This is a genomic window from Streptomyces sp. NPDC059534 (assembly GCF_042743475.1).
GTDB lineage: Bacteria > Actinomycetota > Actinomycetes > Streptomycetales > Streptomycetaceae > Streptomyces.
In genome coordinates this window covers 1-54,843 of record NZ_JBHWAQ010000042.1, presented here as the reverse complement: position 1 = coordinate 54,843, position 54,843 = coordinate 1, and the positions used below count along the sequence as shown (strand labels likewise).

Here is a 54,843-nt window from a genome sequence, read left to right as displayed (position 1 = left end):
CCGTCACCGCCAAGGGCGCCCCCATCGCCGGCATCGGCGTCGCCGGCGCCCCCTCCGGCGACCTCGACGAGAAGTTCGCCCAGGCCGGCGTCGCCTCCCTCGGCAACTGACCGGTCGCCCGGCAGGAAGAGCCCCACGGCCGGTGGCGGCGCCCGGACCCCCCGCCGGGCGCCGCCGCCTCTTCCGTACGGCCTTTTCCGTATGCGCCCCGTTCGGGAGGGTTGCTTAGGATCGGTACGTGATCCAGCGCAACCGGACCGGAACCGCCGCCGCCCTCGTCGCCCTCGCACTGCTCGCGGGCGGCTGCACGGGGGCCACCGGCGGCGTCCGGGGCACCCCCGGGGCCGCCGGGCTGCGCGACCCGTACTTCCCGAAGCTCGGCAACGGCGGCTACGACGTGGGGCACTACGCCCTGTCCCTCGCCTACGACCCCCGCACCGGGCGGCTCGACGGCACCGCCGAGATCACCGCCCGCGCCACCCAGGACCTCAGCGCCTTCAACCTCGACCTCGCCGGTCTCACGGTGGCCGCGGCGACGGTCGACGGCGCCCCGGCCGCCCACAACCGGGCCGGGAACGAACTGACGCTCCGGCCGCACGACGAGATCCCCGAGGGCGCGGAGTTCGAGGCCACCGTCACCTATACGGGCGTGCCCGAGCCGATCACGGACGCGGACGGCTCCGAGGAGGGCTGGCTGCGCACCGACGGCGGTGCGGTCGCGGTCGGCGAACCGCAGGGCTCGATGACCTGGTTCCCCGGCAACCACCACCCCTCCGACAAGGCCGCGTACGACATCACGCTCACCGTCCCGGCCGGCCTCGACGCGTTCTCCAACGGGGTCAGGACCGAGCGGCGGACGGCGGCGGACGGCCGCGTCACCACCGTCTGGCACGCGGCCGAGCCGATGGCCAGCTACCTCGCGACGGTCGCGATCGGCCGGTTCGAGACGGGGACGGCGACCGCGCCACTGGGAGCTGACGCCGATGCCGACTCCAGTGCCAGTGCCAGTGCCAGTGCCAGGGCGAGCGTCAGCGCCGACGCCGGGTCCGTGCCCGTGCTGACCGCCGCCGAGCCGGCGGTCGCGGCGAGCAGCGCGGCGCTGCGGGGCGAGATCCCCACGATCCTCGGCCGGCAGGCGGATCGTTTCGGCCCGTACCCCTTCTCGGCGGCCGGCGCGATCGTCATGAAGGACGGGCCCCTCGGCTACGCCCTGGAGACGCAGACCCGGCCCGTCTTCCCCGCCGCCTCCTTCGACCGGGCGACCCTCGTCCACGAGCTGGCCCACCAGTGGTTCGGGAACTCGGTCACCCCCGCCGGCTGGCGGGACCTGTGGCTGAACGAGGGCTTCGCCACGTACGCCGAATGGCTGTACGCGGAGGAGTACGAGAACGTCCCCGCCCGGACCCGCTTCGCGACCGCCTTCGCCCAGGACGCCAACTGGGCCTTCCCGCCCGCCGACCCCCCGGCCGCCGAGAACCTCTTCGACCCGCCCGTCTACCAGCGCGGCGCGATGGTCCTGCACAAACTCCGGGAGACCGTCGGCGACCGGGTCTTCGACGAGATCCTGCGCGGCTGGCTCGCCAAGTACCGGCACGCCAACGCCACCACGGACGACTTCACGGCCTACGCGGAGAGCGTGGCGGGGAAGGACCTCGACGGGCTGTGGGACGTCTGGCTGTACGGCGACGGGAAGCCGGAGAAGCCCTAGCGGGCACCCTGGAGGTGCCTTAGGGGCCTCTTGTCGGTCAGGTCAGGTCAGGGTCAGGTCAGGGCCTTGCGCAGCACGACGCAGGCGCGCCCCTGGGCGAGGTCCGGGCGCCGGGCGGTCTCCTCGTAACCGAGCGAGGTCCAGAAGGCCAGCGCCTTCGGGTTGTTCTCCAGGACGGCGAGCCGCAGCCCGGCGCGGCCGTCGGCGCGGAAGCGGTCCTCGACGTACGCGGCGAGCCGGCGGCCGTGGCCCGCGCGCTGCTCGTCCGCGTGGACCATGAGGAGGCCCAGCCACGGGTCGGGGTCGGCCGGGTCGGGGTGGCGGCCGAGCGTCACGGCGACGGCGACGAGCCGGCCCTCGGAGCGGGCGAGGAGCACCTCGGCGGTGGGCTCGGCGAGGTCGTCGGCGAGCGCGGCGGCGACCTGCTCGGGACGGATGTCGGACGGGTCCGGGAAGTCGCCGCTGAGCTGCTGGAACGCGACGTTCGACGCGTACAGCGCGGTGAGCTCGGTGAGCAGCGCGCCGGGGAGGGCGGCGCCGTCCTCCAGGGCCTTGGGGGCGAGGGCTTCGACGATCACGCGGAAAGGGTAGAGCCCCGGCCGGGAGGTCCCGGCCGGGGCTCTGTCCTCGTACGACGGATCAGAGGTTGACGCCGAAGTCGCGGGCGATGCCCTCGAGGCCGGAGGCGTAGCCCTGGCCGACGGCGCGGAACTTCCACTCGGCGCCGTTGCGGTACAGCTCGCCGAAGACCATGGCGGTCTCGACGGCCGCGTCCTCGGAGAGGTCGTAGCGGGCGAGCTCGGCGCCGCCGGCCTGGTTGACGATGCGGATGTACGCGTTGCGCACCTGGCCGAAGTTCTGCGAGCGGTTGACCGCGTCGTAGATGGAGACCGGGAAGACGATCTTGTCGACGTTCGGCGGGAGGGCCGCCAGGTTGACGTTGATCTGCTCGTCGTCGCCGCCGCCCTCGCCGGTGCGGTTGTCACCGGTGTGGACGATGGTCTGGTCCGGCGTCGACTTGTTGTTGAAGAAGACGAAGTGCGCGTCGGACGCGACCTTGCCGGCGGCGTCCACACCGATCGCCGAGGCGTCGAGGTCGAAGTCGGTGCCGGTGGTGGTGCGGACGTCCCAGCCGAGGCCCACGGTGACGGCGGCGAGGCCCGGGGCCTCCTTGGTCAGGGAGACGTTGCCGCCCTTGGACAGGCTCACAGCCATGGAAAGTCCCTTTCATCGTGATGTCTTCGCCTGGAGAAACGCGTGCGCGGCCCCGGCGGTTCCCGACCGGTTCTCCACGGGCTTTCCCACGGGGTTCCGCGGTGAAAACAGGATGACTCCGATGGCCCCCTCCGGGGAACATGGAGGGCATGTCCGGTCCCTATTTCATCCGCGGCTCCGTCTCGCTCCCCGAGGCCGAGCTCCAGTGGCGTTTCTCGCGGTCGTCGGGGCCGGGCGGGCAGCACGTCAACACCAGCGACTCGCAGGTGGAGCTCCGCTTCGACCTCGCGGCCACCGAGTCGCTCCCCGAGGTGTGGAAGGCGCGGGCGCTGGAGCGGCTGGCCTCACGTCTCGTCAACGGCGTCGTGACGGTCCGCTCCTCGGAGCACCGCTCCCAGTGGCGCAACCGCGAGACGGCCGCGGTCCGGCTCACCGCCCTCCTCGCCGAGGCGACGGCCCCGCCGCCGAAGCCCCGCAGGCCGACGAAGATCCCGCGCGGGATCAACGAGCGGCGGCTGCGCGAGAAGAAGCAGCGCTCCGAGACGAAGCGGACCCGCCAGTCCCGCGACTGGGGCTGAGGCGGCGTCCGGCCGGTCTGGGACAGACGCGAGCGGGGCGCCTCCGGTCGGTCCGGGAGACCTGTTCAGGACAGCTGGCGGTACTTCCCCTGGAAGTACGTCAGCGGGCCGGCGGCGGAGGCCGGGGGCAGGGCGGCCGTCAGGACGCGGCCCACGACGAGCGTGTGGTCGCCGGCCACGACCCGGCTCTCGGTGCGGCACTCCAGCGTGGCCAGCGCGCCGCCCATCAGCGGGGCGCCGCTCTCCTCGCCGCGGGTGTACGGCAGGTCGGCGAAGAGCAGCCGGTCGCTGACCCGGTTCTTCATGGCGAAGCGGCCGGCGACGTGCCGCTGGCTCTCGGCCAGGATCGAGACGGCCCAGACGGGGACGTCGGCGAGCAGGTCGTCCATACGGGAGCCGTTGCGGAGGCTGACCAGGACCAGGGGCGGGTCGAGCGAGACCGACAGGAAGGCGGTGGCCGTCATGCCGACGTCCTCGCCGCGCGGACCGTCGTCGGGGTCGTGCGCGGTCACCAGGACCACGCCCGCCGCGAGGCGGGACATGGCCGCCCGGAACTCGTCGTTGCTCACCCCCTCAGCATGAGGGATGGCCAGGTCGGAGACGGGGGGCGGGGCGGGGGTCTTCTGCAGCACACCCGCAACGCTATTGCGGCGCCCGTGCCCGACGCATCGGGCCCGGGGACCAGTCCGGGACCCTCGCCGGACCTAGGCCCTGTCCGAAAAGTCCTGCCCGGCTCGTGTCCGGCGGGCCTCTCCGCCCTATGGTGCGAGGCCCCAGGAGGAAAGACACGACCCGCCATGACCTGCTGTGACTTGAGTCACAGAGGGCAGTATTTGCTGACCCTGTGTACCGGGTGCGCAGCTCGCTGTGATTCAGTGGCAGTGACAGTGCAACACGTAGCCGATGAGAACCCTGGAGTTGCTGTCGAGGTCTCGGGGAGAGCGAGCGATGGAGACCGAGTCGGAGCCGTACGTCCGTCTCTCGACCCTGCGGCAGCTGCATCACGTCGTGGCGGACCTCAACACTGCGCGCAGCCTGGCGGACACCCTGCAGACCGTCGCCGACGGTGTGGTCGCCGGTCTCAACTATGAGCTGGCCTGCGTCAACCTCGTACGCCCCGACGGTGACCTCGTCGTCGCCGCCTTCGCCGGAAGCTCCGCCGCCGAGGCCCTGATCACCGGCCGGGTCGGCTCCCGCGCCTCCTGGGAACGGCGCCTCGCCATGGGGTCCTCCTGGGGCGACCTGCGGTTCATCCCGCACACCGAGGGCTGGGTCCTGATGGAGGACGACGTCCCCCAGTGGCACACCGACGGCCCGGCGCCCCGCTTCGAGGACGAGTGGCACCCGCACGACCGGCTGTACGCCCCGATGTACGCCTCCGGCTCCGGCCGTGAGCTCCTCGGCGTCATATCCGTCGACCGCCCGCGCAACGGCCGGCACCCGGGCCCCTGGGGCCAGGAGGCGCTCCAGATGTACGCCTCGCAGTCGGCGATCGCGATCAGCAACGCCCGCCTCCGCTCGAACATGCAGCGGGCCCTGGTCCGCCTGGAGCGGGAGCAGCAGGCCCTGCGCGCCAGCGAGGAGTCCTTCCGGCAGGCATTCGAGTACGCCCCCTCCGGCATGGCGATCGCCGAGATGGGCGGCGACCAGCACGGCCGGCTGCTGCGGACCAACGACGCCCTCTGCCGGCTCCTCGGCCGGCCCGCGTCCGTGATGCGGCGCTACTCCTTCGCCGACCTCGTCCACCCCGAGGACATAGGCACCCTGCTCCGGACCTCCGCCGAGGGCGGCCGGGCCGAGCTGCGGCTCGGGCGGCGCGACGGCACCTATGTATGGGTCTCCCTGCGCAACTCGGTCGTCGCCGACACCGCCGACGGACCCCGCTTCCTCCTCACCCATGTCGAGGACATCGAGGAGCGCAAGCGGCACGAGCTCCAGCTCGCCCACCGGGCCTCGCACGACGCGCTCACCGGCCTTCCCAACAGTGCCGAGCTGCGCTCCCGCCTCTCCGCCCGCATCTGTGAACGCCCCTCGGCGCCGGGTGACGAGGCCGCGTACGGCGCGTACGACTCCGCCCGGGACGGCGGCTACGGGCCCGGCGACGGGTCCTCGTACGACACCTCGTACGAGACCACCTACGACCCGTCGTACGACTCCGGCCACGAGCCGCAGCCCTACGAGCACGAGCACGAGCACGGCTTCGGATTCGAGCCGGCGGGCGGCGCCGGGCCGTACGACCACCATGTCCACGCCGTCGCGCCCACGGGCGGCGAGGTCGACGACGGCACCAAGGGGCTCGCCGTCCTCTTCTGTGACCTCGACGGCTTCAAGTCGATCAACGACCGGTTCGGGCACCACACCGGCGACGCCGTCCTCATCGAGGTCGCCCGCCGGCTCACCACCGGTGTGCGGGACGGCGACACCGTGGCCCGGCTCGGCGGTGACGAGTTCGTCGTCCTCGCCGACGGTCTCGGCGCCGCCGACGCCGCCGACCTGGCCGTACGCCTCCGCAACGCGATCATCCCGCCCATCCGGGTGGACGGGCGGGCGGTCCGGGTCGGCGCCAGTTTCGGCATCGGCTGGGCCGAATGCGGGATGACCGTCGAAGAGGTCCTGAACTCCGCCGACCAGCGGATGTACGTGGAGAAGCGCTCCCGCGCCAAGGTCCACCGCAGGGCCGGCTGAGTCGCGCGCTCGTCCGTTCGGGGTAGGCTCGGCCGGTCGGCGACGGCTGGCGAGCATGGAGAGGATGACCCGGATGGCTGCCGGTAACGACGGCGCGAGCAAGCCCGAGGACGACGATCCGTTCGGCTACCTGTACGCGGACGGCCAGGCAGCGGGCGCCCAGCCCCCGCAGGGCGGCGGCTACGGCTACCCCGGCCCCGCCCCCGCGCAGCCGGGCGTGCCCCGCACCTCGTACAACCAGGTCAGAACGGTCGGCGAGCGCCAGTACGGCCAGCCGCAGCAGCCCTACGTCCCGCCGCAGCAGCAGGCCCCCTACGGCCAGCCGCAGGCGCAGTACGCGGCGCCCGAGACCTACGGCGGCGGACCCGGCGGACCCGGCGGGTCGCAGACCCGCCAGTCGTCGATTCCGCCCCAGCGCGGTGGCGGCTCCGGCCGCGGCCCCAACACCAAGGGCCTCCTCATCGGCGCCGTCGCCGTCGTCGCGGTCGTCGTCGTCGGCATCGCCGCCGCCGTGATCAGCAACTACGGCAACAAGGACAAGGACGACCAGTCCGGCAACACCCCCTCCACCGCCCCCTCCCAGGTCTCCCAGCAGCCCAGCACCGAGCCCAGCGCGGACAAGACCCCGGAGGAACTCCCGAAGCAGGACGCGGCCACCCTGAAGCTGGGCGGCTCGGCCCTCACGGAGACCACCGTGAAGGGTGCCGAGGGCGCCGGCGGCGTGTACGTGTCGGGCTTCAACGCGATCGGTTCCTCGGTGACCTGGAAGGCGAACATGCCGTCGGACGGCAAGTACCGCCTGACCGTGCGCTACGCCATCCCGGCCGTCGACGCCAACGCCACCCTGACGGTCAACGGCAAGGCGAACTCGTCGCCGCTCGGCCTGAAGAACTTCGTCCACTCCTCGGACCCGAACCTGGAGAAGAACTGGCAGACCACCTGGGCGCCGGTCTCCCTCCAGAAGGGCGAGAACGAGATCAAGATCTCCTGCGAGCAGGGCAACCAGTGCAACGTGCTGCTCGACTGGCTGGAAGTCACCCCGGAGCTCGGGCAGTAGGAGTCCCGCCTCTCAGGCGTTCTCCTCCGTGACCTTCACCCGCGTCAGCAGTTCCTCGTAGGCGGCGGCGTCGAACTCCCCGGCCACCGGGGAGAGGACGGTCGCTGCGGACAGGGCGACGGCGCGGGTGAGACGTTCGGGCCAGGGGGCGGCGTCGACCAGGCCGGAGAGGAGGCCGGCGACGGCGGAGTCGCCGGCGCCGGTGGGGTTGCCCTTGACCGCTGCCGGCGGGGTCGCGCGCCAGAGGCCCTCGGGGGTGGCGGCGAGGAGGCCCTCGGGGCCGAGTGAGGAGATCACCGCGTGGGCGCCCCGGCGGCGGGCGTCGCGGGTGGCGCGGTGGGGTTCGCGGGTGCCGGTGAGCTGGGCGAGTTCCTCGGCGTTGGGCTTGACCAGGTCGGGGCGGGCGGCGATGCCGCGCCGGAGGGGTTCGCCGCTGGTGTCGAGGAGCACGGGGACGCCGGCGGTTCGGGCGAGGCGGACGAGTTCCGCGTACGCGCCGACGTGGATGCCCGGCGGGAGGCTGCCGCAGAGGGCCACCGCGGCGGCCCCGTCGAGGAGTTCCGTGAAGCGGGTGCGGAAGGCGGTCCATTCCGCGGCGGTGACGGCCGGGCCCGGCTCGTTGAGCTGGGTGGTGTCGCCGGTCGCGGTGTCGACGACCGCGACGGTGCGGCGGGTGGGGCCCGCGGTCTCCACGAGTGCGTCCCGCACGGGGGTCGCGGCGAGCTGGGCCCGCAGCATCGCGCCGGTCGCGCCGCCCGCGAAGCCGGTGGCGACGGTCTCGTGGCCGAGGGCGGCGAGCACCCGGGCGACGTTGAGGCCCTTGCCGCCGGGGCGTTCGATGACCTGGGTGACGCGATGGGAGGCGTGCGGGGTGAGGGCGGGGACCCGATAGGTCAGGTCCAGCGCCGTGTTGAGGGTGACCGTGAGGATCACCTGTCCACCCCCCGTACTCCGTACTCCGTGTGAAGTCCTGCGGAACGCACGCTCCGACGGGCACCGATCATGCCAAACGAAAGGCGGTTGGCCCAGTCCCCCGGCCGACCGCCCTCGCACATGACTCCTGATCAGACCGTTGCGGCCGCCGCCGGGTCGAGGATCCACTCGCCCTTGCGCATGACGCCGACGAGGTCGAACCCGGCGTCGAGGACCACGATGTCGGCGTCCTTGCCGGGCTCCAGGGAGCCGACGCGGTCGGCGACGCCGAGGAGGCGGGCGGGGTTGGCGGAGATGGCCTGGACAACGGATTCGACGGGGAGGCCGTCGATGGTGACGGCGCGCTTGAAGGCGCGGTCGAGGGTGAGGGTGGAGCCGGCGATGGAGCCGCCCTCGACGAGGCGGGCGACGCTGTCCTTCACCTCGACCTCCAGGGGGCCGAGCATGTAGCGGCCGTCGCCGAAGCCGGCCGCGTCCATGGCGTCGGTGATGAAGGCGACGCGCTCGGGGCCCGCGTGGTGGAAGGCGAGTTCCAGGGCGGCGGGGTGGAGGTGGGTGCCGTCGTTGATGAGCTCGACGGTGATCCGCTCGTCCTCCAGGAGGGCGGCGATCGGGCCGGGGGCGCGGTGGCCGAGGGCGGGCATCGCGTTGTAGAGGTGGGTGGCGACGGTGGCGCCGGCGTCGATGGCCGCGGCGGTCTGCTCGTACGAGGCGTCGGTGTGGCCGATGGCGGCGATCACGCCGTGCTCGGCGAGCAGGCGGACGGAGTCGAGGCCGCCGGGCAGCTCGGTGGCGAGGGTGACCATCTTGGCCTGGCCGCGGCCGGCGTCGATCAGCTTGCGGACGTCGGCCGGGTCGGGGTCGCGCAGCAGCGTCTCGTCGTGGGCGCCCTTGCGGCAGGGGGAGATGAACGGGCCCTCGAAGTGGAGGCCGGCGATCTCGCCCTGTTCGGCGAGCTCGGAGAGCAGGCCGGCGCGCCGGGTGAGGAAGTCCATCTCGCCGGTGACGAAGGAGGCGACGACGGTGGTGGTGCCGTGCAGCCGGTGGGTGTGGACGCCCTTGAGGACCTCGTCGACGGTGCCGGAGGTGAAGGAGGCGCCGCCGCCGCCGTGGTTGTGCATGTCGACGAAGCCGGGGACGAGCCAGTGCCCGGTCAGGTCGGTCTCGGGGGCGCCCTCCGGCGCGCTGCCGGTGATGCGGCCGCCGTCGACGATCACGCGTCCGTTCTCGACGATCCCGGTGGGCAGCACGACGTGTGCGCCGGCGAGAACCTTGTGATCGGCCATCAGGCGGAAACCTCCGAGTCGGTGGGGGGCTGGTCGGCGAGCAGGTCCCAGGCGAGGAGGCCCGCGCCCAGGCATCCGGCGGTGTCCCCGAGGGCCGCCGGGACGATGGCGGGCAGCTTCTGGAACGTGACTCGCTCCTCCACCGCGGCCCGAAGTGGTGTGAACAAGGTTTCCCCGGCCTCGGCGAGACCGCCACCGATGATGAGCGTGCGGGGGTCCAGCAGGGTGAGGGCGGTGACGAGGCCGTCGGCGAGGGCGTCGACGGCGTCCTGCCAGACCTGTACGGCCTTGGCGTCGCCGGATTCGACGGCCTTGGCGCAGTCGGCGGCGTCGGCGTCGGGGTCGCCACTGGCGGCGGCCCATGCCTGGGAGACGGCGGAGGCGGAGGCGTACCGCTCCAGGCAGCCGCGCTGGCCGCAGCCGCAGTCGGTGCCGCCGGGGCGGACGACGATGTGGCCGATCTCGCCGGCGTAGCCGTGGGCGCCGGCTTCGATGCGGTCGCCGATGCCGATGGCGCCGGCGATGCCGGTGCCGAGGGGGACGAAGAGGAAGCGGTCGGCGCCGTTGCCCGCGCCGATGCGGCCTTCGGCGAGGCCGCCGGTGCGCACGTCGTGGCCGAGGGCGACGGGGATGCCGTCGAGTCGGCTGCTGAGGAGTTCGCGCATGGGAACGTCCCGCCAGCCGAGGTTGGCGGCGTAGACGGCGATGCCGTTCTCGGCGTCGACGATTCCGGGGACGGCCACTCCGGCGGCCGCGGCGGGTTGGCCGTACCGCTCCTGGCCGAGCGCGCGGAGCTCCTCGGCGAAGCCGAGGATGGTCTCCACCACGGCCTCGGGGCCACGGCGGCGCCCGGTGGCGCGGCGGGCCTCGTGGAGCAGGGTGCCGTCCGCCCCGACGAGGGCGGCCTTCATGCCGGTGCCGCCCACATCCAGGGCGATGACGTGTCTCACGAGGGACAGTTTGGCGCGCGAGCACCCAAAAGGTCTAGTCCACTGCTGAGGATTGTTGCGTACGGATACAAATTCGAGGTTCGGGCTGCGTTGCGGAAGCGATACCCAAGTGGTGTAGACCTCATGCTCGGCCACGGGAGAGACTTGCGGCCCTGCGCCGGGTGAACACGCATGTCGGTGCAGCTCGACGACGAGCAAAAGGTGGATGAAGCCGTGGAGCGGCGACGATTTCTTGGACTGACCGCGGCCGCCGCCGCCCTCGGAATGACCGCGACGGTCGCCGGGTGCGGCTCTCTGGGGGGCGCCTCCGGCGACGTCACCCTCCGGCTGGTCGCCGCCGAGTACGACCTCACCGGCGGCGACTCCACCAAGAAGTACTGGACCGACCTCGTCGCCGCCTTCGAGGCGCAGTACCCCAGCGTCACGGTCGAACTCCAGGTCGAGTCCTGGGACGACGTCGACCGCAAGGTCGCCGAGATGGTCGCCGCCGGCAAGGCCCCCGACATCGCGCAGATCGGCGCCTACGCCGACTACGCGGCCGCCGACAAGCTCTACGCCGCCGACGAGATCCTCTCCATCCCCGTCCAGGCGAACTTCCTCGCGCCGCTGGTCGCCGCGGGCGAGTCCAAGCGCACCCAGTACGGTCTGCCGTTCGTCGCCTCCACCCGACCCCTCTTCTACAACGAGGACCTCTTCGCCGAGGCCGGGCTCAAGGCCCCCAAGACCTGGGCCGAGCTGGCCGCGGCCGCCGAGAAGCTGAAGGACAACGGTGTCGACACCCCCTTCGCGCTGCCCCTCGGCCCCGAGGAGGCCCAGGCCGAGACGCTGATGTGGCTGCTCAGCGGCGGTGGCGGCTGGACCGACGCCACCGACCACTACGCCGTCGACTCCGACGCCAACGTCCGCACCTTCGAGTGGCTGCGGACGAACCTGGTCGCCAAGGGCCTCACCGGCCCCGTCGCCCCCGCCAAGCTCAACCGCAAGGCCGCCTTCGCCGCCTTCGCGCGCGGCGAGGTCGGCATGCTCAACGGCCACCCCTCGCTCGTGAAGGAGGCCGCCAAGAAGGGCGTCAAGGTCGGGCAGGTCCCGCTGCCCGGCGCCGACGGCACGCCCAAGTCCTCCATGGGCGTCGCCGACTGGATCATGGGCTTCAAGCAGAACGGTCACCGCAAGGAGATCGGCGACTTCCTCAACTTCGTCTTCCGGGACGAGAACGTCCTGAAGTTCGCCGGGGACAACGACCTCCTGCCGGTCACCGTCAGCGCCTCCACCCGCATGGAGACCGACCCCGAGTACGCCAACCTGCGCGCGTTCCTCAAGGGCCTGCCCAACGCCCAGCTGCCGCCGGTCGGCAAGACCTCCTGGGCCAAGGTCAGCGAGAACGTCAAGAAGAACATCGGAAAGGCGGTCTCCCCGGACGCCAAGCCCGCCGAGGTCCTCGGCGCGATCGGCCGGGCGGCGACGGCGGCCGAGGCGGCCGAGTAGGGCCGCAGGGGCCGCCGGGTAATAGGTTGGTCGTATGACCGCGAGCGAGGAACGAGACGACGACGGCCTCGCCGCACGCGAGCAGGCCCTCCTCGCCGTCGAGCGCCGCTCCTGGCCCGGCCCCGGCGCCAAGGAGCGGGCCGTCCGCGAGCGGCTCGGCCTCTCGCCGACCCGCTACTACCAGCTCCTCAACGCCCTCCTCGACGACCCGCGCGCCCTCGCCCACGACCCCGTCACGGTCAACCGGCTGCGCCGGGTCCGCGAGGAGAAGCAGCGGAGGAGATGACGGGCGACAGCGCGCGTCGGTGAGGGCCGGGCCGCCGGGTTCCTCCGTCGCCGTCTCGTTCGCGCCCCTGACGCGGGCGCCCCGCGTCGGTAGGGTCGGAAGCATGGTCAGCAGCCTCCCGCACCCGGCCACGTCCGCAGGCCGCGACGGTCTGGCCGCGCTTCTCGCGCGGCCGGCGAAGGCCGTCGTCGCCCTCGACTTCGACGGCACCCTCGCCGAGATCGTCGCCGACCCGGAGCAGGCCCGCGCGCATCCCGGCGCCGTGCCCGCCCTCGCCGCCCTCGCTCCCGAGGTCGCCTCCGTCGCCGTCGTGACGGGCCGCCCCGCAGGGGTCGCCGTCCGCTACGGCGGCTTCGCCGGCGTCCCCGGCCTGGAGCACCTCGTCGTCCTCGGCCACTACGGCGCCGAACGCTGGGACGCCGTCACCGGCACCGTCCACGCCGCCGCCCCGCACCCGGGCGTCGCCTCCGTCCGCGCCGAACTCCCCGGCTTCCTCGACCGGGCCGGCGCCTGGCCGGGCGTCTGGATCGAGGAGAAGGGCCGGGCCGTCGCCGTCCACACCCGCCGCGCCCTCGACCCGGAGGGCGCGTTCGAGGCCCTCAAGGGCCCCCTCGGCGAGCTCGCCACCCACCACGGCCTCGTCCTGGAGCCCGGCCGCATGGTCCTGGAGCTGCGGCCCCCGGGCATGGACAAGGGCGTGGCCCTCGCCGAGTACGTACGGGAGGTGGGCGCCGGGTCCGTGCTCTACGCGGGCGACGACCTGGGCGACCTCCCCGCCTTCGCCGCCGTCGAGAAACTCCGCTCCGACGGCACCCCCGGCCTCCTCGTCTGCAGCGGCTCCACCGAGGTCCCGGAACTGGCCGACCGCGCCGACCTCTCCGTGACCGGCCCCCCGGGAGTCGTCGACTTCCTGACGGCCCTCGCCAAGGCGGTCCGCACCGGTTGACCCGGTCGTCAGCGCAGCAGCAGGTCGACCACCCCCGTCAGATCCTCCTCGCCGCCCCCCACCTCAAGGCGCCGGCGCATCAGGTCGAAGTACGGCCGGATCAACTCCGGGCTCACGCCCTGCTCTTCGGCCGTCGTCAGGAACGTGGGCGTGCCCGCCACCTGCATGGCGAGGTTCGAGACGACGCCGTCCGTGTAGTCGCCGCTCTTCAGCCGGGCGGCGGTTCCGTGGACGCCCCGGGCCATGGCGGTGAGCCAGTCGGCGAGCAGGGGGGCGAACGAGACGGGGTCGACGCCCTCGCTGCGGATCAGTGCGAAGGCGTGTGCCGCGCCTGCGAACAGGCCGTACATCCCGCTCAGGAGTGCCACGTCGTGGAGGGCGGCGAAACCCGCGTCCTCGCCGACGTACTCGGTGCCGACGGGGACGGCCAGGGTGTCCCGGTGCAGTTGGAAGAGCTCCCGCGAGCCGCTGTAGAACACGTAGCCGCCGGCCGCCGGGACACCGACCATGGGCGGTACGGCCATGATCCCGCCGTCCAGGTAGCGAGCTCCCCGCCGCTCGGCCCAGGCGGCACGCGCGCGGGCCTGGGCCGGTGTCGTGGTGGTGAGGCCGACCAGGTCCTTGCCGGTCAGGTCGGCGCCATCGAGGGCGGCGCCGACGGAGTCGTCGTCGAGCAGGCAGACGACGACGAGACGACTCGCCGCGACGGCGCCGGACGCGCTCTCCGCGACCTTCGCCCCCTCGGCCGCGAGGGGCTCCGCGCGGGCCGGGGTCCGGTTCCAGACGGTGAGGGGGTGCCCGGCGGCGAGCCAGGTCCGGGCGAGCGCGGTGCCCATCGCACCGAGGCCGAGGAGGGTGACGGGGGTCTTCTCGGAAGGGTTCGCTGTCATGCCCACAAGGCTGCTCCAGGGCTCTGACCTGCTCAAGTACCCACTTCCAGGTGGGTGGTTACCCTGAGGTGAGCGAACAGGTCAGAGGGGTGGACGCATGGCGACGCTGAACCGGCCCGGCGGCGAGGACGGGCACATCTGCGGGATCGACACCGCGATGGAGGTCATCGGCGGCAAGTGGAAGGTCCTCATCCTCTGGGCACTCCACGAGCAGCCCCATCGCCGCTTCGGCGAGCTCCGCCGTCTCCTCCCCGGCATCACCGAGAAGGTCCTCGCCTCCCACCTCCGCGAGATGGAGGCCGACGGCATCGTCCACCGCGCCTCCTACGACGAGGTCCCGCCCCGCGTCGAGTACTCCCTCACCAAGGGCGGCATCCGCCTGAACGAGGCGCTGGAGCCGCTGGCGGCGTGGGGGAGGGAGCGACGGGCATCCGGCTCCGCTACGTCCTGAGTGCCTCCAGCTGGTCCAGGAACCAGCGCTGGGGTGGGAGGGCGGTGGCGGCGGCGGCGAGGCGCTTGGTGCGGTCGGTGCGTTCGGCCGGGGGCATGGAGAGGGCGGCGTGGAGGGCTTCGGCGGTCTCGGAGACGTCGAAGGGGTTGACGGTGAGGGCGTCGTCCTTCAGTTCCTCGTAGGCGCCGGCGCCGGTGGACAGGACGAGGGCGCAGCCGGATTCGGAGACGACCGGTATCTCCTTGGCGACCAGGTTCATGCCGTCGCGGACGGGGTTGACGAGGGCGACGTCCGCGAGGCGGTAGGCGGCGAGGGAGCGGGCGAAGTCGTCCTGGACGGAGACGAGGACGGGCTGCCAGCCGGGGGTGCCGAACTCGGCGTTGATCCGCTCGGCCAGTTCGGTCACCGAGGCGGTGTAGGCGCGGTAGACGTCGAGGTCCTGGCGCGAGGGGTACGCGGAGGCGAGGTGGACGACGCGGTCGCGCCACTCGGGGTGGACGGTGAGCAGCTCGCGGTAGGCGAGGAGGCCGCGCAGGATGTTCTTCGACAGTTCGGTGCGGTCGACGCGGACGATGGTGCGCCGGTCGCCGACCTCGGCGCGGAGGCGGGCGAGCTTCTCGTCCACCGCGGGCCGGTGGGCGAGGGCCCGGAGCTCGTCGGCGTCGACGCCGAGGGGGTGGACGGAGACCCGGGTCCCGGCGCTCCCGCCGCCCGCGCAGCTCAGGAAGGCGGCGGCCCAGACCTGGGTGTGGAAGCCCAGCTCGTCCGCGCCGAGCATGCCCGACAGCAGTTCTTCGCGGATGTCGTCCGGGAGCATCCGGAGGTACTCGGGGGACGCCCACGGGGTGTGGGTGAAGTGGGAGATGCGCAGGTCGGGGCGGAGGGCGCGGAGCTGTCCCGGGACGAGGGCGAGGTGGTAGTCCTGGACGAGGACCGCCGCGCCGTCGGCCGCCTCGGCGGCGAGGGTCTCGGCGAAGGCGCGGTTGTAGGCGCGGTACGACTCCCAGCGGCGGCGGAACTCCGCGTCGAAGACGGGTTCGCGGGGGATGTCGTAGAGGTGGTGGTGGAGGAACCAGAGCACCGAGTTCGCGATGCCGTTGTACGCGTCGTCGTGGACGTCCGGGTCGATGTCCAGCATGCGTACGCCGGGCTCGGCGATTCCGCGGCGGACGGCCTCCCGGTCGCCGTCGCCCAGTGCCGCGCACACCCACAGGCTGTCGTGGGAGGAGATGGCGCTGAGGCCCGAGACCAGGCCGCCGCCTCCCCTGCGGGCGTCGAGCGAGCCGTCGTCGCCGGGGACGTACGAGACCGGGCCCCGGTTGGATGCCACGAGCACAGTAGCCATGTGGCGAACCTAGCCCGTCCCGTAAACGCTCAAACGTACGTATACGAGACAGGCTGATCCGGCCACGTGGGGTCACCGCAGGTCAGTCGCGTCGGCCGCGCATGGCCGCCTTCGCCACCAGGCCCGTCGCCGCGAGGGCCACGGCGAGGGCGCCGAGCAGCCAGAGGCGCTCGCCGTTGCCGCCGGTCTCGGCCATGGAGCCGGCGTTGCCCTGCGGTCCGGGGGCGGGCGGGGCCGGGTGCACCTGGACGGTGGCGGTGGGGGACGTGGCCGGCGAGGGGGAGGCCGGTCCGCCGGATTCGGTGGGGTCCGGCGGCGACGGGCTCGGGCTGGGCGTGGGGTCGACCGGTGTGGGCTTCGGGGACGCGGTCGGCTTCGGCTTGTCGAGCACCGGGGCGCCGGGCTTGACCGTGGCCGGGCGGGCCGTCTTGGTGATCTCCAGGTCGGGGACCGGCACGGAGAAGGCGAGCGCGGACGGCACGTAGGTGTCGCCGCTGGTGGAGAAGGTCAGGTCGGCGGAGGTGGCGCCGGGCGGGACGGCGCCGGCCGGGACGTCGAACGCCTTGGCGTCGATGCTGAGGTTGTCGGCCGGCTTGGGGGCGACGGCGCCGTCGTCCTCGCTGATGAAGAAGTTGTCGGTGGTGCCGGTGTGGGACTCGGTGACGTTCTTGCCGTCGACGAGGAACGTGTCGCCGGGGGTGTTCCGGTCGCCCTCGTACGCGGTGACGCTCGCCCGTACGGTGCCGGGGCCCCGGTGGAAGCCGTCCACGGTGATCGTGGTGGCGGGGGAGGTCGAGCGCTGGAGGACGTGGCCGCCGTAGACGTAGACGTTCCGGCGCTCGGGGGCGCGGGCCGGGTCGGGGGCGGGGAACCGGTGGACGACGGTGAGGGACCAGCCCCCGACGCAGCCCTTGCCGTTCGGCGCCCAGACGTTGCCGACCGTCACCCGGGCGTCCGTCCCGGAGGTGCCCGCGAAGGCGGCGGTCACGTCCGACTCGCCCGTGTAGTAGTGCGGGCCGCCGGTGTCGGACGGGTCGACGACCATGCTGTCGATCGAGACCGGGGTGGCGGCCCCCGCGCCGACCTTGATCACCGGGGCGGTCGTCGCCGGGTCGCCGGGCGAGGGGGCGGCGTCGGCGCCGGAGATGTCGCACCGCGTGAGCCGGGCGCCGCTCGGGCCCGTGTACGTGCCGTCGTTGCCGCCCCAGAACAGCCGGGCGTACGCGACCTCCGCGCCGGCCGGGATCACGACGTGGCCGGTGCTGGAGCCGTAGTCGGCGTCCCCGATGTCGCCCGCGTCGATGCGCTGCATCACGAAGGTGCTGTTGTTGTCCGAGCCCTGGCCGGACGCCGCCGTCGCGCAGCGCGCCGCCATGTCCGCGGGGGCGGTGGGGCAGCCCATGACCGTGTTGCCGATGGTGGTGAAGTCGCCGTACAGCGACTCGTCGTACCGCTTGCCGAAGGGCTCGACCACGTCCGCGGCGGCCGGTCCGGCCGCCGTGAACGCGAGCGAGCCCGCCGTGAGACCGATGGCCGCCAGCACTCTGCCCGGGTGATGTCGTCTGAAGCGCATAAAAGGGCAATGTATGCAAAATGGATCATCATGGGGCGTTACGCCACGCGGCGGCGCGCGTACTCCGCGATCTCGACCATCGGGGGCCGCTCCTCGGTGTCCACCGCGTACGTCCGCGGCTCGAAGCCCTTCTCACCCCGCTCGAACTGGGTGAGCCGCGGCCGCACCAGATGGCCCCGCGACAGCCGCAGCTGCGCGGTCCGGTAGATCGCCGCCGCCATCCGGCCCAGCGCCTGCCCGTCCTGGTGCCGGTGCTTGCGCACCCCCACGTCCACCTGGGCGAGCGCGTCCAGGCCCACCGTGTGCAGCGCGTCGACGAGCAGCCCCAGCTCCACCCCGTAGCCGACCGGGAACGGCAGCCGTTCGAGCAGCGAGCGCCGCGCCGCGTACTCGCCGCCCAACGGCTGCACGAAACCGGCCAGCTGCGGCCAGTGCAGGTTGAGCAGCGGGCGTGCCACCAGCTCCGTGACCCGGCCGCCCTGGGCGGGGGTCCGGCCGGCGGCGGGCCCGTCGAGCTCGGTGCCGAAGGGCCGGTCGTACATCGCCTTCACGAAGTCGATGCCCGGGTCGGTGAGCAGTGGGCCCACGATCCCCGTCACGAAGTCCGCGGAGAAGTCCCGCAGGTCCGCGTCGACGAAGCACACCACGTCCCCGGCCGTCGCCATCAGCGACCGCCACAGGACCTCGCCCTTGCCGGGCACGGCCGGTATCCGGGGGAGTATCGCGTCGCGGGCGACCACCCGCGCCCCGGCCGCCGCCGCCACCTCCGCCGTGCGGTCGGTGGAGCCGGAGTCGATCACCACCAGTTCGTCGACGAGCGGCACCGCCTCCGACATCAGTTCGCGGCGGATGACGGCGACGATGTCCCCGACCGTCGCCTCCTCGTTCAGCGCGGGCAGCACCACGCTGACGGTCGTCGAACGCTTGGCGGCGAGGATCCGCTCCAGCGGCCTGTCGGCCACTGACCAGGACCGCCGGTCCAGCCAGCGCTCCACCTCTTCCAGCACGTCATCTCCATCTCGCGTTACGGACGGCCGGTCCAAGCATCCGGGCCTTCGGTTACAGTCTTGAGCAACGCGGATCCCCGATGCACGTCGGGGTGCCGACCGCGTCGGAGCGCAGGAACGAAGTCCATCGCGCTTCACAATCGAATACCGCTCATCCAGAGGGGCAGAGGGAAACGGCCCGTTGAAGCCCCGGCAACCCTCCAGTCGGTTTGTCTCGTACTCCAGCGAGGCCCCCGGCTAGGGAAGGTGCCAAATCCGTCTCATGGCGAAAAATTCGTCATGGGAAAGATGAGGAGAAAGGGCCTCGCCTCCATGGCTGCACAGACTGTCGCTTCCGCCACCACCGTCGACCTCGGTCCCGCGTCCGGGCTTTCCTGTCGCGAATGCGGTGAAGTCTTCCCGCTCGGTCCGATCTTCGCCTGCGAACTCTGTTTCGGACCTCTCGAAGTCGCGTACGACCTTCCCACCGGTGACCCCGAGGCGCTGCGCAAGCAGATCGAGGCCGGCCCCGCCAACATCTGGCGCTACGCCCCGCTGCTGCCCGTCCCGGCCGACGTCGCCGAGAAGCCGAACCTGAACCCGGGCTGGACCAAGCTCGTCCAGGCCGACAACCTCGCCCGCGAGATCGGCGTCGCCCCCGGCAAGCTCTTCGTCAAGGACGACTCCGGCAACCCGACCCACTCCTTCAAGGACCGGGTCGTCGCGCAGGCCCTGGAGGCCGCCCGCGCCTTCGGCTTCACCACCCTCTCCTGCTCCTCCACCGGCAACCTGGCCGGCGCCGTCGGCGCCGCCGCCGCCCGTGCCGGTTTCCGCTCCTGCGTCTTCATCCCGCACGACCTGGAGCAGGGCAAGGTCGTCATGGCCGGTGTCTACGGCGGTGACCTGGTCGCCATCGAGGGCAACTACGACGACGTCAACCGCTTCTGCTCGGAGCTCATCGGCGACCCGCTCGGCGAGGGCTGGGGCTTCGTGAACGTCAACCTCCGCCCGTACTACGGCGAGGGCTCCAAGACGCTGGCGTACGAGATCTGCGAGCAGCTCGGCTGGGTCATCCCCGACCAGCTGGTCATCCCGATCGCCTCCGGCTCCCAGCTCACCAAGATCGACAAGGGTCTGCAGGAGCTCATCAAGCTGGGGCTCGTCGAGGACAGGCCGTACAAGATCTTCGGCGCCCAGGCCGAGGGCTGCTCCCCGGTCTCCGCCGCCTTCAAGGCCGGCCACGACGTCGTCCGCCCGCAGAAGCCGAACACGATCGCCAAGTCGCTCGCGATCGGCAACCCGGCCGACGGCCCGTACGTGCTCGACATCGCCCGCCGCACCGGCGGCGCCGTGGAGGACGTGAACGACGAGCAGGTCGTGGACGCCATCAAGCTGCTCGCGCAGACCGAGGGCATCTTCGCCGAGACCGCGGGCGGCGTGACCGTCGGCGTCGCCAGGAAGCTCGTCGAGGCCGGGCTCATCGACCCGAACCTCACCACCGTCGTCCTCAACACCGGCGACGGACTCAAGACCCTGGACGCGGTGGCCGACACCTCTCAGGCGACCGTCACCATCCGCCCGAGCCTGGACGCGTTCCGCGACGCCGGCCTGGCCCTCTGAAAGGTTACGAAGACATGGCCGTGAACGTCCGCATCCCCACCATCCTCCGCACCTACACCGGCGGGCAGTCCGAGGTCCCGGCCGAGGGCACGACCCTCGCCGAGGTCATCGCCGACCTGGAGAAGAACCACACGGGCATCGCCGCCCGCGTCCTGGACGACCAGGGCAAGCTGCGCCGCTTCGTCAACGTCTACGTGAACGACGACGACGTGCGCTTCGAGCAGGGCCTGGAGACGGCCACCCCGGCCGGCGCGGGCGTCTCGATCATCCCCGCGGTGGCCGGCGGCTGCTGAGCCGTCCCGCGTCCCGTCTTTCTTGAATTGCCCCTTCCGCGACAATAAGCGGAAGGGGCAATTCTGTATGGTTGAGCGGGGTAGAGTTGGGGAAGTCCCCTCCGCTGCTCATGCCGGACGCATATGAGAAAGCGCCTCCGCGCGACAAGAAGCAGCCAAAGTGCCTGCGCGTTGTGTACGTTCTGCGCCTTTTGCCGGGCCCGACTTGCCCCGTCATCCAGGGGATTCTCCCCAATTCCCCTTTCCGTCGCGCCGAGAATTCTCGCTCGAATGACCTGTTGCAGAGGGCAGTTGGGCAGATACATTCAGCGGCGGTCGACGCGTTCCGGCGCAGGGTCTGACCCGGGTCCGCGAAGTGCGGGTCCCGCGCAAGGGCCAGTAATAGGGGAGTTAGGCATGGCTCAGGGCACCGTCAAGTGGTTCAACGCGGAGAAGGGCTACGGCTTCATCGCGGTCGACGGTGGTGCGGATGTTTTCGTCCACTACAGCGCGATCCAGATGGATGGCTACCGCAGCCTCGAAGAGGGACAGCGAGTCGAGTTCGAGATCTCGCAGGGCCAGAAGGGTCCGCAGGCGGACATGGTCAAGCTCGCCGTCTGAGCGCGGCGCGATCGGCCACCGACGCAACGCCGTCGAGGGGTCCGCATCCCTGAGGGGATGCGGACCCCTCGCGCGTTCCCGCGCGCCCCCGCGCGCCCCACTCGTCACGTCCCGATCATCGAGAGTCGCTTGCACTCTCCTATGCCGAGTGCTAATCATTGGCGTTAGCACTCGGAAGGTGAGAGTGCTTACGAGGATCGGGCAGACGAGGTCCGCGGCCAGGTGGGGCAAGGAACCATCGGGCACGCAGGCCGTCCGTCGCGGGCGTCGGCGCGGTCCTGGAGCGTTATCCACCCCATGTCCGGGAGGACCACTTCACATGGCCAAGATCATCGCGTTCGACGAGGAGGCCCGGCGCGGTCTCGAGCGCGGCATGAACCAGCTCGCTGACGCCGTCAAGGTCACCCTCGGCCCCAAGGGCCGCAACGTCGTCCTCGAGAAGAAGTGGGGCGCCCCCACGATCACCAACGATGGTGTCTCCATCGCCAAGGAGATCGAGCTCGAGGACCCGTACGAGAAGATCGGCGCCGAGCTGGTCAAGGAAGTCGCCAAGAAGACGGACGACGTCGCCGGCGACGGTACGACCACCGCCACCGTCCTCGCCCAGGCGCTCGTCCGCGAGGGTCTGCGCAACGTGGCCGCCGGTGCCAACCCGATGGCCCTCAAGCGCGGTATCGAGAAGGCCGTCGAGGCCGTCTCCGGCGCCCTGCTCGAGCAGGCGAAGGATGTCGAGACCAAGGAGCAGATCGCTTCCACGGCCTCCATCTCCGCCGCCGACACCCAGATCGGCGAGCTCATCGCCGAGGCGATGGACAAGGTCGGCAAGGAAGGCGTCATCACCGTCGAGGAGTCCCAGACCTTCGGTCTGGAGCTGGAACTCACCGAGGGCATGCGCTTCGACAAGGGTTACATCTCGGCGTACTTCGCCACCGACATGGAGCGCATGGAGGCGTCGCTCGACGACCCCTACCTCCTGATCGTCAACTCCAAGATCTCCTCGGTGAAGGACCTGCTCCCGCTCCTGGAGAAGGTCATGCAGTCGGGCAAGCCCCTGCTGATCATCGCCGAGGACGTCGAGGGCGAGGCCCTGTCGACCCTGGTCGTCAACAAGATCCGCGGCACCTTCAAGTCCGTCGCGGTCAAGGCCCCGGGCTTCGGCGACCGTCGCAAGGCCATGCTGAACGACATCGCCATCCTCACCGGCGGCACGGTCATCTCCGAGGAGGTCGGCCTCAAGCTGGAGAACGCGGGCCTCGACCTGCTGGGCCGCGCCCGCAAGGTCGTCATCACCAAGGACGAGACCACCATCGTCGACGGTGCCGGTGACAGCGAGCAGGTCGCCGGTCGCGTGAACCAGATCCGCGCCGAGATCGAGAACAGCGACTCGGACTACGACCGCGAGAAGCTCCAGGAGCGCCTGGCGAAGCTCGCCGGTGGCGTCGCGGTCATCAAGGCCGGTGCCGCGACCGAGGTCGAGCTCAAGGAGCGCAAGCACCGCATCGAGGACGCCGTTCGCAACGCGAAGGCGGCCGTCGAGGAGGGCATCGTCGCCGGCGGTGGCGTGGCCCTGCTCCAGGCGTCGAGCGTCTTCGAGAAGCTCGAGGCCGACCTCACGGGTGACGAGGCCACGGGCGCGAACATCGTGAAGCTGGCCCTTGAGGCCCCGCTGAAGCAGATCGCGATCAACGCCGGCCTCGAGGGCGGCGTCGTGGCGGAGAAGGTCCGCAACCTGCCCGTCGGCCACGGCCTGAACGCCGCGACCAACGAGTACGTCGACCTCATCGCCGAGGGCATCATCGACCCGGCGAAGGTCACGCGCTCCGCGCTGCAGAACGCCGCGTCGATCGCCGCGCTGTTCCTCACCACCGAGGCCGTCATCGCCGACAAGCCGGAGAAGGCGTCCGCGCCGGCCGGCGGCGGCATGCCGGGCGGTGACATGGACTTCTGATCCTCCGGGATCGGTGGTTCATCGCTGAACGCGACCGAGGGCGGCACTCCCATCAGGGGGTGCCGCCCTCGGGCGTTGTGCCGGACGGTGATCAGCGCACGTCGACGTAGTCCGGTGCGGCGACCGGGGCGTGGAAGTGCGTGGCGTCGCCCCAGTACCGGATGCGCCAGCTGCCGTCGGCGGTGGCCTTCGCCTTCAGCGTGACCTTGCCGGTGGACGCCGAGCGGCCGGTGGCGACGTTGCGCCAGGTCGTCGAGCCCTTCGCGAGGAACTGCAGGGCCACGGCCCCGTTCCCGTACGCCCGCCAGGCGCCGCCCGTGTAGTGCTGGAGGGTGGCGGTGGTGGTGAGCGTGCCGCCCTTGGCGACCGGCTCGGGACCGGCGTTCAGGCCGATGACCCGGGCCTCGGTGCGGGCCAGCCGGAAGACGGCGCTCGCGGTGCCGGCGAGAACGTCGGTCTCCGGGTGCCGGAACCGGTAGTAGCCGCCGCGGCTGGCCGCCGTCATGGTGGTGGAGTAGCGGTCGCTCGCCGTGGTGAGGGCGATCCGACGCCAGGCGGTGCGGCCGTCCGGCGAGACCTCCAGGTACAGAGGCTCGTCGAAGTACGCCTCGGGGTCGTACGTGGCGCGCAGGGTGCCGGTCGCCGTGACCTTGCCTTCGTTCGTCAGGACGCGGGACCCGACGAGGATCCGGGCTTCCTGCGGCATGGCGAGGGGGCCGCCGACCGGGGTGGCGAACTGCTGGTACGGGTCGACAGGGGCGACGAGCCACCTTTCGACGCGCAGCCCCGGAAGGGCCGGGATCGTCGCCGTGAAGCGGCCGTCGGCGTCCGTGGTGACGACCTTGGCGAAGCCGCCCTCGGACGTGCTGTACCGATCCGGGCCGACCCGGACCTGCTGGCCCTCGACGGGCGTGCCGTTCTGCGGGTCGGTCATCCGGCCGGTGACGACCGCCTGCCCGCCGGGGAGGATCCGGACGCGGTCGGCGGTCGCCTGCACGGCCACGGTGTGCGGGCGCAGGGTGTAGAGGGTGTGGCCGTACGAGATGCTGCCGTGCACCTCGTCGCTCTCCTCGGCGAAGGAGGCCCGGAACTCGTCACCCGGCTTGACGTCCGCGTACGCCTGGCCGGTGAAGGCGCCCGTCTCCGTGGTGACGGGGGACTGCACCGGGCTCTCCGTCGGCGTGATCCGCTTGACGCCGACGGACCGGCCGGTGATCGGGACGAGGTCGCCCGAGCCGGGCTGGACGCCGGTCAGGGTGCCGCTGGGGACGGTGGTGCGGTCGTCCCAGCCGGGAGTGGAGAGGCCGAACGCCAGCTGCGGCTTCAGGGTGAAGTCGAGCGTGCCGGCGTCGGTGCGGGTGCTGGTGTTGCCCTGCGAGTCGGTGGCCGTGACGTCGATGGAGTACCGGCCGAGGGCGGGCAGCCTGCCGCCGTCCTCGGTGAGCTTCAGCGGGTCGGCCGAGGTCAGTCCGAAGCGGCCCTTGGCCCATTCGTACTCGGGGACCGAAGGGATCTCGGCGACGACGGTGTCGCCCTTGCGGATCGTCGCGGCGACCTTGGCGACCGTGACGCCGGGGACGTCGCTCCAGGCGGTCACCTGGAAGATGCCGCGCTCGTAGTCGTTGGTGACGGCGTGTCCGATGCCGATCGGGGACGCGGCGGGTGCGTCGGCGGCCTGCGCCGGGGTGCCGGCGGTGCCGAGGAGCAGGGCGGTGGCGACGGCCGCTGCGAGCGTGGTGGCGGAGGCCCGCCGCAGGTCAGAGCGCATCGATGTACTTCACCTTCGTCTCGCTGTGGAAGTAGCCGCTCGCGGACTGCTTCACCATCGCCCAGGTGCCGTCGCCGTAGTTGGTGGCGCGGAAGCTGAACGAGCCGTTGCTGCCGGTGGCGACGTCGCGGGTGACCCAGTACCACTCGGAGTAGCCCTTGGGCTTGAACACGAGCATGACCTTGGCGCCCTTGAGGGGCCGCCAGGCGCCGGCGGTGTACTGCTGGACGGTGCCGGAGACGGTCATCTTGGAGTTCACGCGGGGCCGCGAGGGGCTGATGGTGAAGGCCGAGAAGCGCGTCGGGATGCGGCTGAGCCGGATGGTGCCGGTGACCTTGCCGACGAGCTGGTCGGTCTCGTAGTGGTACAGCCGGTACATCGCGTTGTGGTACGCGGGGGCGGAGATGTCGAACGGGCAGCCGCCCTCGGTGCCGCCCTCGGCCTTGCCGTTGGCGAGGTTCTTCCAGGTGCGCCCGTTGTCCACGGACGCCTGGAGGAAGACGTACTGGTCCCAGCAGACGAAGGTGTTCGCGGACAGCTTGCCGGTGGCGCGGACCGTGCCGTACTCGTCGAGGGCGACGCGGACGCCGCCCCAGGCGAACTGCTGCGGGACGGCGATGGAGCCCTGGTCGTAGGCGCGGGTGGCGTAGTACACGGACGGCGCGAGCGAGGTGTACACCTGCGTCGTGTACGAGGCGCGCGCCGGGTACGAGAAGGAGCCGTCGGCCGCCGCCGCGCCGCTGCCCATGAGTCCGGAGACCGCGAGGGAGTTGTACTCGGGCTTGCCGGAGGTGGTGATGAGCGGCGCGCCCGCGTACGGCTTCCAGCCGTCGGGGGTGAGGCGCTCGACGCGTCCGGTGACGGTGACGTTCGTGCCCGCCTGGACCCGGTACTTGTTCAGGTCGGCGGTGAGCCGGTACGAGGTCTTCTCCACGCCGACCGAGGGGACGGTGGTGCGGAGGTTGGCCACGGTGTCGGCGGCCTGGGCGACGACGACGGCGGTGCCGCCGCGGATCTCGGCGTTCGGGGAGAACGGCACCGTGAAGGTGCCGTCCTCACCGGTGGTGGCCGTGGTCGTCAGCGTCTTCCACTGGTCCGAGACGAGGTTGAACGTGACGTTGACGCTGGTGCCCGGGCGGGCGGGCGTGACGGTTCCGGTGGCCGGGTCCCAGGTGGTGGCCAGGCCGGAGAGGACGACCTTCCGCTCGGTGAGGCTGGTGGTCTTCCGGTCGAAGGAGAGCGTGGAGACGCCGGTGTGCAGCTTGTGGACGTACGTGCCGCCGGTCCACCGCTGGACGGTGCCGCCGGACAGCCGGTACTCGACGACGACCGGGTAGGTGCCGTACGCGGTGCCCTCGGGCAGCTGCGGCGCCGTGTCGGTGGTGTAGCCGTAGGGCCGGCCGGTGTCGTTGTCCCCGGAGTGCCACGTCAGGGCGTCGGTCGACGCGAGCACCGTGGCGTCGGGGGCGGCGGAGGACATGACGCTGACCTTCAGCCACAGCGGATCGCCGCTGATCTGGACGCCGAGCTTGGCGTCGTCGGTGGTGAAGGTGGCGGACACCTCGCCGGCCGCGTAGGCGGCCGGGGCGGTGACGACGGCGGGTACGGCGATACCGGCCGAAAGTGCGAAGACGGCGGCCGCACGGACAAAGGCGTGCGGAAGCCTGCGCGTGGTGCGCGGCAAGAGGACCCCCCACAGGTCTGAGAAGGCGGCGTCGCCGTTGGTCGTGGCGGCCGCGTAGCAGGAACTTTAGCGCTCACCTGTTGAACATGTTCATTCGCTTTACGGGAGTGCCGGGGTGATCCTGGAATGAGTACGTGAGGCGCTTGGGGCCGGTTGGGGTGCTTGCGGTGCTTGCGGTGCTTTCGGTGTACGGAACCGGGAAGGGGTCGCGACCATGGTCACCCTGCTGACGACACCGGCCGATCGTGAGCTGGTCATCACGCGCACCTTCGACGCCCCGCCGGCCCGCGTCTGGGAGGCGTGGACGCTCCCCGAGCACGTACGGCGGTGGTACGGGGCGGCCGCCCTGACCACGACGGTCGTCGACATCGACCTGCGGCCCGGCGGCGCCTGGCGGTGGGGGCAGACCGCGCCGGGCGGCCAGCAGATCGTCTTCTCCGGCACGTACGAGGACGTCGTCCCGGCCGAACGGCTCGACTACACCGAGGTCTTCGAGCAGATGCCGGACGCCGCGCCGGTCCGAGTGAACCTCGCCTTCGACGCCACCCCCGACGGCGGTACGGCCCTGACCAGCACCTCCTTCTGGCCGTCGAACGACATCCGGGACCAGGCGCTGGCCGCCGGCATGGAGGCGGGGGTGCGGGAGCAGTACGACCGGCTGGCGGAGTACCTGACGTCGATGTGAGGGACCGCCGGTGCCGGGCCGCCGGTGCCGGCCCGTCGCCTCAGGCGGCCGCGGCGGCCGCGCGGTGGCTGCGGAAGGTGCGCCGGTAGACGTCCGGGGGGACGCCGAGGGCGTTGTGGAAGTGCCGGCGCAGGGTGGCCGCCGTGCCCATCCCCGTCCGGGAGGCGATGAGTTCGACGCTGTCGTCGGTGGTCTCCAGGAGCTCCTGGGCTCGGTGGATGCGCTGGGTGTGCAGCCAGCGCAGCGGCGTGGTGCCGGTGGTGGCGGTGAAGCGGCGGGTCAGGTTGCGGGTGCTCATGTTCACCCGGCGGGCCAGGTCGGGCACGGTGAGCGGCTCGTGGAGCCGCGCGCTCGCCCAGTCGAGGAGATCCGCGAACGCGTGCCCGGTGTCGGCGACCGTCGGCGCGGCGACGTACTGCGCCTGACCGCCGGCGCGGCGGGCCGGCACGAGGAGCCGGCGGGCCAGCTCGGCCGCGACCGCGGCGCCGTGGTCGGCGGTGACGAGGTGCAGGCACAGGTCCATGCCGGCGGCCTTGCCGGCCGAGGTCAGCACGTTCCCGTCCTCGACGTAGAGGATGTCGGGGTCGACGTCGACCAGCGGGTAGCGGGCCGCGAGGTCGTCGGTGTGCGCCCAGTGCGTGGTCGCGCGGCGGCCGTCCAGCACCCCGGCCGCCGCCAGGACGAACGCCCCGGTGCACAGCGACACGATCCGCGCGCCCCGGTCGTGGGCCGCCCGTACGGCGGCCAGGAGTTCGGCCGGCGGCTCGGCTTCGGTGTCCGTGCACGCCGGGACGATCACGGTGTCCGCGTCCGCGAGCGTGTCGAGCCCGTGCGGGGTGTCGATCCGGAGCCAGCCGGTGTTGAGGCGGGCCGCGCCCGGCGGCGCGCAGACCGTGAACTCGTACCATCCGTCGGTGATCTCGCGGTCCACGCCGAAGACCTCGCAGGCCGCGGCGGCCTCGAACAGCATGGCTCCGTCGTAGACCGCGAGGGCCACAGATGTCATGTCCGTGAGTCTACGCAGCGCGCCGGAACAGTCCGGTCCAGAGGAACGACTCGCCGAACACGGGGGATTCGGCCGGCTCGTCGCGCATCCGGCGCAGCTCGACCTCCGTCAGCCCGGCGAAGATCGCCCGCAGTGACCGGTCCGTGTAGGCCAGGCCGCCCTCCAGCCTCCCCCGCCGATAGAACTCGGCGTCCGGCAGCTCCGAGCCCATGCCGCCCTCCCCGGCCGCGAACGCGGTCAGCGCGACATGCCCGCCGGGCGTCAACACCCGTTCCAGGAAGGCCAGATAGGTGACACGGCGGTGCGGCGGCAGATGGTGGAAGCAGCCCGAGTCGTACACCAGGTCGTACGGCCCGTCGAGCGCCGCCGTGAAGGCGTCCCCGCACACGAACCGGACGCCGTCGGCCCCCGCCTCGCGGGCCCGCTCCCGCGCCCAGCCGATCGCCGCCCCCGACAGGTCGACCGCGTCCACCTCGTAGCCGAGCGACGCGAGGTACAGCGTGTTCCGCCCCGGTCCGCATCCCAGGTCCAGCACCCTCCCGCCGTCCGGCAGCAGTCCCCGCTCCCTGTACGACACGAGGTTCTCGTCGGGCTTCTCCACGAAGAACGGCACCGGCTTCCCCCGGTCCTCGTAGAACCCGTCCCACCACGCGGCCCCGTCTTCCGTCCAGCGGTCACCACCCCCCGCGAACAGTCCGTCGAGCAGCCCCAAAACGTCCTCGATCGTGCGCACGCCACGGTCGTCCTCGCCCATGCGGATCTCCCCTCCGAGTCCCCCTCAGAATAGTGGCGACCGCGATAAAAGCCCAGGCCAGAGGCGGTTTCCCGATCTGTTGTGGGCCTGCTGGACGGCGTGCCGCGCGGCGCCCGGGACCCGGATGCGGCCCCGGCGTCCGGAGCGCCCGAAACCCGCCTCCAGGGCCGGGAAGGGGCCCTCCCGGGCGTGGCGCGGGTGGCTTTCCGGAGTGTCCGGCGGCACCCGGCCGGCTCCCTCCCCGGGGCCGCGGCGGCGGCCGGTCCCGGTCCCGGGGCCGCAGGAAGGAAAGGCGTCAACCTGACGGATGCCCCGCTCCCGCACTCCGGCCGAAAGTCTCCGGGTGTGAACCCGGCCGTACCCGCCCGGACCGGCCCTCCCCGCCGTGCGGCGCCGCACGGCGCTGTCCGGTAGGCGACGGACGGGATTGGCCGGACTGCCGGGTTGTCGCCGGAGCCGGGGGCCGGTAGCGGCATTGGCGGGCGGGGGCCGGCTGCCCATCATCGTGCGGGGTGGGACGGAGTGACCGGCGGGGAAGGGGCGGCCGTGCGGACGACGGAGGTTCTGGGGGTGGGGGACGGGTGACTTCGTTCACGGGGCAGCGCCTGGGGAGGCTCATCGCCGAGCGGACCGGGGACCCGGCGCTCGGGCACGACGCCGAAGTCGTCGGCAGGGTCCTGCCGTTCAAGGTCAGCGCCCATGTCGTCGACGAGCTGGTCGACTGGTCGCGGGCACCCGACGACCCGCTCTACCGGCTGGTGATGCCGCACCGGGACATGCTGGCGCCCGCGGACTTCGCCGCCGTCGAGACGGCGCTGCGCGAAGGCGACCGGGTCCGGCTGCGGCTGGTCGTCGACGGCCTGAGAGAGCACCTCAACCCGCATCCCGGCGGACAGCTCCACCTGAACGTGCCCGAGGACGGCCGGGGACTGCAGCACAAGTACCCGGAGACGCTGCTGGTCTTCCCCCGCCAGGGGCAGACCTGCCACGGATACTGCGCGTACTGCTTCCGCTGGCCGCAGTTCACCGGGGACGCGGTGCGGCGGCAGGCCGTGGACGGGCCCGGCGTGCTGGACGCGTACCTGGCGGGCCACCCGGAGGTCACCGACGTGCTGCTCACCGGCGGCGACCCGCTGGTCATGCGGACCGAGCTGCTCGACACCTACGTCGCACCCCTCCTCGGACGGCCCCACGTCCGCACGGTCCGCATCGGGACGAAGGCCGTGTCCTTCGCGCCCGAACGCTTCCTCACGGCGCCCGACGCCGACGACCTGCTCCGCCTCTTCGAACGGATCGTCGCCTCGGGGCGGCACCTCGCCCTCATGCTGCACGTCTCCCACCCCCGGGAGCTCCACCCGGAGCCGGCCCGCCGCGCCCTGCGCAGGCTCCGCGCCACCGGCGCCGTCCTGCGCACCCAGGCGCCCGTCGTCCGGCACGTCAACGACGACGCCGCCGTCTGGGCCCGCATGTGGCAGGAGCAGGTCGAACTGGGCCTCGTGCCCTACTACATGTTCGTGGAGCGCGACACGGGTCCGCGCCGCTACTTCGGGCTGCCGCTCGCCCGCGCGCTGGACGTCTACGCGGACGCCGTGCGGGGGGTGTCGGGGCTCGCCCGGACCGCGCGCGGCCCGGTCATGTCCACGGAGCTCGGCAAGGTCGCCCTCGACGGCGTCGCCCACCTCCCCGGGGGCCCCGCCTTCGCCCTCCGGGCCCTCCAGGCCCGCGACCCGGCCCTGGTGGGGACCCTGGCGCACGCCCGCTTTGACCCGGCGGCCCAGTGGTGGGACGAGCTCACCCCGTACGGGCCCCGGGACCGGGTCCTCGTCCCGGGGAAGCCGCTGACCCTTGAGGGGGTCGGGTAGCGGCGCGAGGCCGGGCCGTACGGCGGACGGTCAGGCGGGCGGGGCGACGAGTCCGGCGTCCTGGCCGGACCGGCGGAGCGCGTCCGCGACGAAACCGTCGGCCTTCAGCTCCTCGACGGTGGCGCGGAGGAACGCGACGGTCTCCGGGGCGCGGCCGACCGTCGTGCCCACCGCCTGCCGGATCTCCATGAACCGGCTGTCGAGCAGGCGTACTTCGGGGTGCGCGGCGGCGTACGCGGTCATCGGCTGCCGGATGCCCGCGCCCGCCTCCAGGTCCTCGTCCCGGAAGGTGTCCACGCCCTCCTCGCCGCGTACGACGGTCGCGTGCGCCAGGTTCCTGGACAGGAACAGGTCGTACGCGGAGCCCTTCTTGACCCCGATCCGCACGCCGGGCGCGTCCACCTCGGCGACGGTGGTGAGCGCCGAGTCGCGCGGCACGGCGTACACGCCCTCGATGACGACGTACGGGGCGGTGAACGCGACCTCCGCCTCCCGTGCCGGATCGACGGCCAGGAAGCACAGGTCCGCCCGGCCGTCCGCCATCGCCTCGAACGACTTGCGCGCCGCGTCGAAGCAGAGCAGCTCCACCTCCACCCCCAGCCGCGCCGCGATCTCCCGCGCCAGATCCACGGTGATCCCGGCCGGGGCGTCGGGGGTGCCCTGCGCGAGCACCGGGTTCCCGAGGTTGACGGAGGCCCGGAGGACCCCGGTGGGGGCGAGGTCGGCGGCGACGGCGGGGTTCGGGGTGGTGGTCGTCATGGTGGTGGAGTCTAGGCAGCCGTCTCGCGGTGGGCGCGGTCGAGGCGGGCGAGCTCGTCGGGGGTGAGGCTCAGGGCGCCGGCGGCGACGTTGGCGGCGAGGTGGTCGGGGTTGCCGGTGCCGGGGATGGCGAGGAGGTGGGGGCCCTGGTGGAGGGTCCAGGCGATGCGGACCTGGGCGGGGCTCGCGCCGTGGGCCTCGGCGACGGCGAGGACCGTGTCGTTCTCGGCGGCGACGGCTCCGGTCTCGCGGCCGGCGGCGGCGATCGCGTAGAAGGGGACGAACGCGATGCCCTGCTCGCCGCAGTGCCGGACGAACGCGTCGTACTCGGGGCGGACACCGATCCCGTACATGTTCTGGACGCAGACGACCGGGGCGATGGTCCGCGCCTCGGTGAGCTGGGTGGGGGTGATGTTGGAGAGGCCGAGGTGGCGGATCAGGCCGGCCTGCCGCAGGTCGGCGAGGGCCCCGAAGCGTTCGGCGATCGAATCCGTGCCGAGGACGCGGAGGTTGACGACGTCGAGCCGGTCGCGCCCGAGCTGCCGCAGGTTCTCCTCGACCTGGGCGCGCAGCGCGGCGGGTGTGCGGGCGTGCTCGCTCCAGGCTCCCGAGAGGTCGCGGGCGGGGCCGACCTTGGTGGCGATGACGAGGTCGTCGGGGTACGGCCCGCCGAGCGCGCTGTTGATCAGCTCGTTCGCGGAGCGGAGCGGCGAGAAGTAGAAGGCGGCGGTGTCGATGTGGTTCACGCCGAGCTCGACGGCCCTGCGCAGGACGGAGATCGCCCGGTCCCGGTCCATCGGTACGGCGTTCTCGACGAGCGCAGCGCCGTGCTGGGGCAGCCGCATGGCGCCGAAGCCGACGCGGCGGACGGTGAGGTCGCCGCCGAGGGTCCAGGTGCCGGAGGCGGCGGCGCGGGGGGCGGCGGGGGAGGTGGCCGAGGTGGTCGAGCTGGTCGTGGTCATGGCGGGGATGATCTCCCGGCGAGGGCCGTGGTGCCAGCGAGTTGTCGCTGCGTCGGCTGGTCCGGTCGCCGGTCCGGCGGCCGGCTCGTCGGGCAACCAGGCTTACGGGGAGGGGGGTTGGCCCCACCCCGGGTCGGCGTGCCTGCCGGATGGGGCGGCGGGGACCGTTCCGCGAGGCTGTGCGCATGACAACGAACCGTGGACGCAAGGCCCTGATGCTCGCTCTCTCCGTCGCCGCCGTGGCCGGTGTCGGACTCGCCGGGGGCGGGGCCGCCCCCGCCGCCGCGGCGGCGGGGCTGGAGTGGGGGGACTGCGCGCCGGCGGTGAAGCCGCTGCCCGGACAGCAGTGCGCGACGCTCTCCGTACCGCTGGACTACGCCCGCCCCGACGGCGAGCAGATCGGACTGGCCGTGGCCCGGCTGCGCAGCACCCGGCCCGAGGCGCGGCGCGGGACGCTCATGGTGATCCCCGGCGGGCCCGGGAGTTCCGGGGTGCAGCGGCTCGGGCAGAAGGGGGCCGCCCTGGCGAAGGAGATGGACGGGGCCTACGACCTGGTCGCGTTCGATCCCCGGGGTGTCGGCGGGTCCGCGAAGGCCCGGTGCGGGTTCGAGGAGGACGACCGGCGTCTGGTGACCCTGCGGTCGTGGCCCGCGGCGGACGGCGGCATCGGGGAGAACGTGGCCCGGTCGCGCCGGATGGCGGAGGCGTGCGCGCGCAACGGCGGGGCGATGCTGCGCGGACTGACGACGGCGAACCAGGCGCGGGACCTGGACCGGCTGCGGCAGGCGCTCGGCGAGCGGAAGCTGTCGGCGTGGAGCGTGTCGTACGGGACGTACGTGGCGGCGGTGTACGCCCAGAAGTTCCCGGAGCACACCGACCGCTGGGTCCTCGACAGCAGCGCCGACCCGGACCCGAAGCGCGTGGCCCGGGGCTGGCTGGCGAGCATGGCGCGGGGTGCCGAGGACCGCTTCCCGGACTTCGCCGCCTGGGCGTCGGACCCGGCCCGCCCGGCCCCGCTGCGTCTCGCCGAACAGGCCCGGGACGTCCGGCCGTTGGTCCTCGACCTCGCGGCCCGGCTCGACCGCGAGCCGCGCGCGTCCACGACGGCCGGCGTCCCGCTGACGGGCACCGCGCTGCGCCAGGCCCTCCAGCAGGCGCTGTACTCCGACACCGCCTTCGAGTCCTTCGCCCGGCTGGTGTCCCAGGCGCTCGACCCGAAGGGCGTCCCGGTCCTCCCGCCCGAGCTGACCGGCCCGATGCCGGACGAGGCGGCGACCGTCAGCGTCGGCGTCATCTGCAACGACGTCGACTGGCCGCGCTCCGTCCCGGCGTACGAGCGGGCCGTCGCGGCGGACCGCGTCCGCCACCCCCTGACGGCCGGGATGCCCGCGAACATCACCCCCTGCGCCTTCTGGAAGGGCGGGGCCGTCGAGAAGCCGACCCGGATCACCGACGACGGGCCGTCCAACGTCCTCATGATCCAGAGCCTCCGCGACCCGGCCACCCCCCACTCGGTCGGGCTGAGGATGCGCGAGGCGTTCGGCGACCGCGCCCGTCTCGTCTCGGTCGACAAGGGCGGCCACGCCGTCTACCTCGGCAGCGGCAACGCGTGCGGCGACCGCGCGGTGACCGCCTTCCTCACGGAGGGCGTCCGACCGGCGGAGGACGTCCTCTGCCGGTAGGGACACGGGGAAGGGCCCGGCCGACATCAGTCGGCCGGGCCCTTCCCCGTATCGCTCTCCGTGCCTCTTGCCTTCCGTACGTGTCAGACCTTCACCGGCTCGGGCTCCGGCTCGGCCCCGGGCTTCGGCCCGGCGGGCGCGGCAGGGGAGCCGCCCGCCGCCACCGGGGCCGTCCCCGCGCCGGTCTCCGTCTCCGTGTCGACGTCGAACTCCTCCAGGAGTTCCTTGCTGAAGCCCCAGAAGTACGTGGCGGCGAAGCCGACGAGGTAGCCGACGAGGAGTCCGCCGCCGTAGATCGCGACGGTCTCGCCGAGGCCCTTGTTGCCGTCGAGGAGGGGGAAGAGGGCCCAGCCGGAGGGGCCGATGGCGGTGGAGCCGACCTTGTCGCCCAGCATGCTGAAGAAGCCGATGAACGCGCCGCCGGCCGCGCCGCCGACGCAGGCGGTGACGAAGGGGCGGCCGAGGGGGAGGGAGACGCCGTAGATGAGGGGTTCGCCGACGCCGAGGAAGCCGGCGGGGAGGGCGGACTTGATGGTGCGGCGGAGGGAGCCGTTGCGGGGGAGCTTGAGGTAGACGGCCGCGGCCGCGCCGACCTGGCCGGCGCCCGCCATCGCGAGGATGGGGAGCAGGACCGTGTATCCCTGCTGCTCGATGAGGGTGGTGTGGATGGGGATGAGGGCCTGGTGCAGGCCCAGCATCACCAGCGGCAGGAACAGTCCGCCGAGGACGAGGCCCGCGCCGGCGCCGGCGTGCGCGAGGAGCCAGTCGGCGAAGTCGCCGATGGCCTGCGAGATCTCACCGGCCACGAACATCAGGCCGAAGACGGTGACGAGGCCGGAGACCAGCACCGTGAGGGTCGGGGTGACCAGGACGTCGAGGGACTCCGGCACCCAGCGGCGGCACCACTTCTCGACGTACACGGCGAGGACCGCCGCACCCAGCGCGCCGAGGACGCCGCCCTGGCCGGGGGAGAGCGTCTGGCCGAAGACGTCGATCTTGGCGACGCCGGGGAAGACGATGATGGCCGCGACCGCGCCGCCGAGGATCGCCGTACCGCCGAACTCCTTGGCCGTGTTGTATCCGACGAAGACCGCGATGAGCGCCATGAAGCCGCTCGCGATGGCGGCGAGCGCGGGGGTCACGCCGGGCAGCCGGCCGAGGTTGACGAGCAGGCCGTTGAGGCCGGCGATGATGCCGCAGCCGATGAGGGCGGGGATCAGCGGGACGAAGATGTTCGCGATCCGGCGGAGGAACAGCTTGAACGGGGTGGCGTTCCTCTCCTTCCGCGCGGCCTTCAGGGCCGCGCCCTGCGCCGCCAGGTCCTCGGCCGAGTGCGCGGGCTTCGGGGCCTCGGCCAGGAGGGCCTCCAGCTCCGGGGTCACGCGGGCGACGGTGCCGGGGCCGAGGACGATCTGGTACGTGTCGTCCTCCACCATGCCCATCACGGCCGGCAGGGCCTTGAGGGCCTCGTCCTGGACGAGCGAGCGGTCGTGCAGTCCCAGCCGGAGGCGGGTCATGCAGTGGGCCACGGAGCTGATGTTCCCGGCGCCGCCGACGAGGGGGAGGATCGCGGCGGCGATGGCGCGGTTCTTGTCGTCTGTGCTCATGGTGCGGTGGGCCTTGCTGTGAGGGGGTGCCGTGCTGTGCGGGCTACGCGGTGGGCTCGGTCGCGTGCAGCGCCGCACGCAGGTGGCCCCGGGAGTCCGTGAGCCGCTGGGCGGCCGTCGGGGCGTCGATGTCGGCGAGGATCATGAGGATCGCGTTCTTCACCTCTCCGTCGGCGGCGGCGAGGGCCGTCTCGATCTGCTCGTCCGGGGCGCCGGTGGCGAGGGCGACGATCCGCCGCGAGCGGGCCTGGAGCTTCTCGTTGGAGGCGCGGACGTCGACCATGAGGTTTCCGTACGTCTTGCCGAGGCGGATCATCGTGATCGTCGAGATCATGTTGAGGACGAGCTTCTGGGCGGTGCCGGCCTTGAGGCGGGTCGAGCCGGTGAGCAGCTCGGGGCCGGGCACGACCTCGATGCCGTGCTCGGCGGCGGCGGCGAGCGCGCTGTCGGCGTTGCAGGACAGGCCGATGGTCAGCGCGCCGAGCGTGCGGGCGTGCTCGACGGCGCCGATGGCGTACGGGGTGCGGCCGGAGGCGGAGATGCCGACCACGGTGTCGTCGGCGGTGAGGCCGAGTGCGGTGAGGTCCTCGACCGCGAGTTCCTTGGAGTCCTCGGCGCCCTCGACGGCCTTGATCATGGCCGAGGGGCCGCCCGCGATCAGGCCGACGACCTGCGCGGGGTCGGTGTTGAAGGTGGGCGGGCACTCGCTGGCGTCGAGGACGCCGAGGCGGCCGGCGGTGCCGGCGCCCATGTAGACGAGCCGTCCCCCGCGGGCCATGCGGGCGGCGGTGGCGTCGATCGCGGCGGCGATGGCGGGGAGCTGCCGGGCGACGGCGGCGGGGACGGTCTGGTCCTCGCCGTTCATGGTCCGTGCGATGTCCAGGGTCGGAAGCTGGTCGATCTCGGCGAGCTCGGGCCGGAACGCCTCGGTGGTGAGGGTGGCGAGCTGGGCGCGGAGTTCGGAGTACGTGGAAGTGGACATGTGCGGCTCTTTCGGTGCGTGGACGTCGTCGGCGGCGTTGGCGTCGACGTATGACGCTCGGCGGGTGGGTCAGCGGGTGCGGGGCGAGTGGCGGTGGGCGAGGGCCTCGTACGAGGCGGCGAGGGCAGGGGCCGCCGTCTCGTACGTACGCTGGGTGACGCAGGTGAACAGGCAGTCCACGACCAGGAGTTGACTGGTCCGGGAGGACATGGCCGCGGGGCGCAGTTCGCTCTCGCGGGCGGTGGAGGTGGTCAGTACGTGGTCGGCGTACTGGGTGACGGGGCCGTCCGGGCGGCCGGTGATCGCGACCGTGGTGGCGCCGTGGTCGAAGGCGACCCGGAGCGGTTCTATGACGTCGCCGGTGGAGCCGGAGTGGGTGATGGCGAGGGCGACGTCGCCGGAGCGGAGCTGCACGGCGTTGGTGACGGCGAGGTGCGGGTCGCTGTGGGCGTGGGCGATCAGGCCGATGCGCAGGAGCTTCTGCGCGAGGTCCTGGGCGACGAGGCCGGAGGCGCCGACGCCGTAGATGTCGACGCGGCGGGCGGTGGCGAGCGCGGCGACGGCGGCGCCGAGCTGGACGGTGTCGAGTCCGGCGGCGGTGTCGGCGAGGGTCTGCTGCTCGTCGTGGGCGAGCTTGGCGACGACGTCGGCGATCGGGTCGTCGACGGCGATGTCGGCGGTGACGGCGGGCGCGCGGCCGGACTGCTGCTGGGCGGCGAGGCCGGCGAGGGCGAGGCGCAGGTCGCGGTAGCCGGGGTAGCCGAGGAGGCGGGCGGTGCGGACGACGGTCGCCTCACTGGTGCCGGTGAGCTCGGCGAGGCCGGTGACCGTGAGGGCGGCGCAGCCGGCGGGGTCTCCGGCGACGGCTTCGGCGACCCGCTGCATGGAGCGGGTCATGGAGGGCGCGAGGGTCCGCACCTTGGCCGCGAGCGCGGCGGGCGGCGGCGGCGCGTCGCTTGTGAAACTTTCCTTCACGTCATTGGTCACACCTGAAAGATACTTTCGGGCAGGTCGGTCGACAAGCCCTCGTCGGTCCCGGAAGGGTCCCGGAAGGGTCCCGGAAACGGACGGGACCTTCGTCCTGTCCCCGCTCCGGGTGACAATGAGTGCATGGACGACATCGACCCCGTCGAGCAGGCGCTGCACGCCGCTCGCGCGCTGGTACTGGCCGATCTCGCGGCCCGGGAAGTGGCCGCCGCCGAGGTCGTCTCGATGGTGGAGGACGCGGTGACCCACCGGCGCTGGTGGGTCGAGCAGTGGCCCGAGGGCGTCACCTATGTCGCCGGACTCGTCGCCCAGGACGTCCAGGACGCCCTCCTCGAACGGTACGGACGCTGGCCCCTCTGCCCCGTCTGCTCCTCAGGCGGCCCCCACGCCCTCGACGTCGAACCCGAACTCGGGCCCGACCCCCACTGGGTCTGCGCCAAGCAGGGCGTCGTGGTCGCCCCGGTGGGCGGCCTGAAGTGACCGCCCCCTGACAGGAGCCCGCCGCGTGACCCTCTACATCGACCCCCCGACCTGGCCCGGCCACGGCCGCATGTGGTCCCACCTCGTCAGCGACGCCTCCTTCGACGAGCTGCACGCCTTCGCCGCCTCCATCGGCGCCCCTGCCCGCGCCTTCGAACGCGACCACTACGACATCCCCTCCGACCACTACCCCGACGCCGTCGCCGCCGGCGCCCTCGAAGTCGGCTCCAAGGAACTCCTCCGCCGCCTCACCGAAGCCGGCCTCCGCCGCCCGAAGAGCCGCCCGAGCGCGTAGGGGGTGTCGCGCGTCCCGCCGGTCAGCCCAGGTGGGCCGCGATGGTCCGGGCGCAGGCGAGGGATTCGGTGTGGGTGGTGTCGACCTCGAGGTCGTAGTGGACGCCGGTGTGGACGACGGGTGCCTGCTGGGCGGCCATGCCGGGGGTGCGGTCGCCGCGGGCGATCTCGCGGCCGGCGGCGGTGGCGGGGTCGCAGTGGACGGCGACCCAGAGGACGGGGAGGTCGGCGAGGGCGGTGCGCCAGCGGTGCTGGGAGGCGGCGGCGCCGAGGAAGACGTCGTCGATGATGATGCGGGCGCCGGCGCGGGCCATGGCCGCGATGCCCTCGGTCCAGGCGGCCTCCAGCGTGCGGAAGTCCTCTCCGACGGTGACGTCGCCGTCGTCGCCGAAGACGATGCCGCCGTCCGACGACCACATCTTCTTGGGGAGGGCGTCGACGAACGAGTCGCAGCCGAAGGCCAGCCAGGGGTCCGGCAGCACGGACTGGAGGCACCTGACGATGCCGGACTTCCCTGAGCTGGAGGCGCCGTTGAGGATGATCATCCGAGTCGTCACGGGGTCACCGTACGGACTCCCGGGGCGGGGCGCAGCGGGATTTCAGCCGACGCGGACGAGCACGGTCTCCTCGGGCGGGCCGCTGAGCAGGTCGGGGCCGGCGGCCATCGCGGCGGCCAGGTGGGGGCTGGCGAGATGGGCGTCGAAGGCGGCGCGGTCGGTCCACTCCTCGACGACGATCCAGGCGCCGGGCTCCAGAGGGTCCTCGTAGGGCCGGTAGGAGAGGCAGCCGGGTTCGGCGAGCGTCGGCTCGACGAGAGCGAGGGCCTGCCGCCGGACGGCGGCCTCCTTGCCGGGTGCGGCGTGGAGCCGTGCGATGACGGTGACGGCGGTGGTGCTGGTGGTCACGGATTCCCCCCGTGGGTCGTGTACGGCGTGTCAGCGGGACGATACGGCCTTCTGCTCCGCGGGCGAGCCGGAGATCACCACGCGGGACGGCGACTTGTGCAGCTTCAGGGACACCGCGGCGGTGCCGAGGCCCAGGGCGGTCATGGCGGCGCCCGCCCAGGCGGTGGAGCCGAAGCCGAGGCCGGCGTCGATGACGGTGCCGCCGAGCCAGGGGCCGCCGGTGTTGCCGAGGTTGAAGGCGGCGGTGGTGGTGGCGCCCGCGAGGGTGGGGGCGGCTCCGGCGACGTTGAACATGCGGGCGTTGAGGGCGGGGGCCGTGTAGAAGGCGGAGACGCCGAGGAGGAAGGTCAGCACGATCGTGGCGGCCGGGCTGGAGGCGAGGAGGGCCAGGGCGACCAGGAAGACGGTGGAGGCGGCGATGCCGGTGAGCAGCACGCCGAAGAGGTGGGCGTCGGCGACGCGGCCGCCGATCGCCGTGCCGACGACGGCGCCGATGCCGAAGAGGGCGAGGACGCCGGAGACCCAGCCCTCGGCGAGGCCGGAGACGTCGGTGAGGAGCGGGGCGAGGTAGGAGAAGGCGCAGAAGACGCCGCCCGCGGCGAGGGCGGTGACGGCGACCGAGAGGAGGACCTGGCGGTCGCGGTAGATGGCCAGTTCGAGCCGCAGGCGGGGCTTGGCCGCGGGGAGGGGGATGTGCGGGATGCGGGTCACGACGCCGACGAGCGCGACCGCGGAGGCCGCCCCGACCGCCCAGAACGCCGAGCGCCAGCCGAGGTGCTCGCCGAGGAACGCGCCTGCGGGCACGCCGAGGACGTTGGCGATGGAGAGGCCGCCGATCATGACCGCCATGGCCCGCGCGCGGGAGCTCACCGGCACCATGGCGATCGCGACGGCCGCGCCGACCGCCCAGAATCCGGCGCAGGCGAGGGCGCTGAGGATGCGCGAGGCGAAGAGGACGGCGTAGTTCGGGGCGAGGGCGCCGGCGACCTGCCCCAGGCCGAAGACGGTGATGAGGGTGACGAGGGTGGTCTTGCGGGGGAGTCTCAGGGTCGCGACGGCGAGGAGCGGCGCTCCGACGACCATGCCGATGGCGAAGGCGGATATGAGGAGGCCGGCGCGGGGGATGGAGACGTTCATGTCCTCCGCGATGGGCGGCAGGAGTCCGGACAGCATGAATTCGCTCGTGCCGAGCGCGAAGACCGAGAGCCCGAGGATGTAGACGGCCAGCGGCATGCGGGTGGCGGACGCGGGCGTGGGCGGGGTGTCGGTCGCGGGTGTCGTGCGCTCGGCAGAGGAAGACGGCATGACATGCGTCAACCCGCGATTTGTTCCTGTCATTCCGCGGTGGGGGGAATGTCTCGCGATGCGAGACGTCCGCTCTCCGGTTCCGGATCCTCACGGACCGTGGTTGTCACCCCTCCGTGGTACGCAGAGCCCCATGAGTTTCGACATCTTCGTATGCCGGTTCGAGAACGGCGAGCGGGTGCCGCTGGACATGGACGCGGCGCGCGAGGTCCTCGCCCCCTATGTGGTGGCACGGGGCCCCGAGCCGGACTTCCTCCAGGTGGGCACGGGGGCGGGGGAGACGGCGGACGTCTATCTCCACAGTCCCGGCGACATCACCTTCAACCGCTTCGGCGGGGAGGGGATCACGGATCTGCTCGCGGTCCTGCTGGGCCGCCTCGACGCCTGGCTGTTCGTGCCCGGGACGACGGTCGTCATCCGGCGGGAGGAGGACCGCGTGCATCTGCCGGAGGCCCCGGCGGGCAGCTGCACGGTGGTCGTCGCCCGCACGGGGGCGGAGATCGACGCGGCGATCCGGGCCGCCTGAGAGAGGGGTGGGGGGATGGGGCGCACCCTGTTCGTGCTCCGGTACCGCGACGGCGAGCCGGAGCCGCTGCCCATGGACGCCGTACGGGAGGTCCTGGCGCCGTACGTCGTCGCCGCCGACGAGGACCTGAGGAACGGCGTGCTGATCCGGACCGCCGACGGCCACGAGGTCGACGTGGACGTCAACGAGGTCTGTGTCGCGTTCAGCCGGTTCCCGGGCGGCTCGTTCTTCGACGTCCTGGCCCGGCTGGTGGACCGCCTCGGGGCGACCGTGATCCCGGTGGACCGGCCGGTGATCATCCGGGGGGAGGGGGACCGGGCCCACCTGTCCGCGGACATCCGGGACGGGGCCGTCGTCGTCGCGACGACGGGACCGGCCCTGGACGCCTTCCTCGGCGGCTGATGACGGGCGACGGCCGACGGCAGATGCCGGACGGCTGATGCCTGACGGCCGACGGTGGATGCCGGACGGCTGATGCCTGATGCCTGACGGCTGACCGGTGCGGGGTGCCGCTCAGCCCTCGCCGGGCGCGGCCGTCAGTTCCGCGAGCTCCCGTTCGAGGTTCTCCCGCGCCCGTCCCTCCCAGGCGGCGGCGCCGTAGGGGGTGCGGAAGAGGCTGGGGAGGGCGAGGAGCTGGCGGAGGACGGCGGCGCGGCCCTCGCGGAAGGCGTCGTCGGGGACGAAGCCGTACTCGTCGCGGACGGCGGCCGTATACCCCCCGTACGTATCGGGGTCGGTGGCGAGGATGGCGAGGTCGGCGTCGCAGAGGGTCTCGCCGTTGAGGTCGCCCGTGTCGGGGTCGTGGGTCGTCGTCAGGCGGACCAGGCGGGCGACCTCCGTGACCTCGTGGGGGGTGAGGCCGGCTTCGGCGAGCGCCTTCTCGGCGAGGGTCGCCGAGCGTTCCTCGTTCTCGGAGCGGTCGGGGCGGTAGACGGCGTCGTGGAACCAGGCGGCGAGCCGTACGAGCTCCAGTTCACCGCCCTCGCCGCCCTGGTCGGCGAGTTCGTCGATGCGGTCGAGGACGGCGCGGAGGTGGTCGACCGTGTGGTAGCGGCGCTGCGGCTCGGCCCAGCGGGCGAGGAGGTTCCGGCCGTACGGGGCGGGGTCGGGGCCTTCGTGGCCGGCGCGGGCGGCGAGCAGGGTGGCGGTCCAGCGCCGGAGGAGCGCGGGGTCCTGGTCTGCGGTCATGGGGGCATTCTGCCCGGCGGGGGGCGTGGAAGGGGTGCTTCCCGTGTGGCCGAGCGGGCGCACTCACCTCACTCTTACATACCCCCCATGGGTATGCTACGGTGCTCCGCACAGGTACCCCCTAGGGGTATACCCCGACGGTGGTCGGGGCCGACGCGAGCGAAGGGTCAGGGCAATGTCAACCGTCAATCCCCGGCGCTGGTGGGCACTTGTCGTGCTCGCAGCAGCCCAGTTCATGGTCATCATGGACACGTCGATCATCGGGGTGGCGCTCCCCGAGATGCAGAAGGACCTGGGCTTCACGCAGGGCGAGCTCCAGTGGGTCTTCAACGCCTACGTGATCGTCTTCGGCGGCCTCCTGCTCCTCGGCGGACGCCTCTCCGACCTCGTCGGAGCCCGCAAGATCTTCGTCACCGGCTGGGTCGTGATGATCGCCGGCTCGGTCCTCGCCGCCGCCGCGCAGACCGCCTGGGTCGAGATCGCCGGCCGCGCCGTCCAGGGCGTCGGCGGGGCGCTGATCGCGCCCTCCGCGATGACCCTGCTGATGATGCTCTTCATGCACGACCCGAAGGAGCTCGGCAAGGCGATGGCGCTGTACGGCGCCGCGGCTCCCGCCGGCGGCACCGCGGGCGTCTTCCTCGGCGGTGTCTTCACCGAGTGGGCGGCCTGGCAGTGGGTCTTCATCATCTACATCCCGATCGGCCTCGCGACGCTCGCCGCGACCAGGCTCCTCCCGGACGTCGGGTCGCGCCGCGGCTCGGTCGACGTCCTCGGCGCCGTCGCCGTCACCGCGGGGCTCGCGCTCGCCGTCTTCGCCGTGGTCCGCGCCCCCGAGGTCGGCTGGGGTGCCACCGCCACCGTCCTGGAGCTGGTCGGCGCCGTCGCCCTGCTCGTCCTGTTCTTCGTGATCCAGAAGTCCGTCCGCGAGCCGCTCATGCCGCTCGGCGTCTGGCGGGTCCCGCGGCTCGGCTCGGCCAACCTGGCGATGACGCTGCTCGGCGCCGCGTGGATCCCGATGTGGTACTTCCTCAACCTGTACCTCCAGCAGGTCCTGGGCTACGGCGCCTTCGCGTCCGGGGCCGCGCTGCTCCCGATGACCGTGCTCCTCATGATCTTCATGACCGCCGTCACCGCCCGGCTCATGGGCCGCTTCGGGGCCAAGCCGCTGATCGGCGCCGGTCTCCTCGTGCTCGCCGCCGGACTGGTGTGGCTCGCGGCCGTCCCGCCCACCGGCACCTTCCTGGTCGACGTCCTGCCGGCCTCGCTCGTCGCCGCGCTCGGCATGTCCCTCGCGTACATCCCGGCGATGATCGCCGCCATGTCCGGCGCCCCGCAGGAGCAGGCGGGTCTCGCCTCCGGCATCGTCAACACCACCTACAACGTCGGCTCCGCGCTCGGCCTCGCCGCGCTCACCGCCGTCGCCATGTCGCAGGGCGCCGACCAGCTCGGCAACCTGCCGAAGCTGACCGACGGGTTCTCGGCCGCCTTCATCGGCGCCGCGGTCGTCGCCGCCGTCGGCGGTGTGATCACGCTCCTCGTCATGAAGAGCGACAAGACGGTCGCGGCCGAGGCCGCCGCCGCCCCCGCGCCGCAGGGCGAGAAGGTCTCCGCCTGAACCGTCCCCGAAGGGGCCGCCCGATGTCCGAGTCCGGACGTCGGGCGGCCCCTTCTCCGTATCCGGAAAGGAAAGCCGTGGAACCGAACACCCGGGCCGTGGAGCCGAACACCCGAGCCGCGCAGCTGAACACCCGAGCCGTGCATCTGGTCAATGAGCCCTTTCCGCAGGGGAGTTGGCCGCTCTCCGTGCCTCTCGTCCAGTCGTCCGCCTTCGTCTTCGAGTCGGCCGACGAGCTGGCCGACGCGATGGCGGGGCCCGACGGGCGGTACGTGTACAGCCGCCGGGGCAATCCGACGGTGCGGGCCCTGGAGCGGACGCTCGCGGGCCTGGAGGGAGGGGAGGGGGCCATCGCCTTCGCCTCGGGGATGGGGGCGATCAGCGGGGTGCTGCTGGCGCTCCTGCGGCCCGGGGACCGGGTGGTGGCGCAGCGGTGTCTGTACGGGGGGACGCATGCCGTCCTGGCGGATCTGGCCGAGCGGTACGGGATCGAGGTCGTACGGATATCGGGCGACGACCCGGCCGAGCTGGAGGCCGCCGCCGTGCACCCCGCGACCCGGCTGCTCGTGCTGGAGACCATCGCCAACCCCACCGGGCAGGTACCCGACCTGCCGGGCCTGCTCGCCGCCGCGCGCGCCCTCGGGGTGACGAGCGTCGTCGACAACTCGCTCGCCTCGCCCGTGCTGTGCCGTCCGCTGGAGCTCGGCGCCGACATCGTCGTCCACTCCACCACCAAGTACCTCTCCGGGCACTCGGACGTCCTCGGCGGCGTCGCCGTCTTCGCGGACGACGGGCTGCGTCACCGGATCTGGCCCCGGACGGTCGAACTCGGCGCCTGCGCCGACCCGTTCGCGGCCTGGCTGACCCTGCGCGGGATACCCACGCTGCCGCTGCGGATGCGTGAGCACTGTGCCAACGCGGCCGCGCTCGCCGAGAGGCTCGGGGCCCGCGGGGACGTCACGGCCGTCCACTACCCCGGGCTCGCCGGCCATCCCTCGTACTCCCGGGCCCGCACGGTGCTTTCGGGCGGCGGCGGGCTGCTCTCCTTCGAGCTCGCCGGGGGGCGGCGGGCGGGCCGGGCGTTCATCGAGGGCGTACGGCTGGCGAGGCTCGCGCTGTCGCTCGGCGGGGTGGAGACGCTCGTGACGCACCCCGCCTCCACCTCTCACCGGGAGCTGGGCGAGGGCGAGTTGGCGGCGGCGGGGATCGGTGCCGGGCTGGTGAGGGTGTCGGTCGGGATCGAGGACGTCGGGGACCTGTGGGCCGATGTCGAACAAGCACTGGAGCAAGCCCTTCTTTTGGGTTGACAAAATAAATGGTCGATTCGTAGATTGGGACGTGCCAGGGAAAGACCACTCCTAGGTCAAGGGGGAAGCGCGATGCGCTACTTCGAGGACTTCCGGCCCGGCGACGTCCACGAGCTGGGCGCCGTCACCGTCACGGCGGAGGAGGTGCTGGAGTTCGGCAGGCGCTTCGACCCGCAGCCCTTCCACACGGACCCCGAGCGCGCGGAGCGTTCGCAGTTCGGCGGTCTGATCGCGAGCGGGTTCCACACCCAGGCGATGTTCATGCGGCGCTACGTCGACGGGCTGCTCGCCTACAGCGCCTGCATGGGCTCGCCCGGCATCGACGAGGTCCGCTACCTGCGGCCCGTCCGCCCGGGCGACGTGCTCACCGCCCGCGTCGAGATCCTCGGCTCCACCCCGTCGCCGTTCAACCGCGCCACCGGCACCGTCAAGCCCCGGTGCACCCTGGTGGCCCCCGACGGGACGGCCGTGTTCAGCATGATCCTGCACAGCATCTTCCGCCGGCGCCCCGCCGACTCCGAGGCCGACCATCTGTCGTCGATGCCCGCGGCCGAGGACCCCGTCGCCTGCGCGCGACCGGCCAAGACCTGTGTCCCGGCCATGAGCGCCTGACGAACCGTCCTTCGTCGGGCCCCTGAACACGGCCGTCCGTATCTCTCCGCACATCCGTTGCCCAAGTGAAGGGGGACCTCCTGTGGAGGCCGTATCCCGCACCGCCCAGTGGACCGCCGCCGCGCGTGCCCTGGAGACCGAGCGCGAGGACCGGCTGTTCGCCGATCCCTACGCGCGCACCGTCGCCGACGAGACCGGCTTCGAACTGCTCGCGCGCTACGACGGGGGCGGCATCGTGCCGTTCCTCGCCATCCGCACCACCTACCTCGACCGGGCCGTCGTGAAGGCGGTGGAGGAGCGCGGGATCCGCCAGGTCGTCCTCCTCGCCGCCGGCATGGACACCCGCTTCTTCCGGCTGCCCTGGCCCGACGGCGTCACCGTCTACGAACTCGACCGCCCGGCCCTCCTGGAGGCCAAGGCGGAGATGCTGAAGGACGAGCCGCAGCCCGCCGGCCGCACCCGGACCACCGTCCCGGTCGACCTGACCCAGGACTGGACCGGTCCCCTGAAGGAGGCGGGCTGGAAGAGCGAGGAGCCCGTGCTGTGGGTGGTCGAGGGACTGCTGTTCTTCCTGCCCGAGCAGGCCGTACGGACCCTCATCTCGACGCTCTCCGCGCATGCCGCACCCGGCTCCGTGCTGCTCGGCGACGTCATCTCCAAGGCCGCCCTGGACAACCCGCTGGCCCGGGGCTTCATGAAGGCCCTGGAGGAGGACGGCAACCCGTGGCTCTTCGGCACCGAGGAGCCCGAGGCGCTGCTCGCCGACTGCGGCTGGGACGTACGGGAGGTCAGGCAGCCCGGTGAGGAGGGCGCCGACTTCGGGCGCTGGCCCTACCGGGTCGCCCCCCGCGCGCTGCCCCGCGTCCCCCGCTCCTTCCTGTTCACCTGCGATCTCCCCACCCACCGCGAGGAGGAGGCGGCATGAGCGCCCACGACTTCCACCAGAGGGTCATCACCGACGCGGGCGCGGCCGTCCGCGGCCTGACCGTCTCCCTCGGCGAGCGCCTCGGCCTGTACAGGGCGCTGGCCGCCGACGGTCCGCTGACCTCGGGGCAGCTCGCCGAGCGGACCGGCACGAACCCGCGCTACATCGAGGAGTGGCTGCACGCCCAGCTCTCCGCCGGGTACGTCGAGCGGCACCCGAGCTCCCTCACGTACACGCTCCCCGCCGACCACGTCGAGGTGCTCGCCGACCCGACGGCCGTCACCTACGCGGCCGGGTTCTTCACCGCGCTGAAGGCGCTGTACGCCACCGAGGACCTGCTCGTCGAGGCGTACCGCACCGGGGACGGCGTCGGCTGGGCCGAGCACGACGCGGCCCTCGACACCGGCATGGGCTCCTTCTTCCAGCCGACGTACGAGCACAAGCTCGTCCCGGACTGGCTGCCCGCCCTGCACGAGGTGACCGGCAAGCTCGCCGCCGGCGGCACGGTCGCCGACGTCGGCTGCGGCGTCGGCCACACCACGCTGCTCATCGCGAAGGCGTTCCCGCAGGCCACGGTCCACGGCTTCGACTACTCGGAGGAGGCCATCGCGATCGCGCGGCAGCTCGCCGAGGAGGCCGGACTCTCCGACCGGGTCGTCTTCGAGGTCGCCTCCGCGGACGACTACCCGGGCGCCGGCTACGACCTGGTGTGCTTCTTCAACGCCCTGCACGACATGGGCGACCCGGTCGCCGCCGCGCAGCACGTCCACAAGTCCCTGGACGCGGACGGCACCTGGATGCTCGTCGAGTCGAACGTGTCCCCGCAGGACGTCGACACGCAGACGCCGGCCGCCCGGATGTTCATGGCGCTGTCCGCCGTGATGTGCCTGCCCGTCGCGGTCGCGCAGCGCGGCCCGCACGCGCTCGGCAACCACTCGGGCGAGAAGGCGTTCCGGGCCATCGCGGAGGAGGCCGGCTTCACCCGCTGGCGGCGTGCGACCGAGACCGCGGTCAACGCCGTCTACGAGGTCCGGCCTTGACCCCCACCGTCAGCGAGCGAGGAGCAACCCCCATGGGCACAGCCGCCCCCCTGCCCGTCACCGACCGCTTCCTGGAGGTCCTGGAGCGCCTCAGCGAGCGTTCGGTCGAGGACTACTACAACCCGTACCAGACCTTCCAGTGGCCCGAGACGCTGGAGGAGAACCGTTTCTGGATGACGCCGGAGCTGCTCACCGTCTACGGCACCGAGCACTACGACACCCTCGGCGAGGAAACGCTTCAGCGCCTGTCGAAGTGGGAGTCCGTCAACTTCTACAGCCTCAACGTGCACGGCATCCGCGAACTCCTCATCGAGGTCGTCGGACGCATCCACATGCCCGGCTTCGAGGTGCCCTCCGACTTCTTCCACCACTTCATCGGGGAGGAGAACGAACACATGTGGTTCTTCTCCGAGTTCTGCCGCCGCTACGGCAACAAGATCTACGGCTCCACCGCGATGCGCGCCGACGCGGCCTGGGAACCCGAGGTCGAGAACTTCCTCGTCTTCACCCGCATCCTCTTCTTCGAGGAGCTCGTCGACCACTACAACTCCCGGATGGCGAAGGACGACTCCCTCTGCCACACCATCCGCGAGGTCAACCGGATCCACCACCAGGACGAGTCCCGCCACATCGCCTTCGGCCGCGAGCTGGTCTCGCTGCTGTACACCCGGATGTGCCAGGCGGTCAGCGCCGAACGGGTCCGCGAGGTGGAGGCGTACCTCAAGCGGTACGTCGTCTACAGCGTCAACTCCCTCTACAACCCGCACGTCTACCGCGACGCCGGCATCGCCGACCCGCTCGCCCTGCGCAACGCGCTGGTCGCCGACGCGAGCCGCCGCCCGCACGAGCGCAAGGCGATCCGCAAGCCGCTCGCCTTCTTCCTGAAGACCGGGATCTTCTCCGACGACACCCTGCCCGTCGTCTGACACACCCGGGACCTCCCACCCGAGAGGTGAAGAGATCATGACCGTGACGACCCCCGCGACCGTCGGGGAAACCCAGGGCCAGGCGAGGGGCCTGCCCTCGCTCGGCCCCGAGGGGACCCGCCTGCTGCGGCTCCTCGACGACACCTTCGAGCGCTGGGGCGTGACCGCGGGCGCCCGCCCGATGACCATGCCCCCGCTCCTGCCGGCCGCCGACCTGGCCAGGCTCGACTACTACGACAACTTCCCCCACCAGGCCGTCGTCGCCGCCCCGCTCGACCTGGAGCGCCGCACGACCACGCCGTTCGACGCCGACACCGGCAGCTTCCCCGGCGAGGCCCTCGAACCGGCCGCGCTCGGCCTGCCCTCGGCGTCCTGCTACGCCGTCTACCTCGACCACCAGGGCCGCCGGGTCGCCGACGACACCCTCGTCACGATCTGCTCCTGGTGCTTCCGCAAGGAGACCCACTACGAGGGCATGCGGCGCCAGCTCGGCTTCCGCATGCGGGAGATCGTGGCGATCGGCGCGCGCGAGCACGCCGAGTCGCACCTCGCCGACTTCACCGGCCGGATCCAGACCTTCGCCAACGCCCTCGACCTGCCCCTGCGCAGGGAGGCCGCCTGCGACCCGTTCTTCGACAAGGGCGGCTCGAAGGCAGTCCTCCAGCGGCTCACCCCGGTGAAGTACGAGTTCCTGTACGAGGACCTGGCGATCGCCTCGGTCAACACGCACCGGAACTTCTTCGGCGACCGCTGCGACATCACCCTGGAGTCGACCGGCGGACCGGCCTTCACCAGCTGCGTCGCCTTCGGCCTGGAGCGATGGCTGTCCGCACTGACCCGGCGCCACGGCAGCTGGGAGTCCGCCACCCGGGCGGTGCTCGACGCGAACGCCCGCATGCGGGCCGATGCGAGTGGCGCGGCCGGGCCGGTGATCTGACGTGCCGGCCCGTCCCGCCGCCCCGCCGGCGGGCGGCCTGGGGTGGGCGAACCTCGGCATGGACATCGTGTCCGTCAACCGTGTCCGCAGGCTCCTCTCCCAGTACGGGGAGCGGTTCTTCGAGCGGATGCTCACCCCCGGCGAGCTCGCCGACTGCCGTACGTCCTCCGGGCTCGACGTCCTGAGCCTGTGCGGGCGGATCGCGGCCAAGGAAGCGGCCTTCAAGACCTTACGGGTCAGAGGCAGGTTCCTGCCGTGGCCGGACATCGTCGTACGGCGCTCCGAGGGCGGCTGGCCGCTCGTGGAGCTGCACCGGGCCGCCGCCGAGATGGCGGCCGAGTCCGGCATCACCGAGATCACCGTGTCCATCAGCCACGACGTGGACTACGCGGTCGCGGTGGCCGCCCCGATCATCGCCGCGACGTCCGTGTCCGCGCCCCCCACCCCTTCCGTATCCAGCAGCAGCTAAAAGGAGAGCAACCATGGCCGACGGCCTGCAGACGGTGAAGAACTGGATCCTCGAGCGTCACCCGGAGCGCGACGACATCGCGTCCGACCTCGACCTCATCGAGAACCGGCTCATCGACTCGCTGTCCTTCGTCGAGTTCGTCTTCCTCCTGGAGCAGGAGAGCGGCACCGCCATCCAGATGGAGACCCTGGAGGTCGACTCCATCCGCACCCTCGGCGCCATCGAGCAGCACTTCTTCAAGACGCAGGTGGAGGTGGGCCAGGCATGAGCCGTCGCCTGTTCACCTCGGAGTCCGTGACCGAGGGCCACCCCGACAAGATCGCCGACCGGATCAGCGACACCATCCTCGACGCGCTGCTCGCCGAGGACCCGTCCTCGCGCGTGGCGGTCGAGACCCTCATCACCACCGGTCTCGTGCACATCGCCGGCGAGGTCACCACCACGGCGTACGCGCCGATAGCGAAGCTGGTCCGCGAGGCCGTCCTCGACATCGGCTACGACTCCTCCGCGAAGGGCTTCGACGGCGCCTCCTGCGGCGTGTCGGTGTCCATCGGCGCCCAGTCGCCGGACATCGCGCAGGGCGTCGACACGGCGTACGAGTCCCGGGTCGAGGGCGCGGGCGACGCGCTCGACGCGCAGGGCGCCGGCGACCAGGGCCTGATGTTCGGCTACGCCTGCGACGACACGGCCGAGCTCATGCCGCTGCCGATCGCGCTGGCCCACCGGCTGTCCCGCCGGCTCACCGAGGTCCGCAAGGACGGCACCGTGCCGTACCTGCGGCCCGACGGCAAGACGCAGGTCACCATCGAGTACGACGGGGACCGCGCGGTCCGCCTCGACACGGTGGTCGTCTCCTCGCAGCACGCCGCCGACATCTCCGTCGAGGGCCTGCTCACCCCGGACGTGCGCGAGTACGTCGTCGAGCACGTCCTCAAGGAGCTGGTCGAGGAGGGCGTCAGCCTGGAGTCCGACGGCTACCGGCTCCTGGTCAACCCGACCGGGCGCTTCGAGGTCGGCGGTCCGATGGGCGACGCCGGACTCACCGGCCGGAAGATCATCATCGACACGTACGGCGGGATGGCCCGGCACGGCGGCGGCGCCTTCTCCGGCAAGGACCCGTCCAAGGTCGACCGTTCGGCCGCCTACGCCATGCGCTGGGTCGCCAAGAACGTCGTCGCGGCCGGGCTCGCCCGCCGCTGCGAGGTCCAGGTCGCCTACGCGATCGGCAAGGCCGAGCCCGTCGGCCTCTTCGTGGAGACCTTCGGCACCGGCACCCTCCCCGACGAGAGGATCCAGGAGGCCGTCACCGCCGTCTTCGACCTGCGGCCCGCCGCGATCATCCGCGACCTGGACCTCAAGCGGCCCATCTACGCGAAGACCTCGGCCTACGGCCACTTCGGCCGCGAACTCCCCGAGTTCACCTGGGAGCGCACGGACCGCGTGGAGGCCCTGAAGAAGGCGGCGCGAGAAGGGGACGGGGAGTAGACCATGCGCATCGCTGTCACGGGATCCATCGCGACCGACCATCTGATGACCTTCCCCGGCTGGTTCAGCGAGCAGCTCCTCGCCGACCGGCTCGACCGGGTCTCCCTGTCGTTCCTCGCCGACAACCTGGAGGTCAGGCGCGGCGGAGTGGCAGCGAACATCGCCTTCGGACTCGGGGTCCTCGGCCTGCGGCCCGCCCTGGTGGGCGCGGTCGGCGCCGACTTCGAGCCCTACCGGGTCTGGCTGAAGGACCACGGGGTGGACACCGACTCCGTGCGCGTCAGCGAGACGCTCCACACCGCCCGCTTCGTCTGTACCACCGACCGGGCCCAGAACCAGATCGCCACCTTCTATGCGGGGGCGATGGCCGAGGCGCGCGAGATCGACCTGCGCGAGGTCGTGGCACGCACCGGCCGGCTGGAACTGGTCCTGGTCTCCCCGGACGACCCCCAGGCCATGCTCCGGCACACCCGCACCTGCCGTGACCTGGGAATCCCCTTCGCCGCCGATCCTTCGCAGCAGCTGGCGCGGCTCGACGGGGCACAGGTGCGGGAGCTGGTGGACGGGGCGCGGTTCCTCTTCACCAACGAGTACGAGACGGCCCTGCTCATGGAGAAGTCCGGCTGGAGCGAGGCCGACGTGCTCCGCCGGGTCGCCACCTGGGTCACCACCCACGGCGAGGCGGGTGTCCGCATCCGCGGCGAGGGCCGCGCCACGCTCGCCGTGCCGGCCGTGGAGGTCCCCGCGGTCGTCGACCCGACCGGCGTCGGGGACGCCTTCCGGTCCGGGTTCCTCGCCGGCACCCTGTGGGGCGTGCCGGAGCGGTGCGCGGCGCAGCTGGGCTGCGCGGTCGCCGCGACCGTCCTCGACTACGTGGGGACGCAGGAGTACCGGCTGCACCGGGACTCCCTCCTCGACCGGATCAGGACGACGTACGGGGTGGGCTGCACGGCCACCCTCGTCACCCATCTGGGGGGCCTGTCATGAGCGCGGCCCGGCGGTCGCTCAGGGAGGAGTTCGCGACGCGGGTCGTCGTGGCCGACGGGGCGATGGGCACCATGCTCCAGGCCGCCGACCCGACGATGGACGACTTCCGGAACCTGGAGGGCTGCAACGAGATCCTCAACCTCACCCGCCCCGACATCGTCGCCTCCGTCCACGACGCGTACTTCGCCGTCGGCGTGGACTGCGTCGAGACCAACACCTTCGGGGCGAACCTGGCCGCGCTCGCCGAGTACGGCATCGAGAACCAGGTGTACGAGCTGTCCGAGGCCGGCGCCCGGATCGCCCGTACGGCGGCCGACGCGCACACGGCCGCCGACGGACGCCCCCGCTGGGTCCTCGGCTCCATGGGGCCCGGCACGAAGCTCCCCACGCTCGGCCACGTCACCTACGAGCCGCTCCGGGACGCCTTCCGGCAGAACGCGGAGGGCCTGATCCGGGGCGGCGCGGACGCCCTGCTCATCGAGACCTCGCAGGACCTGCTCCAGACGAAGGCGGCCGTCATCGGCGCCCGCCGGGCCCTGGACTGGGTCGGCGTGGACCTGCCGGTCATCGTGCAGGTCACGGTGGAGACGACCGGCACCATGCTGCTCGGCTCGGAGATCGGGGCGGCCCTGACCGCCCTGGAGCCGCTCGGCATCGACATGATCGGCCTGAACTGCGCCACCGGACCCGCCGAGATGGCCGAGCACCTGCGGCACCTGTCCCGGCACGCCCGCGTCCCGATCTCCGTCATGCCGAACGCGGGCCTGCCCGTCCTGACCTCCGACGGCGCCCACTACCCCCTGTCGCCCGCCGAACTCGCCGACGCCCAGGAGGCGTTCGTCCGGGAGTACGGCCCCGCGCTGGTCGGCGGCTGCTGCGGTACGACCCCGGAACACCTGCGGGAGATCGTGGAGCGGGTGCGGGGCGCGGCGGTCCTCGACCGGCGTCCGGCGCCGGAGCCGGGCGCGTCCTCCCTCTACGGCCACGTGCCGTTCCGGCAGGACACCGCGTACCTGGCGATCGGCGAGCGGACGAACGCCAACGGCTCGAAGAAGTTCCGCGAGGCGATGCTCGACGGCCGCTGGGACGACTGCGTCGAGATGGCCCGCGACCAGATCCACGAGGGCGCGCACATGCTCGACCTGTGCGTGGACTACGTCGGCCGCGACGGCACCGCGGACATGGCGGAGCTGGCCGGCCGCTTCGCGACCGCCTCCACCCTCCCCATCGTCCTGGACTCCACCGAGGTCGCGGTCCTGCGGGCCGGCCTGGAGAAGCTCGGCGGCCGGGCCGTCGTCAACTCCGTCAACTACGAGGACGGCGACGGCCCCGAGTCCCGCTTCGCGCAGGTCACCGCCCTCGCCAAGGAGCACGGCGCGGCCCTGATGGCGCTGACGATCGACGAACAGGGCCAGGCGCGCACGCCCGAGCACAAGGTCGCCATCGCCGAGCGGCTCATCGACGACCTCACCGGCAACTGGGGGATCAGGGAGTCCGACATCCTGATCGACACCCTCACCTTCACGATCTGCACCGGCCAGGAGGAGTCCCGCAAGGACGGCGTCGCCACCATCGAGGCCATCCGCGAACTGAAGCGCCGCCACCCGGACGTGCAGACCACGCTCGGCCTCTCCAACATCTCCTTCGGCCTCAACCCGGCCGCCCGCATCGTCCTCAACTCCGTCTTCCTCGACGAGTGCGTCAAGGCCGGCCTCGACTCGGCGATCGTGCACGCCTCGAAGATCCTGCCGATCGCCCGCCTGGAGCCGGAACAGGTGAAGGTCGCGCTCGACCTGATCCACGACCGCCGCGCCGAGGGCTACGACCCGCTCCAGCGCTTCCTGGAGATGTTCGAGGGCGCCACCGCGAAGTCCCTGAAGGCCGGCAAGACCGAGGAACTCCTCGCCCTGCCCCTGGACGAACGCCTCAAGCGCCGGATCGTCGACGGCGAGAAGAACGGCCTGCAGGCCGACCTGGACTCCGCCCTGGCCCTGCGCCCCGCCCTGGAGATCGTCAACGAGATCCTCCTCGACGGCATGAAGACCGTGGGCGAGCTGTTCGGCTCCGGGCAGATGCAGCTGCCGTTCGTGCTCCAGTCGGCCGAGGTCATGAAGACGGCGGTGGCGTACCTGGAGCCGCACATGGAGAGAACCGCCGACGGCGAAGGAGAGGTGGGCAAGGGCACGATCGTGCTGGCCACCGTCCGCGGCGACGTCCACGACATCGGCAAGAACCTCGTCGACATCATCCTGTCCAACAACGGCTACAA

53 protein-coding genes, 3 pseudogenes and 1 riboswitch are annotated in these 54,843 nt (G+C 72.3%); of the genes and pseudogenes, 32 read left to right on the top strand and 24 right to left on the bottom strand.

From position 1 onward, the window contains the following. Together ACFVZH_RS34010 and ACFVZH_RS34005 are read left to right on the top strand one after the other, a co-directional pair. Positions 1–110: pseudogene (locus ACFVZH_RS34010) on the top strand (heme-binding protein); the annotation flags it as partial. A gap of 128 nt (positions 111–238) precedes the next feature. Beyond that, complete coding sequence (locus ACFVZH_RS34005; protein ID WP_384903517.1) at positions 239–1,708, top strand: M1 family metallopeptidase; 1,470 nt, start codon at positions 239–241, stop codon at positions 1,706–1,708. A 53-nt stretch (positions 1,709–1,761) separates the two neighbouring features. Here ACFVZH_RS34005 and ACFVZH_RS34000 read toward each other — a convergent pair whose 3' ends face one another. Both ACFVZH_RS34000 and ACFVZH_RS33995 read right to left on the bottom strand, forming a co-directional pair. Further along, positions 1,762–2,286 carry a GNAT family N-acetyltransferase gene (locus ACFVZH_RS34000; protein ID WP_384903515.1) on the bottom strand — a complete coding sequence of 175 codons (525 nt, stop codon included), beginning with the start codon at positions 2,284–2,286 and terminating at the stop codon, positions 1,762–1,764. A gap of 61 nt (positions 2,287–2,347) precedes the next feature. After that, positions 2,348–2,923 carry a TerD family protein gene (locus ACFVZH_RS33995; protein ID WP_017238251.1) on the bottom strand — a complete coding sequence of 192 codons (576 nt, stop codon included), beginning with the start codon at positions 2,921–2,923 and terminating at the stop codon, positions 2,348–2,350. A 140-nt stretch (positions 2,924–3,063) separates the two neighbouring features. On the opposite strand from ACFVZH_RS33995, the gene arfB reads away from it, so the two are divergent. After that, the gene (arfB, locus tag ACFVZH_RS33990) at positions 3,064–3,501 is read left to right on the top strand and encodes an alternative ribosome rescue aminoacyl-tRNA hydrolase ArfB (protein WP_384903513.1); all 438 of its coding nucleotides are present in this window, start codon (positions 3,064–3,066) and stop codon (positions 3,499–3,501) included. 65 nt (positions 3,502–3,566) lie between these two features. Here the strand turns inward: arfB and ACFVZH_RS33985 are convergent, their stop codons facing one another. After that, a complete protein-coding gene (locus ACFVZH_RS33985; protein ID WP_384903512.1) occupies positions 3,567–4,133 on the bottom strand; it encodes a flavin reductase family protein in 567 nt (188 codons plus the stop codon). A 316-nt stretch (positions 4,134–4,449) separates the two neighbouring features. On the opposite strand from ACFVZH_RS33985, the gene cdgB reads away from it, so the two are divergent. Next, positions 4,450–6,186: a diguanylate cyclase CdgB gene (gene cdgB, locus ACFVZH_RS33980; RefSeq protein ID WP_384903509.1), complete on the top strand. Its 1,737-nt coding sequence runs from the start codon at positions 4,450–4,452 to the stop codon at positions 6,184–6,186. Positions 6,187–6,259: 73 nt separating this feature from the next. Further along, positions 6,260–7,243 (top strand): CBM35 domain-containing protein, encoded by a 984-nt coding sequence (locus ACFVZH_RS33975; protein ID WP_384903507.1) that lies wholly within the window; start codon positions 6,260–6,262, stop codon positions 7,241–7,243. 12 nt (positions 7,244–7,255) lie between these two features. Here the strand turns inward: ACFVZH_RS33975 and ACFVZH_RS33970 are convergent, their stop codons facing one another. The 3 genes from ACFVZH_RS33970 to ACFVZH_RS33960 all read right to left on the bottom strand — a co-directional run bounded on the left by ACFVZH_RS33970 (position 7,256) and on the right by ACFVZH_RS33960 (position 10,412). Continuing rightward, entirely contained in the window at positions 7,256–8,176 is a 921-nt protein-coding gene (locus ACFVZH_RS33970) for a 1-phosphofructokinase family hexose kinase (protein WP_384903505.1), read from the bottom strand. Between the two features lie 131 nt (positions 8,177–8,307). After that, the gene (gene nagA / locus ACFVZH_RS33965; RefSeq protein WP_384903502.1) at positions 8,308–9,462 is read right to left on the bottom strand and encodes an N-acetylglucosamine-6-phosphate deacetylase; all 1,155 of its coding nucleotides are present in this window, start codon (positions 9,460–9,462) and stop codon (positions 8,308–8,310) included. Continuing rightward, positions 9,462–10,412 carry an ROK family protein gene (locus tag ACFVZH_RS33960; protein ID WP_384903500.1) on the bottom strand — a complete coding sequence of 317 codons (951 nt, stop codon included), beginning with the start codon at positions 10,410–10,412 and terminating at the stop codon, positions 9,462–9,464. Before ACFVZH_RS33960 ends, nagA begins: the two co-directional genes overlap by 1 nt. A 171-nt stretch (positions 10,413–10,583) precedes the next feature. Here ACFVZH_RS33960 and ACFVZH_RS33955 point away from each other — a divergent pair, with 171 nt between their 5' ends. From ACFVZH_RS33955 to otsB, 3 genes are all read left to right on the top strand, one after another. Next, positions 10,584–11,897 (top strand): extracellular solute-binding protein, encoded by a 1,314-nt coding sequence (locus tag ACFVZH_RS33955; protein WP_384903499.1) that lies wholly within the window; start codon positions 10,584–10,586, stop codon positions 11,895–11,897. A gap of 34 nt (positions 11,898–11,931) precedes the next feature. Continuing rightward, positions 11,932–12,183 carry a DUF3263 domain-containing protein gene (locus ACFVZH_RS33950; RefSeq protein ID WP_384903497.1) on the top strand — a complete coding sequence of 84 codons (252 nt, stop codon included), beginning with the start codon at positions 11,932–11,934 and terminating at the stop codon, positions 12,181–12,183. 103 nt (positions 12,184–12,286) lie between these two features. After that, entirely contained in the window at positions 12,287–13,129 is an 843-nt protein-coding gene (gene otsB / locus ACFVZH_RS33945; protein ID WP_384903495.1) for a trehalose-phosphatase, read from the top strand. 8 nt (positions 13,130–13,137) lie between these two features. Here the strand turns inward: otsB and ACFVZH_RS33940 are convergent. Both ACFVZH_RS33940 and ACFVZH_RS33935 read right to left on the bottom strand, forming a co-directional pair. Further along, positions 13,138–13,512, bottom strand: a pseudogene (locus tag ACFVZH_RS33940) (NAD(P)-dependent oxidoreductase); the annotation flags it as partial. 150 nt (positions 13,513–13,662) lie between these two features. Continuing rightward, positions 13,663–14,019 (bottom strand): annotated as a pseudogene (locus ACFVZH_RS33935) (NAD(P)-binding domain-containing protein); the annotation flags it as partial. Positions 14,020–14,116: 97 nt separating this feature from the next. Here ACFVZH_RS33935 and ACFVZH_RS33930 point away from each other — a divergent pair. Further along, positions 14,117–14,470 carry a winged helix-turn-helix transcriptional regulator gene (locus tag ACFVZH_RS33930; RefSeq protein WP_384903493.1) on the top strand — a complete coding sequence of 118 codons (354 nt, stop codon included), beginning with the start codon at positions 14,117–14,119 and terminating at the stop codon, positions 14,468–14,470. Here the strand turns inward: ACFVZH_RS33930 and ACFVZH_RS33925 are convergent. From ACFVZH_RS33925 to ACFVZH_RS33915, 3 genes are all read right to left on the bottom strand, one after another. Next, entirely contained in the window at positions 14,460–15,815 is a 1,356-nt protein-coding gene (locus tag ACFVZH_RS33925; RefSeq protein ID WP_384903492.1) for a trehalose-6-phosphate synthase, read from the bottom strand. The two genes, ACFVZH_RS33930 and ACFVZH_RS33925, sit on opposite strands and share 11 nt — an antisense overlap. Positions 15,816–15,897: 82 nt before the next feature. Beyond that, on the bottom strand, positions 15,898–17,388 hold the full coding sequence (locus tag ACFVZH_RS33920; protein ID WP_384903490.1) for a hypothetical protein: 1,491 nt from the start codon (positions 17,386–17,388) through the stop codon (positions 15,898–15,900). Positions 17,389–17,426: 38 nt separating this feature from the next. After that, positions 17,427–18,395, bottom strand: coding sequence for a glucosyl-3-phosphoglycerate synthase (locus ACFVZH_RS33915; protein WP_384903488.1), 969 nt, complete (start codon positions 18,393–18,395; stop codon positions 17,427–17,429). Between the two features lie 148 nt (positions 18,396–18,543). Beyond that, positions 18,544–18,690, top strand: a riboswitch (SAM riboswitch). On the opposite strand from ACFVZH_RS33915, the gene thrC reads away from it, so the two are divergent. The 4 genes from thrC (at position 18,684) to groL (ending at position 22,835) form a co-directional block, all read left to right on the top strand. Beyond that, entirely contained in the window at positions 18,684–19,994 is a 1,311-nt protein-coding gene (gene thrC / locus ACFVZH_RS33910) for a threonine synthase (RefSeq protein WP_384903522.1), read from the top strand. Its footprint overlaps the riboswitch before it by 7 nt. Positions 19,995–20,008: 14 nt before the next feature. Further along, complete coding sequence (locus ACFVZH_RS33905) at positions 20,009–20,287, top strand: MoaD/ThiS family protein (protein WP_384903487.1); 279 nt, start codon at positions 20,009–20,011, stop codon at positions 20,285–20,287. A gap of 396 nt (positions 20,288–20,683) precedes the next feature. Then, positions 20,684–20,887, top strand: coding sequence for a cold-shock protein (locus ACFVZH_RS33900; protein ID WP_015035246.1), 204 nt, complete (start codon positions 20,684–20,686; stop codon positions 20,885–20,887). 319 nt (positions 20,888–21,206) lie between these two features. After that, on the top strand, positions 21,207–22,835 hold the full coding sequence (gene groL, locus ACFVZH_RS33895; protein WP_384116700.1) for a chaperonin GroEL: 1,629 nt from the start codon (positions 21,207–21,209) through the stop codon (positions 22,833–22,835). Between the two features lie 91 nt (positions 22,836–22,926). Here the strand turns inward: groL and ACFVZH_RS33890 are convergent, their stop codons facing one another. Then, positions 22,927–24,603: a hypothetical protein gene (locus ACFVZH_RS33890; protein WP_384903485.1), complete on the bottom strand. Its 1,677-nt coding sequence runs from the start codon at positions 24,601–24,603 to the stop codon at positions 22,927–22,929. After that, positions 24,593–26,287: a hypothetical protein gene (locus tag ACFVZH_RS33885; protein WP_384903484.1), complete on the bottom strand. Its 1,695-nt coding sequence runs from the start codon at positions 26,285–26,287 to the stop codon at positions 24,593–24,595. Before ACFVZH_RS33885 ends, ACFVZH_RS33890 begins: the two co-directional genes overlap by 11 nt. A gap of 214 nt (positions 26,288–26,501) precedes the next feature. Between ACFVZH_RS33885 and ACFVZH_RS33880 the strand changes: the two genes are divergently transcribed. Then, entirely contained in the window at positions 26,502–26,972 is a 471-nt protein-coding gene (locus ACFVZH_RS33880) for an SRPBCC domain-containing protein (protein WP_384903482.1), read from the top strand. Positions 26,973–27,012: 40 nt separating this feature from the next. Here ACFVZH_RS33880 and ACFVZH_RS33875 read toward each other — a convergent pair whose 3' ends face one another. Further along, on the bottom strand, positions 27,013–27,978 hold the full coding sequence (locus ACFVZH_RS33875) for a helix-turn-helix domain-containing protein (protein WP_384903480.1): 966 nt from the start codon (positions 27,976–27,978) through the stop codon (positions 27,013–27,015). Between the two features lie 10 nt (positions 27,979–27,988). Beyond that, positions 27,989–28,732, bottom strand: a complete 744-nt coding sequence (locus ACFVZH_RS33870) for a class I SAM-dependent methyltransferase (protein ID WP_384903478.1) — start codon at positions 28,730–28,732, stop codon at positions 27,989–27,991. Positions 28,733–29,313: 581 nt separating this feature from the next. On the opposite strand from ACFVZH_RS33870, the gene ACFVZH_RS33865 reads away from it, so the two are divergent. Further along, positions 29,314–30,594: a KamA family radical SAM protein gene (locus ACFVZH_RS33865; protein WP_384903476.1), complete on the top strand. Its 1,281-nt coding sequence runs from the start codon at positions 29,314–29,316 to the stop codon at positions 30,592–30,594. Between the two features lie 30 nt (positions 30,595–30,624). Here the strand turns inward: ACFVZH_RS33865 and ACFVZH_RS33860 are convergent, their stop codons facing one another. Then, positions 30,625–31,353 carry a transporter substrate-binding domain-containing protein gene (locus ACFVZH_RS33860; RefSeq protein ID WP_384903474.1) on the bottom strand — a complete coding sequence of 243 codons (729 nt, stop codon included), beginning with the start codon at positions 31,351–31,353 and terminating at the stop codon, positions 30,625–30,627. 11 nt (positions 31,354–31,364) lie between these two features. Next, complete coding sequence (locus ACFVZH_RS33855; protein ID WP_384903472.1) at positions 31,365–32,315, bottom strand: aldo/keto reductase; 951 nt, start codon at positions 32,313–32,315, stop codon at positions 31,365–31,367. Between the two features lie 185 nt (positions 32,316–32,500). On the opposite strand from ACFVZH_RS33855, the gene ACFVZH_RS33850 reads away from it, so the two are divergent. Then, on the top strand, positions 32,501–33,997 hold the full coding sequence (locus tag ACFVZH_RS33850) for an alpha/beta hydrolase (RefSeq protein ID WP_384903470.1): 1,497 nt from the start codon (positions 32,501–32,503) through the stop codon (positions 33,995–33,997). A gap of 83 nt (positions 33,998–34,080) precedes the next feature. Here ACFVZH_RS33850 and ACFVZH_RS33845 read toward each other — a convergent pair whose 3' ends face one another. From ACFVZH_RS33845 to ACFVZH_RS33835, 3 genes are all read right to left on the bottom strand, one after another. Continuing rightward, complete coding sequence (locus ACFVZH_RS33845; protein ID WP_384903468.1) at positions 34,081–35,604, bottom strand: PTS transporter subunit EIIC; 1,524 nt, start codon at positions 35,602–35,604, stop codon at positions 34,081–34,083. Positions 35,605–35,647: 43 nt separating this feature from the next. Next, complete coding sequence (gene murQ / locus ACFVZH_RS33840; protein WP_384903466.1) at positions 35,648–36,586, bottom strand: N-acetylmuramic acid 6-phosphate etherase; 939 nt, start codon at positions 36,584–36,586, stop codon at positions 35,648–35,650. A 69-nt stretch (positions 36,587–36,655) separates the two neighbouring features. After that, a complete protein-coding gene (locus ACFVZH_RS33835; protein WP_384903464.1) occupies positions 36,656–37,573 on the bottom strand; it encodes a MurR/RpiR family transcriptional regulator in 918 nt (305 codons plus the stop codon). Positions 37,574–37,696: 123 nt separating this feature from the next. Between ACFVZH_RS33835 and ACFVZH_RS33830 the strand changes: the two genes are divergently transcribed. Both ACFVZH_RS33830 and ACFVZH_RS33825 read left to right on the top strand, forming a co-directional pair. Beyond that, a complete protein-coding gene (locus tag ACFVZH_RS33830) occupies positions 37,697–38,053 on the top strand; it encodes a hypothetical protein (RefSeq protein ID WP_384903463.1) in 357 nt (118 codons plus the stop codon). A gap of 25 nt (positions 38,054–38,078) precedes the next feature. Beyond that, a complete protein-coding gene (locus ACFVZH_RS33825; RefSeq protein ID WP_384903461.1) occupies positions 38,079–38,348 on the top strand; it encodes a DUF4031 domain-containing protein in 270 nt (89 codons plus the stop codon). Between the two features lie 22 nt (positions 38,349–38,370). On the opposite strand, the gene cpt is transcribed toward ACFVZH_RS33825, so the two are convergent. Genes cpt through ACFVZH_RS33810 form a run of 3 tightly spaced genes read right to left on the bottom strand, consistent with a single transcriptional unit; the run spans position 38,371 to position 40,485 of the window. Continuing rightward, the gene (gene cpt, locus ACFVZH_RS33820) at positions 38,371–38,892 is read right to left on the bottom strand and encodes a chloramphenicol phosphotransferase CPT (RefSeq protein WP_384903520.1); all 522 of its coding nucleotides are present in this window, start codon (positions 38,890–38,892) and stop codon (positions 38,371–38,373) included. Positions 38,893–38,946: 54 nt separating this feature from the next. Continuing rightward, the gene (locus ACFVZH_RS33815) at positions 38,947–39,252 is read right to left on the bottom strand and encodes a putative quinol monooxygenase (protein WP_384903459.1); all 306 of its coding nucleotides are present in this window, start codon (positions 39,250–39,252) and stop codon (positions 38,947–38,949) included. Between the two features lie 30 nt (positions 39,253–39,282). Next, positions 39,283–40,485: a Cmx/CmrA family chloramphenicol efflux MFS transporter gene (locus tag ACFVZH_RS33810; protein WP_384903519.1), complete on the bottom strand. Its 1,203-nt coding sequence runs from the start codon at positions 40,483–40,485 to the stop codon at positions 39,283–39,285. 205 nt (positions 40,486–40,690) lie between these two features. Here ACFVZH_RS33810 and ACFVZH_RS33805 point away from each other — a divergent pair, with 205 nt between their 5' ends. Beyond that, positions 40,691–41,083 (top strand): hypothetical protein, encoded by a 393-nt coding sequence (locus ACFVZH_RS33805; RefSeq protein ID WP_384903457.1) that lies wholly within the window; start codon positions 40,691–40,693, stop codon positions 41,081–41,083. Between the two features lie 15 nt (positions 41,084–41,098). Continuing rightward, complete coding sequence (locus ACFVZH_RS33800; protein ID WP_384903455.1) at positions 41,099–41,485, top strand: hypothetical protein; 387 nt, start codon at positions 41,099–41,101, stop codon at positions 41,483–41,485. Positions 41,486–41,596: 111 nt separating this feature from the next. On the opposite strand, the gene ACFVZH_RS33795 is transcribed toward ACFVZH_RS33800, so the two are convergent. After that, positions 41,597–42,271, bottom strand: coding sequence for a hypothetical protein (locus ACFVZH_RS33795; RefSeq protein WP_384903453.1), 675 nt, complete (start codon positions 42,269–42,271; stop codon positions 41,597–41,599). Positions 42,272–42,446: 175 nt separating this feature from the next. Between ACFVZH_RS33795 and ACFVZH_RS33790 the strand changes: the two genes are divergently transcribed. The 12 genes from ACFVZH_RS33790 to ACFVZH_RS33735 all read left to right on the top strand — a co-directional run. Continuing rightward, on the top strand, positions 42,447–43,886 hold the full coding sequence (locus tag ACFVZH_RS33790; protein ID WP_384903451.1) for an MFS transporter: 1,440 nt from the start codon (positions 42,447–42,449) through the stop codon (positions 43,884–43,886). 77 nt (positions 43,887–43,963) lie between these two features. Beyond that, positions 43,964–45,193, top strand: coding sequence for a trans-sulfuration enzyme family protein (locus ACFVZH_RS33785; protein ID WP_384903450.1), 1,230 nt, complete (start codon positions 43,964–43,966; stop codon positions 45,191–45,193). A 72-nt stretch (positions 45,194–45,265) separates the two neighbouring features. Next, entirely contained in the window at positions 45,266–45,805 is a 540-nt protein-coding gene (locus tag ACFVZH_RS33780; RefSeq protein ID WP_384903448.1) for a MaoC family dehydratase, read from the top strand. 82 nt (positions 45,806–45,887) lie between these two features. Beyond that, positions 45,888–46,730, top strand: coding sequence for a class I SAM-dependent methyltransferase (locus ACFVZH_RS33775; protein WP_384903446.1), 843 nt, complete (start codon positions 45,888–45,890; stop codon positions 46,728–46,730). Next, positions 46,727–47,770, top strand: coding sequence for a class I SAM-dependent methyltransferase (locus tag ACFVZH_RS33770; protein ID WP_384903444.1), 1,044 nt, complete (start codon positions 46,727–46,729; stop codon positions 47,768–47,770). Before ACFVZH_RS33775 ends, ACFVZH_RS33770 begins: the two co-directional genes overlap by 4 nt. Before the next feature lie 32 nt (positions 47,771–47,802). Continuing rightward, entirely contained in the window at positions 47,803–48,696 is an 894-nt protein-coding gene (locus tag ACFVZH_RS33765; RefSeq protein ID WP_384903443.1) for a diiron oxygenase, read from the top strand. Between the two features lie 37 nt (positions 48,697–48,733). Continuing rightward, positions 48,734–49,633 carry a hypothetical protein gene (locus ACFVZH_RS33760; protein WP_384903441.1) on the top strand — a complete coding sequence of 300 codons (900 nt, stop codon included), beginning with the start codon at positions 48,734–48,736 and terminating at the stop codon, positions 49,631–49,633. 1 nt (position 49,634) lies between these two features. Beyond that, entirely contained in the window at positions 49,635–50,102 is a 468-nt protein-coding gene (gene acpS / locus ACFVZH_RS33755) for a holo-ACP synthase (protein ID WP_384903440.1), read from the top strand. A gap of 13 nt (positions 50,103–50,115) precedes the next feature. Beyond that, positions 50,116–50,370: a phosphopantetheine-binding protein gene (locus ACFVZH_RS33750; RefSeq protein WP_384903438.1), complete on the top strand. Its 255-nt coding sequence runs from the start codon at positions 50,116–50,118 to the stop codon at positions 50,368–50,370. Continuing rightward, positions 50,367–51,587, top strand: coding sequence for a methionine adenosyltransferase (metK, locus tag ACFVZH_RS33745; protein ID WP_384903436.1), 1,221 nt, complete (start codon positions 50,367–50,369; stop codon positions 51,585–51,587). Before ACFVZH_RS33750 ends, metK begins: the two co-directional genes overlap by 4 nt. Before the next feature lie 3 nt (positions 51,588–51,590). Then, the gene (locus ACFVZH_RS33740) at positions 51,591–52,574 is read left to right on the top strand and encodes a carbohydrate kinase family protein (protein ID WP_384903434.1); all 984 of its coding nucleotides are present in this window, start codon (positions 51,591–51,593) and stop codon (positions 52,572–52,574) included. Further along, a partial coding sequence (locus ACFVZH_RS33735; RefSeq protein WP_384903432.1) for a homocysteine S-methyltransferase family protein occupies positions 52,571–54,843 on the top strand: 2,273 nt, incomplete at its 3' end. The genes ACFVZH_RS33740 and ACFVZH_RS33735, both read left to right, overlap by 4 nt.

Coding starts and splice junctions, on each gene's coding strand:
- ACFVZH_RS33995 (WP_017238251.1), bottom strand. CDS start 2,923: ATGGCTGTGAGCCTGTCCAAGGGCGGCAACGTCTCCCTGACCAAGGAG.
- arfB (WP_384903513.1), top strand. CDS start 3,064: ATGGAGGGCATGTCCGGTCCCTATTTCATCCGCGGCTCCGTCTCGCTC.
- cdgB (WP_384903509.1), top strand. CDS start 4,450: ATGGAGACCGAGTCGGAGCCGTACGTCCGTCTCTCGACCCTGCGGCAG.
- ACFVZH_RS33975 (WP_384903507.1), top strand. CDS start 6,260: ATGGCTGCCGGTAACGACGGCGCGAGCAAGCCCGAGGACGACGATCCG.
- nagA (WP_384903502.1), bottom strand. CDS start 9,462: ATGGCCGATCACAAGGTTCTCGCCGGCGCACACGTCGTGCTGCCCACC.
- ACFVZH_RS33955 (WP_384903499.1), top strand. CDS start 10,584: ATGTCGGTGCAGCTCGACGACGAGCAAAAGGTGGATGAAGCCGTGGAG.
- ACFVZH_RS33950 (WP_384903497.1), top strand. CDS start 11,932: ATGACCGCGAGCGAGGAACGAGACGACGACGGCCTCGCCGCACGCGAG.
- otsB (WP_384903495.1), top strand. CDS start 12,287: ATGGTCAGCAGCCTCCCGCACCCGGCCACGTCCGCAGGCCGCGACGGT.
- ACFVZH_RS33930 (WP_384903493.1), top strand. CDS start 14,117: ATGGCGACGCTGAACCGGCCCGGCGGCGAGGACGGGCACATCTGCGGG.
- ACFVZH_RS33925 (WP_384903492.1), bottom strand. CDS start 15,815: ATGGCTACTGTGCTCGTGGCATCCAACCGGGGCCCGGTCTCGTACGTC.
- ACFVZH_RS33920 (WP_384903490.1), bottom strand. CDS start 17,388: ATGCGCTTCAGACGACATCACCCGGGCAGAGTGCTGGCGGCCATCGGT.
- thrC (WP_384903522.1), top strand. CDS start 18,684: ATGAGGAGAAAGGGCCTCGCCTCCATGGCTGCACAGACTGTCGCTTCC.
- ACFVZH_RS33905 (WP_384903487.1), top strand. CDS start 20,009: ATGGCCGTGAACGTCCGCATCCCCACCATCCTCCGCACCTACACCGGC.
- ACFVZH_RS33900 (WP_015035246.1), top strand. CDS start 20,684: ATGGCTCAGGGCACCGTCAAGTGGTTCAACGCGGAGAAGGGCTACGGC.
- groL (WP_384116700.1), top strand. CDS start 21,207: ATGGCCAAGATCATCGCGTTCGACGAGGAGGCCCGGCGCGGTCTCGAG.
- ACFVZH_RS33890 (WP_384903485.1), bottom strand. CDS start 24,603: ATGCGCTCTGACCTGCGGCGGGCCTCCGCCACCACGCTCGCAGCGGCC.
- ACFVZH_RS33880 (WP_384903482.1), top strand. CDS start 26,502: ATGGTCACCCTGCTGACGACACCGGCCGATCGTGAGCTGGTCATCACG.
- ACFVZH_RS33875 (WP_384903480.1), bottom strand. CDS start 27,978: ATGACATCTGTGGCCCTCGCGGTCTACGACGGAGCCATGCTGTTCGAG.
- ACFVZH_RS33870 (WP_384903478.1), bottom strand. CDS start 28,732: ATGGGCGAGGACGACCGTGGCGTGCGCACGATCGAGGACGTTTTGGGG.
- ACFVZH_RS33860 (WP_384903474.1), bottom strand. CDS start 31,353: ATGACGACCACCACCCCGAACCCCGCCGTCGCCGCCGACCTCGCCCCC.
- ACFVZH_RS33855 (WP_384903472.1), bottom strand. CDS start 32,315: ATGACCACGACCAGCTCGACCACCTCGGCCACCTCCCCCGCCGCCCCC.
- ACFVZH_RS33850 (WP_384903470.1), top strand. CDS start 32,501: ATGACAACGAACCGTGGACGCAAGGCCCTGATGCTCGCTCTCTCCGTC.
- ACFVZH_RS33845 (WP_384903468.1), bottom strand. CDS start 35,604: ATGAGCACAGACGACAAGAACCGCGCCATCGCCGCCGCGATCCTCCCC.
- murQ (WP_384903466.1), bottom strand. CDS start 36,586: ATGTCCACTTCCACGTACTCCGAACTCCGCGCCCAGCTCGCCACCCTC.
- ACFVZH_RS33830 (WP_384903463.1), top strand. CDS start 37,697: ATGGACGACATCGACCCCGTCGAGCAGGCGCTGCACGCCGCTCGCGCG.
- cpt (WP_384903520.1), bottom strand. CDS start 38,892: ATGATCATCCTCAACGGCGCCTCCAGCTCAGGGAAGTCCGGCATCGTC.
- ACFVZH_RS33810 (WP_384903519.1), bottom strand. CDS start 40,485: ATGCCGCTGGCCGTCTACATCCTCGGGCTCTCGGTCTTCGCGCTCGGC.
- ACFVZH_RS33805 (WP_384903457.1), top strand. CDS start 40,691: ATGAGTTTCGACATCTTCGTATGCCGGTTCGAGAACGGCGAGCGGGTG.
- ACFVZH_RS33800 (WP_384903455.1), top strand. CDS start 41,099: ATGGGGCGCACCCTGTTCGTGCTCCGGTACCGCGACGGCGAGCCGGAG.
- ACFVZH_RS33795 (WP_384903453.1), bottom strand. CDS start 42,271: ATGACCGCAGACCAGGACCCCGCGCTCCTCCGGCGCTGGACCGCCACC.
- ACFVZH_RS33790 (WP_384903451.1), top strand. CDS start 42,447: ATGTCAACCGTCAATCCCCGGCGCTGGTGGGCACTTGTCGTGCTCGCA.
- ACFVZH_RS33780 (WP_384903448.1), top strand. CDS start 45,266: ATGCGCTACTTCGAGGACTTCCGGCCCGGCGACGTCCACGAGCTGGGC.
- ACFVZH_RS33770 (WP_384903444.1), top strand. CDS start 46,727: ATGAGCGCCCACGACTTCCACCAGAGGGTCATCACCGACGCGGGCGCG.
- ACFVZH_RS33765 (WP_384903443.1), top strand. CDS start 47,803: ATGGGCACAGCCGCCCCCCTGCCCGTCACCGACCGCTTCCTGGAGGTC.
- ACFVZH_RS33760 (WP_384903441.1), top strand. CDS start 48,734: ATGACCGTGACGACCCCCGCGACCGTCGGGGAAACCCAGGGCCAGGCG.
- ACFVZH_RS33750 (WP_384903438.1), top strand. CDS start 50,116: ATGGCCGACGGCCTGCAGACGGTGAAGAACTGGATCCTCGAGCGTCAC.
- metK (WP_384903436.1), top strand. CDS start 50,367: ATGAGCCGTCGCCTGTTCACCTCGGAGTCCGTGACCGAGGGCCACCCC.
- ACFVZH_RS33740 (WP_384903434.1), top strand. CDS start 51,591: ATGCGCATCGCTGTCACGGGATCCATCGCGACCGACCATCTGATGACC.